The following is a 57,671-nucleotide window of genomic DNA, read 5'->3' on the forward strand; positions in this document are numbered from 1 at the left end:
TATCAATAATTTTTCCGTTAGATATGTATGTAGCATACATGTAGAGGGAATTAAAAACTATAATAAATAAAGTTGCATAAATTGACCTTTATGCAACTTTATTGTTCTTCCTACAATCACTGGCATCATGAAATTTGATAAATGATGTTAGCAATAAAGGAATCTTATTTATTCTGTTACTTTCTAGCAACGAGCAATCATTATTTTTATCGGACTATAGTTACCAAACGTTTTTTAACACTATTTTTCCAATTGCTTTATTCGATTCCAAATATGCATGTGCTTGTGCAACTTCATCAAACGTAAATGATTTAGAATCTAGCAATGGGCGAAGTTTTCCTTCTTCTACTATTTGCGTTAGTTTATTTAAAATTTCCCCGCAAGCGTCACGTTTATCTGTATTTAATATTTTTAACGCCATAAAAGTAACGTGCAGAGAGAGTCCTTTTGCGTGTAAAGGAGAGAGGTCATGGGTTGAACGAGCTGCAATTGTTACGACAGTTCCGTTGACTGCAGCAGCTTCGAAAGAGTTATCGAGATTTTTGCCACCTACTGTATCAAATATAACTTCAAATCCGTTGCCATTCGTATGTTTTTGCACATATTCTTGAACAGATTCTTCTTTATAGTTAATAGCTATGTCGGCTCCTAGACGATGGGCTATTTCCATTTTGTTTTGCTGAGAAGCTGTTGTGAAAACTTTAGCACCTGCCCATTTAGCTAATTGAATGGCTACGTGTCCTACGCCACCGGTAGCTCCATGAATGAGAACATTTTGACCAGGTTTAATATTTGCACGATCAAATAAAGATTCCCAAGCTGTAATTGCCACTAATGGTAGAGCAGCTGCTTCTTCCATTGTTAAATTTTTAGGTTTGTGAGCAATTAACCGAGCATCAGCAAGCATAAATTCTGCAAGTGCACCTCCAGTTTCTTTAAAACCTCCGGCACATCCGTATACTTCATCCCCACATTTAAATTTCGAAACACCTTCTCCTACTTCAATAACAATACCTGCTACATCCCCGTGTAATATAGCTGGAAATTCAGGAGCAACTGATGAAACAGCGCCACTGCGCATTTTCGTATCGATTGGATTTACACTTGTTGCTTTTACATGAATTAGAACATGACCGGGTAAAAGTTTCGGTTTTGCAACTTCTTCTAATTGAAATACAGATGAATCTCCAAAAGAATGGATAATTTGTGCTTTCATTGGTCCTTACCTCCTGTTCGTGGTTATAGCATAGCAAAGTACAAAAAATAAGTATAATATTTTGAATTTGGATATTGAGCATTTTATATAAAGAAGAGGAAAGTACGTGGGATCATGTAACGTACTTGCAAAAGCAACTGTAAAGTTTTTTGAAGAAAGGATAGATGGTATTTTTGCAGTACGATTTATTCATTATGTTTATTACTACTTACTTAGTACAGGTACTTTTAAGTGCCTACATCACTTTAAAGTACGTACTGTTATTCATGTTATGGCCGATTTATAATAACACTCGTAGCACAAAGAAAGTTATAACGATGACAATCGGCAACAATGTGGTGTTGCAGTATTGCTTATGAATTTTGAGAAGAAATATGAAAAGTATAGATTTATATGAATAAAGGAAAGTGAGTGAAACACATGGAAAAGTTTGCGAATCATTTCGGATATAATCGTATGTTTGCGAAAGATCAGCTTACATTAGGAGTTCACATTCCGATTGAAAATTATCAGTTTCATGCTCCAACGATGGAAAAACAAGTAGAGTTAGTACAAAAAGCAGAACAATATGGTTTTACAGGTGTATGGCTTCGCGATGTTTTACTGCAAGACCCTGACTTTGGTGATCCTGCAACAGGTCAAATTTACGATATGATGATTTATTTAACGTATTTAGCAAGTAAAACAGAGAAAATCGCATTCGGAACATCGGCAACCGTATTGTCACTTCGCCATCCATTACGCGTGGCAAAAGAAATTGCGACATTGGATCAACTGTTTCCAGAAAGAATTATGCTCGGCGTTTCATCAGGTGACCGACGTGCCGATTTCAAGGCGTTAGGTGTTAGTCATGAAACACGAGGTGAAAAGTTTAGAGAAGCGTTTGCTTACTTGGAAGAGATTTTGTATAAAAACTTCCCGTCTATCCAGTCGACACTAGGAGAAGTGAATGGAGCGAATTTGGTTCCAAAACCGTCTAAACGTGTTCCAACCTTTATTACAGGTTTTAGTCAGCAAAATATGGAATGGTTTGCTGAACATGGAGATGGATGGATGTATTATCCACGTAGTCCAGTGCATCAGGCAGCAGCAATTGGACAATGGAGAGAACGAGTAGAGGATTATCATCCAGATGTATTCAAACCATTTATACAACCGATGCATTTAGACTTATCTGAAGATCCAAATGAACGTCCTACACCGATACGTTTAGGTTACCGTACAGGGCGTAAGGCACTAATTGAATTACTTGATAGATATAAAAGTATTGGTGTGAATCATTTATTCCTTGCTCTATTTGATGGTCAACGTCCAGCTGACGAAGTATTGGATGAGCTAGGAGAAGAAGTACTACCGCATTTCCCAGCCTTGTAAAGGAGTGAAAAGAATGAAAGCAATAGGACTTACGCAATATGGAGATAAAAGCGTACTACAAGAGATTGAAATGCAGACACCGCTATTAGGAGACACCGATGTACTAATTGAAGTATATGCAGCTGGTATAAATCCCGTGGATTGGAAAATACGTGAAGGTTTACTGCAAGACGTAATTTCTTATGACTTCCCGCTCGTTTTAGGATGGGATGTTGCAGGTGTAGTTGCTGCTATAGGGCCAAACGTAACAGCATGTAAAGTGGGGGATGAAGTATATAGTCGTCCGGATATTGAACGAAACGGTGCTTATGCAGAGTACGTGGCTGTAGATGAGAAATATGTGGCGAAAAAACCGAGGAATTTATCTTTTGAAGAGGCGGCATCAATCCCTCTTGTAGGTTTGACAAGTTGGCAAAGCTTAGTAAAATTCGCAAATATTCAAAAAGGCAATAAGGTTTTAATTCATGCTGGATCTGGCGGGATTGGTACGTTTGCTATTCAGCTAGCCAAAAGCTTCGGTGCACATGTTGCAACTACGACTAGTACGAAAAACATGCAGTTTGTAAAGGATCTAGGCGCTGATACTGTCGTCGATTATAAAACGGAAGACTTTTCTTCGCTTTTGCATAATTACAATATTGTATTTGATGTGTTAGGCGGAGATGTACTAAAGGATAGTTATAAAGTGCTTGCACCAAATGGAAAGTTAGCGTCTATTTATGGTCCGAAAGGTATGGAAATTCCGCAAACCGAGATATCAAGAGAGAAAAATATTGAGAGTGACCATATATTTACTGAACCTAACGGATATGAACTTTCTCTTATTACAGAATTAATTGAGGGCGGGAAGATTAAACCCGTTGTCACGCATGTGTTGCCTTTACATGTAGAAGGTGTAAAAAAAGCACACCACATAAGTGAGTCAGAGCGTGCTCGTGGCAAAATAGTATTGAAGAAACATTGGTAAAGTATGAGGTTTTAGAGACAGTATTGTGCTAAGTAGCGAATGAGTTTATATATTCTATTCTAGCAATTGTTTTAAAAGGGAGAGAACAAATGGATTCAATGACATTTCTTTTATTTGGAGCGACAGGGGATTTAGCGAAACGCAAAATTTACCCTGCTTTATACAAATTATTTAGTAATGGGAATATACCGCAATCTATTTCGATTATCGGTATTGGTAGAAGGGTAATGTCAGATGTGGAATTTCAAACAAAGGTAGAACAATCCCTTGCTACATTTTCTAGAAGATCTACTGATGACGAATTAGGAGTAGAAGAATTTATTAGCACATTTCGTTATTGTCAATTAAATACAGCGAATATAGAGGACTATCAAGATTTGTTGAGTCTTGTAAAGAGACGTGAAACAGAATTAAACATTCCTGAAAACCGCATGTTTTACCTATCTGTTATACCAGAAGTATTTGATGTCATTGCTTTAAATATTAAGGAAATTGGATTGTGGGCTACAAAAGGATTGAACCGTCTTATTATAGAGAAGCCTTTTGATCATCATATAACGTCTACTCACGAGTTTAACGAAAAATTAATTGAAGATTTTGATGAAACTGATATTTTTTATATCGATCATTATCTTTGAAAATGAGTGGTAACTAAGGATAAACTTAGAAAAGTATTACGAAATAAATAGTATGTAATGTAAGACATTTTTATTGACGATAATAATTTATGTGGTTAATATACTAGACATAATACTATTTAATTACTAAAAGTAATTTAATATATATTGTTTCGTAAAGTGTTATAAATAAGTAAGTCGTGGTAGAAACGCTTTGAATTGCCACTATTAATATTGGGGACAATTAGAAAGCGAAAGGTATAAAAAGAATTGGAATTTGATGACTCTTTGTTTTTTATAAAAACATGAGCTTCTGTACAATTCATTTTTAATATATTGACCAGGATTATACAACAAGAGGGGGACTGAAATTGGAATCAATGACCTTTGTTTTATTTGGAGCGACAGGGGACCTAGCGAAACGCAAAATTTACCCCGCACTATATAACTTATATAGAGATCAAAAGCTTCCAAAGCAAATATCCGTTATCGGGCTTGGGAGACGTGAAGTATCTCATGTAGATTTTCAAAAAAGAATAAAAGAATCAATAGAGACGTTTTCTCGTCATAGAGAAGAAGGTACTCCAGAACTCGAAGGTTTTTTAGATAATTTTCGCTATTGTCCATTAGATGTGAGTAAGCCGGAAGACTATGAGAGATTATTACAAGTCGTTCGTGAAAGGGAAGAAGAACTACATATAAAAGGGAATAGAATGTTCTATCTTTCCGTTGCTCCTGAATTTTTTGAGACAATCGCTTTAAATATTAAGGAAAGCGGACTTGATAAAACGGATGGATGGAAACGCCTAATGATTGAGAAACCGTTCGGGCACGACCTTACATCTGCTCGTGAGCTGAATGATAAGCTTAGTCGCACGTTTGAAGAAGACGAGATATACCGTATTGATCATTATTTAGGTAAGCCGATGATTCAAAACCTTGAAGCACTAGAGTTTGCAAATCCTGTTTTACAATCGATTTGGAATAAAGAACATATAGCGAATGTACAAATCACAGCGAGTGAAACAGTTGGGGTTGAAGAAAGGGCAGGATATTATGATCAGGCAGGAGCCATTCGAGATATGGTTCAAAATCATATGTTACAAATATTAATGATGACTGCTATGAATTTGCCGGAAAAGGTTAATGCATGTGAAATTCGAGAGGAAAAGCGAAAGGTAATGGAGGCGCTTCGTAAAGTGAAAAAAGAAGACGTTCAAAACCATATCATTCGCGGACAATATGGTGCAGGTGAGATAAATGGCGGGCAAGTTGTAGCATATAAAGAGGAGCCAGGAGTAAATCCTTCTTCTAATATAGACACATTTATCGCTGCTCGCTTGTGGATCGATAATCCATTTTGGACTGGCGTTCCCTTTTATATACGAACAGGCAAACGAATGAAAGAAAAGTCTACTCGTATTGTAATCGAATTTAAAAATACGTTAAAACAGCAATATCAAGATAGTAATCCAAATGCAGCACCTAACTTGTTAATAATTGAAATTAGCCCAGGTGAGAACGTTTCATTACAGTTAAATAGTAAAAATCCATTGAAAAATGGAGAAATTGAACCGATCCGTATTAACTTTACTTGTGAGCAAGCGGATGTGGGAGTACCTGAAGCGTATGAAAGACTCATTCATGATGCTGTGAGTGGAGACGCTACATTCTTTGCACATTGGAGAGAAGTTGAATTGTCATGGGAATGGGTACAACCAATTCTTGAAGCATTCGAAGAAAACTTATTACCACTTCATGAATATGAGTCTGGTTCATATGGTCCAGAGGCATCTAATGAATTATTGCAAGAAAGTGGATTTAAATGGTGGTTAGATCAAGAAACGAAAAAATAAGTACTTTCTTTCATGAAAGCATGTAGGGGGACGATTACTATGACACAAAACATAAATCAATTAGCAGTGAATACAATTCGTACGTTATCAATTGATGCTATTAATGCGGCAAATTCAGGTCATCCAGGTCTTCCGATGGGAGCAGCGCCAATGGCTTATGCATTATGGGCGAATCATTTAAATCATAATCCTAATCATCCAAAATGGTTTAACCGTGATCGCTTCGTTTTATCGGCGGGACATGGATCTAGCTTATTATATAGCTTACTTCATTTAGCTGGATATGACGTTTCAATTGATGACTTGAAAAACTTCAGAAAGTTAAATAGTAAAACACCAGGACATCCTGAGTTTGGTCATACTTCTGGAGTTGAAGCGACGACAGGCCCGTTAGGACAAGGGATTGCCAATGCTGTCGGAATGGCAATGGCAGAAGCGCATTTAGCAGCGAAGTTCAATAAGGATGGTCACTCTATTATTGATCACAATACGTACGCTTTAGTTGGAGACGGTGATTTAATGGAAGGTGTCGCTTATGAAGCGATGTCAATGGCAGGACATATGAAACTTGGCAAGTTAATTGTGCTGTATGATTCAAATGAAATTTCACTTGATGGTGAATTAAACATTGCTTTCTCTGAAGATATGCAGAAAAGGGTAGAATCTGCACATTGGCAATATGTAAGAGTTGAAGATGGAAACGATGTTGATGCGATTACAAAAGCGATTCAATTAGCGAAAGATAATGCGGACCAACCTACTCTTATAGAAATTAGAACCGTTATAGGTTACGGAAGTCCAAAAGTTGCTGGAACGAACAAAGCACATGGTAACCCGCTTGGAGTAGAAGAAGCGACAGCGACAAAACAAGTGTATGGTTGGCATTATAAAGAAGACTTCTTTGTACCTGAAGAAGTAACAGCTCATTTTAATGAACTGAAACAAAAAGGTATTGAAAAAGAACATGGCTGGAATGAGCAGTTCAACTTATACAGAGAGTCAAACCCTGCACTAGCAGATGAATTAGAAAAAGCGATTACAGGTGAAGTTTTAATCGAAGCGAAAGACATTTTATCCTTCGATACTGAAAAAACGATTTCAACTCGTGTTGCAAGTGGGGAAGCTATTAATCATTATGTGAAATCGATTCCTTCTATTTTCGGTGGAAGTGCGGATCTTTCTCATTCTACGATGACAGATATAAAAGGTGAAGCAGTGTATGCGGTAGAATCGTATGCTGGCCGAAATATATACTTTGGTGTACGTGAACATGCAATGGGCGCAGCAGCGAATGGACTGGCTCTTCATGGAGGAGTAAAACCGTTCGTGAGTACATTCTTTGTATTTAATGACTATCTTCGTCCATCTATTCGACTGGCTGCATTGCAAAAGTTACCTGTTACGTACGTATTTACACATGATTCGATTGCTGTAGGAGAAGATGGTCCAACGCATGAACCTATTGAACATTTAGCAGCTCTTCGGGCAATTCCTGGTTTAACAGTTATCCGTCCGTCAGATGCAAATGAAACAGCAAGTGCGTGGGCGTATGCTTTACAGCAAACGGATGGTCCAGTCGTTTTAGTACTTAGCCGTCAAAATTTACCGGTGTTTCATGAAACGAAAGCAAACATAGAGAATCTTTCTAAAGGGGCTTACGTATTAACACAAACGAATGAAAATCCGGATGCAATTTTAATTGCGACAGGTTCTGAAGTATCCTTAGCTGCTAGTGCAAAAGCGAAACTAGAAGAAGACAATGTCTCTGTTCGCATCGTTGCAATGCCAAGCTGGGAGTTATTCGATCGCCAATCGAAAGAATATAAAGAATCCGTTCTTCCGTCTTCTGTAACGAAACGAGTATCTCTTGAGATGGGTGTATCTCTCGGCTGGGAGCGTTATGTAGGACAAGAAGGAAACATATTATCGATTGAAACATTTGGAGCTTCAGGAACTGGTGCTGAAGTCATGAATCTATTTGGATTTACGACAGAAAATGTTGTTCAAATTACAAAAAATGTATTAAATTCTTAAGCTATGACTGTGAATACCTTTCCGTACATATCAGTGCTGCAAGGTATTCCAGATTGTAGTGATATGAATTTTTAATAAAAGATGATTTGAGGAGGAATTATATTATGCAAGTAGGATTAATTGGTTTAGGTAAAATGGGACTAAACTTAGGGAAAAATTTAATAGATCATAAACATGAAGTAGCAGCATTTGACTTGAATGCAAGTGCAGTGGAAGAAATGAAAGAGTACGGGGCAACAGGTGCATCTAGTTTAAATGAACTTGTTCAGTCATTACAATCACCAAGAGTTCTTTGGGTTATGGTACCACACGCTGTTGTAGATTCCGTTATCGATGAGGTTACACCACTTTTATCAAAAGGAGATATTTTAATTGAAGCGGGTAATTCACATTATAAAGAGTCTATTCGCCGATATGAGCAACTAAAGAAAGATGGTATTCACTTTATGGATGCAGGAACTTCTGGCGGAATGGAAGGCGCTCGTAATGGTGCTTGTTATATGATCGGAGGAGATCAAGAAGCTTGGGACATCGTTGAACCTATCTTCCGTGATACTGCTGTAGAAAATGGATACTTATATGTTGGAAAAGCTGGTAGTGGTCACTTCTTAAAAATGGTTCACAACGGAATTGAATACGGTATGATGGCTGCTATTGGTGAAGGATTTGAGATTCTAGAGAAAAGTGAATTTGACTACGATTATGAAAAAGTATCAAGAGTATGGAACAACGGTTCAGTAATCCGTTCATGGTTAATGGAATTAACAGAAAATGCATTTTCTAAAGATGCAAAACTAGATGAAATTAAGGGTGTTATGCATTCTTCTGGTGAAGGAAAATGGACAGTAGAAACAGCATTAGACCTTCAAACAGCAACTCCTGTTATCGCAATGTCGTTATTAATGCGCTACCGCTCATTAGACAATGATACATTTACAGGAAAAGTAGTAGCTGCTCTGCGCAATGAATTTGGCGGACATGCAGTAGAAAAGAAATAAATATCTTAAAAATTTAACTCATTGACGTTTAAAAAATGGAGGGAATTGATCATGAAATTTTTTATTGATACTGCAAATCTTGAGGACATAAAAAAAGCATATAAACTTGGAGTTTTAGCTGGTGTTACAACGAATCCTTCTTTAGTAGCAAAAGAGGGCATTAAATTTGAAGACCGTATTGCAGAAATTTGTCAGGCAGTTTCTAAAGTTGAATCAGTTTCGGCAGAAGTAACGCCAGATGCTGTTACAGCTGAAGAGATGATTGCTCAAGCAGAGGAACTGATTAAGATTAACGGCGGCGATGAAAAAGTTACAATTAAACTTCCGATGACGTTAGCAGGATTAGAAGCTTGTCGCTACCTTACTGAAAAAGGTGTGAAAACGAACGTTACACTTATTTTCACGGTGAACCAAGCACTTTTAGCTGCTCGAGCAGGTGCAACGTATGTTTCTCCATTTTTAGGACGTTTAGATGATATTTCTGAAGATGGTGTATTATTAGTTGCTAAAATTGCTGAATTATTCGATGTTCATCAATTAGATACACAAATTATTGCGGCGTCTGTTAGACATCCAGATCATGTAACTCGTGTAGCGATGGCAGGGGCTCACATCGCAACAATTCCTTATAAAGTAATTGAACAACTTGCTATGCATCCATTAACAGATCAAGGTATTGAGAAGTTTGCTGCGGATTGGGCGAAAGCACCTAAATTATAATGCATAAAAGTAAGAGGCTTTCCGAAAATTGCTTTTCATGAGAGGAAAGATTCCTAGGTAACTTTATCGTTTAACTTGGATCCCGAGTTTGGAGTCTTACTATGTGAAAATAGCAAGAGAAGAAAGTGTCATTCACTTTTGAAGAAGGAAAATTTGCTTACGCGTAGCGTTTATCACAATAACATTACAATTATGAAAGAGAAATCCCCTTATCAGAGAGAGTAGGTAACATGTATCTCTGGTAAGGGAGATTCTTTTTATATAAATTATTATGTTGTGAAGATGAGTTGTATATCGATATATAAATTTTTACTCAAAAAAGAACTATATAGGTTCTTTTCATTGTACAGCATTTTTGAAAGGGTTTACATGAAGGGGTGGAATTGCGTATGAATATGTACCTTTTAATGATTACATTATTATCAATTGTAATTGTTATTTTAGGGGTATCGTGGTGGAGATGGCATGCGTTTATTAGTTTAACGATTGCAAGTTTATTTTTAGCAATTATGTCTGGAATGCCAATGGATAAAATAGTGAGTGCTTATGAAACGGGAGTCGGAAGTGTTCTTGGGCATTTAGTAGGTATTTTGGTATTAGGTACAATTTTAGGGAAAATGATGGCAGAGTCAGGTGCTGGAATGCAAGTGGCAGAGTTCTTTATTAAATCCTTTGGGATAAAAAACTTACCATGGGCTATGTTAATTGCAGGTTTTATTATTGGAATTCCAGTGTTTTTCGAAGTAGGCATTTTAATATTATTGCCGTTAGTAATTTCCATTCATAAAACTACGAAACAAAATATTTTATTGATAGCGTTACCAGCAATTGCTGGGCTATCTGTCGTACACGGTCTTGTTCCTCCGCATCCAGGGGCAATCGTTGCAATAGGTATTTATAAAGCGAACCTTGGGAAGGTATTATTGTATTCACTCATTATTACATTTTTTGCAGCGATTATTGCAGGTCCTATATTCGCTAAATGGATTCACAAACGTGTAATTCCTGAAAATGAGCCAGAATTGATTCGTGTAAATACAAAATCAACGAAATTACCAGGAATAGGAGTTTCATTTTTAGTCATATTGTTACCAGTTATGTTAATGGTTTTAGCTGCAGCGGCTCCTTATGTTCCACTTTCTACTACTTTGATGAAGATTATCACATTAATCGGTAGTCCTATCATTGCGTTATTGATTGCATGTTTTGCAGCGTTTTATTTTCTTGGATTTCGTCAAGGTATCGATAAAAAGGCTATTAAGAAGGTAACAGAAGATAGCTTATTACCAATCGGTTCAATTGTTGCGATTATTGGTGCTGGTGGCGGATTTAAGCAAATTCTTATCGATAGTGGTGTAGGCAAAGCTATTGCTCAAATGTCTGAGCATTTAGCTCTATCTCCAATTGTATTAGCATTTATAGTAGCGGGACTAATTCGAATTGCGACAGGGTCAGCGACAGTTGCCTTAACAACAGCAGCGGGTATCGTTTCGCCAATCGTTGAAAATACGACAGGTGTGAATTTAGAATTACTCGTCATTGCAACGGGTGCAGGAGCATTAATGTTTTCTCACGTAAACGATGCTGGGTTCTGGATGGTAAAAGAATACCTAGGTTTAACAGTGAAAGAAACATTTAAAACATGGACAGTATTAGAAACATTACTTTCATTTATCGCTTTTGGAGGGGTTTTACTACTCGATATGTTTGTTTAAAATAGGGATGTTTCTATTCAAATAAATGCAGCATACAACGTTATCAATAGATAAAAGGAATGTATTTTTATGGTGGTATACTGTAGAAATTTTTTGTTAGGAGGAAGAAATGGTGAGCTCAAAATATATGATTGGTGTAGACATTGGGACAACTAGTACAAAATCAGTTCTATTTTCTACTGATGGATCTGTTATTGCAAGTCATGGAATTGAATATCCTTTATATTCTCCTACGCCGGAAACAGCAGAACAAGACCCAGAAGAAATTTTTCGTGCAGTAATACATACGATTAAAGAAACTGTACAGTCAAGTAGTGTACAGCCGAAGGATATTCTATGTGTCTCTTTTAGTTCGGCAATGCATAGTATCATTGCTGTAGATGAGAAGGGAAAGCCGTTAACGAGATGTATTACTTGGGCAGATAATAGAAGTGCAAGCTGGGCAGAGAAAATAAAGAATGATAGGAATGGTCATGAAATTTATTTACGGACTGGAACACCAATTCATCCGATGTCACCACTTTCGAAATTAGTTTGGTTACAGAATGAGCAGGCAGAATTGTTCGCAAAAAGTTATAAATTCATTTCTATTAAAGAATATGTGTTTTATAAGTTATATAAAGAATATGTAATTGATTATTCTATAGCATCAGCGACAGGAATGTTCAATTTGAGATCTTTAAAATGGGATGAGGAGGCTTTACATGTAGCGGGCATTACAGATGAAAAGCTTTCTAAACTTGTTCCAACGACGCACAGCTTAACAGGATTAGATGAAGAGATTGCCAATGAGATGAATGTGCTTGTTTCTACTCCATTTGTAGTAGGAGCGAGTGACGGAGTCCTATCCAATTTAGGTGTAAATGCAATTGATCCTGGTGTTGTGGCTGTTACAATTGGTACAAGCGGTGCGATACGTGCTGTAACAAATCGACCTGCAACTGATCCGAAAGGTAGAATTTTTTGTTACGCCCTAACTGAAGACCATTGGGTAATTGGCGGACCAGTTAATAACGGTGGTATGATTTTCAGATGGGCTCGTGATCAATTAGGTACTTCAGAGATTGAACTTGCGAAGCGCTTAGGAAAAGATCCATATGAAGTGCTTACTGAAATAGCAGCAAAAGTGAGTCCGGGGTCCGACGGTTTATTATTTCACCCGTATTTAGCAGGAGAAAGAGCTCCTTTATGGAATGCAAATGCGCGAGGATCTTTCTTTGGACTTGGATTGCATCATAAGAAAGAACATCTTATCCGTGCTGTTTTAGAAGGAGTAATTTATAATTTATACACCGTTCTTCTCGCTTTAAAAGAACTCATTGGTGAACCGAAAAAAATTCAAGCGACAGGTGGTTTTGCAAGATCGGAACTTTGGAGACAGATGATGGCAGATATTTTCCATCAAGACGTATATGTTCCGGAAAGTTTTGAAAGCTCTTGCTTAGGAGCAGCAATCCTCGGCTTATATAGTTTAGGTGAAGTAGATACGTTGCATGTAGTTTCTGAAATGGTAGGTGCGAATTTCCACCATGAACCAAACATGGAAAGTGTGGAAAAATATAAAGATTTAACACCAATCTATATTCGTCTGTCTCGTCAATTGGAAGAAGAATATGAAAGTATAGCAGCGTATCAAAAAAAGTGGGTTTAAAAGCTATTTAACAAGAAAATGTGGTAACGTATAAAGAGGTACTCCGATTTTTTAGGATACTCTTTCAACATAAAACATTATAAGAAGTAAGATGAATGAAAAATATAGGGAGAGAGGGTTATGAAAATGAAGGATAACAAAGAGTTTATTGGATATGTTGGAACATACACGAAAGAAAATAGTGAAGGAATATATAAGTTTACTTTAGATACGGAAGCAAAGAAAATTAGTAATGTAGCACTTGCGGCAAAGTTGGATAACCCTACATATGTAACGATTAATCGAGATAATAGATATCTCTATTCCGTTGTTAAGGAAGGCGAATCTGGCGGTGTAGCTGCTTATTCAATTGATAGTAAAACAGGGGAGCTAAAGGAAGAAAATAGACAAGTAGTAGAAGGGGCTTCTCCTTGTCATATTAGTGTTGATAGTGGAAATCATGCAGTAGTTACAGCAAATTACCATAAAGGAACGATTGAGTCTTTTGAAGTAAATAAAGAAGATGGAACCGTAAATCCTGCCGCATCTATTATGGCACATGAAGGTTCAGGTCCGAATAAAGAAAGACAAGAAAAACCACATGCACATTATGCGGGATATACTCCTGATGAAAAGTATGTAGTGGGCGTTGATTTAGGAATAGATAAATTAATTACGTATGAAATAAAAGATAGTGCATTACAAGAAGTAAATCGTTTATCTGTAAATCCAGGGAGTGGTCCGAGACATATTACTTTTCATCCAAATGGAAAGTATGCGTATGTGATGACGGAGCTTAGTTCAGAGGTTATTGTGTTAACATATAATCCGGCAGAAGGATCATTTACAGAATTACAGTATATTTCTACTATTCCTGCCGCGTTTGATGAAAATAATCAAGGAAGTGCGATTCATATTTCTTCTGACGGCCAGTTTGTATATGCAGGCAATCGTGGTCATAATAGTATCGCTGTTTTCAGTGTGGATCAAAACTCAGGTGAGCTTACATTTGTGGAACACACATCTACAGAAGGAAATTGGCCAAGAGACTTTGTATTAGATCCTACTGAAAAGTTCCTTATTGCTTCAAATGAAAAGTCGCATAATCTTGTATTATTTTCAAGAAATGAAACGACAGGGAAGTTAACACTTTTACAATCTGATGTTGTTGTGCCAGAGCCTGTTTGTGTGAAGTTTTTAAATGTTTAAGTTGTGTTGAAGTTGAATGGGTATAGAAGAGATGTCGTTATTTGTCGGTAAGTCGATAACCTTTGTCGAAACGTCGATATATTAAAAAAATCGTTGATATAATTTCATATGCCTAAAAAAAGCAAAGCGATATCGCTTTGCTTTTTACTGTTTCTTTTTCGGTCTACGTACTAACTCGCCGCCGCAGTTTGGGCAAACGTTATGTCTTTCTTCTGTACATGGTGCGCAAAATGTACATTCATACACGCAAATGTATGCTTCAGAATCTTGCTCCAGCGATTGATCGCAAATTTGACAGTTTGTTTTCATTTGTAGTGTCATAGTAACTCTCCTTTTAGTTTGAATATTTATAATTTAATTATAATTCAATAGGCAGAGTTAGTCCTTTTCAATTGAAAGGAAATAGAATGATAAAGTTATGATTTGAAATGAAAGACGCTCGTTTATTTTTAAATTGATTATTTCATGCAGTTAGAATATTATGAAATAGTCAAAAGACAACAGGGGGTATACATTTTGACTAATCATAACGATCATTTAAAAGCAAACTGTGAAAAATGCTTCGGTTTATGTTGTGTGGCGTTACCGTTTGCAGCATCAGTAGATTTTGCAGTGAATAAAGATGGTGGTAAACCATGTTCTAATTTACAGTCAGATTATAAATGTAGCATACATAAAGATCTTAGAGGAAAAGGTTATAAAGGTTGTACAGTATTTGAATGTTTTGGCGCTGGACAGAAAATTTCTCAAGTTACTTTTAACGGGATGGATTGGCGGAAAGATGCTAAGCATGCGAGAAAAATGTATGATGCTTTTCCAGTTATGCATCAGCTCCATGAAATGCTTTGGTATTTGAATGAGGCTATTTTATTGAAGGCGACACAATCAATCCATAAAGAATTAAGTAAAGTAATTGAAGAGACTGAGCGTCTGTCCAATTTAAGTCCAGATGAGTTAATGAAAATAAATGTTCCATTACACAGAGCGGAAGTGAACATCCTCCTTTTAGAAACGAGCGAATTAGTATGGAAGGAAATGAATGCGATGCGTAAGAAACGAATCATACACCGCGGCGCAGATCTTATGGGAGCAAACCTGAAAAAGAAAGATTTACAAGGGGCGAATTTAAGAGGAGCGTATTTAATTGCGGCTAACTTAAATGGTGCAAACTTACGCGGTGCGGATCTCATCGGAGCAGATTTACGAGATGCAGATATTCGCGGGGCTGATTTTACAAATAGTATTTTTCTGACGCAAGTTCAAGTTAATGCGGCGAGAGGGGACAAACATACGAAATTACCGAAATTGTTGTCTCGTCCATCGCATTGGGGTGCGTAAAGAGTGTAAAAAGACAGGCAGAGATATTTAATCTCTGCCTGTTTTTCATTTCCTTTCAAAAGTAGTAATGAAAACGCTACATATAATAAGAATACCACCAATGAAAAAGTTACTATTTAATGTCTCATTTAATAAGAACCAACCAAGCAACGATCCGACGATAGGTTGGAAGAAGAAAAATAACGAACCGATGCTAGCGTCCATTAATTCTAATCCTTTATTCCAAAGGAAAAAGGCACCTGCCGTTGAGACAATTCCTAAATAAAGTACGCCTAATACTACATATAGGTTCATATGTTCAATAGGGTTTGATTGAAATTCCCATATCATAAAAGGTGTAATAAAAAAGAGTGAAAAGAAAATAGCGTACGTTGTAATTACTAAAGATGAAAATTGAGCTGAAGCAATCTTTACATAAATAGATAGTAAAGCCCACGTAATAGCTGCTCCAACTAATATGATTGTACCGATAAAATAGGAGCCAATTTCAATATCCCATCCGATTACGATTATGACACCGATTGTCGCTATGATAGTAGATAACATTCTACGAGCGGTTAGTTTTTCTTTTAAAATGATTGCTGCAAATATAACCATAAATGCAGGTGTAGCTGACGTTACTAAAGATCCTGTATGAGCGTCGGATAATTTTGTTCCGATAAATTGACAAGTGATCGAAATGAAGTATCCGATAAATCCAATCCAAGCGAATAGGAGCCAATCTTTTTTACGAATGGTTACTGTTTTCTTTTGCTTTTTCTCAGTTATTTTTAAAATCATATATAAAACAACAAAAGCAATGATAAAGCGTAACCAAACGAGTGTCAGTGGTGGGATAAAGTCGAGTACATATTTGCTAACAACATACATACCGCCCCATATACTAGCTGCTAGCGATAAACATATAGCTCCTAAAATTGTTTGTCTCATGTAAAGTACCTCCGTCTATTTTTAGGGTATGATGAGTTCCCTAAGACGAGGCATAGTGCACGTGCTATATGAATGCCCGTCTTAGTTTATAGACGGCCTACTGGTTGATCGTTTTCGAATGAAGTGTTGTAGTACATGTGTATTCCCCCTTCTTAAGTTATAATGATATTATAACTTAATTTTCTGATTATTGGAGGCTGTTATGAAATATATCGTGATAAAATCACATGTTAACAATTATCCTGATCCAATTCGCTTAGAAGAGGGGGATGTAGTGAAAATGATAGAGAGTTACGATGGTCCTGAAAATTGGGAGAACTGGATGTTTTGTCACGAAGAGAAATATGATCGGAAAGGGTGGGTTCCGGAGCAACTTATAATGAAAAATACAACTGATGTAGGAATCATTACGAAACAATATACTGCCAAAGAAATAAATGTAAGTATTGGAGAAAGATTGATTGGATTAGAAGAATTGAATGGATGGGTTTGGTGTGAAAAAACAGGTGGTGAGGATGGCTGGGTACCGAAGGAAAACTTACAAAATATTAGTAATACTATTTGGTTATTAATATAGGAAACATATTTTTAGTTTATGAGTATATTGGTTGTAGGATGAAAAATAGATTAATAGAGAAAGAGGAGATTATTATAACTACAACCGTTATTTCTCATTTTTATAATGAAGAGTATTTATTACCGTGGTGGCTTGCTCATCATACGAAACTGTTTGATCATGGTATTTTAATTAATAAAGGCTCAACAGATCGTTCGGTGGAGATTTGTAAGAAATTCGCACCGCATTGGGAAGTGCGAGATTCTGTAAATCCAGAGTTTGATGCATATGCGACGGATCATGAAGTGATGAGGGTAGAACAAGAAATACAAGGATGGAAAATGATTTTAAATACGACTGAGTTTCTTTGTGTGCAAGATAAAAATCAGTTTTGGAAATCACTAAATGAATTGGGAGGGAGGATGTATTGGCTAGAAGGGCTTATTATGGTTGATGATCCTAACTACAGTTATCCGGACCTTAACTTTGGACTCCCTTTAATGAAACAGCGATTTCATGGTTATTTACCAGAAGATTGGCCGTTGTGGAGAAGAGGTAGATTTATTCATAATCATGAACACGGAAGTTATACAGTTGGAAGACATTTATCCGCGCATGAATCTATGATTTATCCCCCTCTTGCTTGTATATTATGGTTTGGATTTAGTCCGTGGAACGATGCGATGAGAAAGAGAAAGTTACAAATTGGTCCGACTCTTTCTGAAGCTAGTAAGCATGGGGGGATGGGTACACACCATATTATTACGCCGGAAAGATTAGAAGAATGGTATAAGGAATTAGCAGGAGGGACGAAGGATTTACGTTTTAGTGATGCGTACCGTTATGCTTTTGTATAAATGATTCCCACCATGAAATTGTTTCTTCGATTCCTGTATTTAGATCGTATGTCGGTTTCCAGTTTACTTCAGTTTTTAAACGTTCTACATGAACCCCGACAAATAAAGGTTCATCTTTAGAGAAAGGGATTGCACCCAGTTTAATTAAATGCTCTTTTCCTATCTTTTTCCCAATGATAGATGCTAATTCTTTAATTTGTACAGATTGACCAGAAGCGATATTGATTGTGCCTGTAACGTCGTGTTCTAATACTGTTACGAGAGCATGAGCGACGTCGCTCACATGGAGGAAATCTCTTGATTGTTTTCCATGTGTACATAGTGCTTCCTCATTTTTTAATAAAGAAGTGATAATGTTAGAAACGAGTCGATTCCCTTGTTCGTGAGGGCCATACATATGAAAAATGCGGCCCCAACACATGCTGAGACCGGTTTGCTTGGCGTACGTTTGGAGCCAGGAGTGTAGTGCATTTTTACATAATGAATACGGGGTTTTATAAGAAAGAAGCGGTGAATCTTCAAACAATACACCGTTAAACCATTCATACTCTGCGCCAGTACCGGCAACGACGACTCGCTTTCCGCCGCATGTTGTGAAGTGTTGAATCAATGAGATACTAGACGTAAGCCAATAGTAATTATTGATAGATACATAACACGCTGGCGGCACTGCTTCCCAAGCTAAATGAATGAGATGACTAGGCTTCATGTCGTAAATGAGTTTTTTTACTTCTTCATCGCAAAGTAAGTTGACTTTATGCCAATGGCAAGAAAGATGGGAAGGCTTATTTGTATTGTAAGTGGCGTGCACTTCATAGCCCTTTTGAATAAGAGAATGTACAACATATTTACCAATCCATCCGCTACCGCCTGTTACAAGGATTTTTTTCATGGCTCAATTACCTCAACTTCTGGTATTGTTACTAAAAATTTGCCGCCCCACTCACGAATGAAAGAGCATTCTTTCATAATCTCGTCTTTTAAATTCCAAGGAAGTATAAGAATGTAATCAGGTTTTGTACGTTTTATTTCTTCTGGAGATTTTATTGGAATGCGGGTTCCTGGTAGAAGGAGATTTTGTTTATGAGGGTTTTTATCTACTGTATAAGCTAGAAATTCTTTTCCTATCCCGCAATAATTTAAAAGGGTGTTTCCTTTAGCTGGCGCACCGTAACCGATAATTTGTTTGTTTAAAGCTTTCGCTTCGATAAAAAACTGTAAAATATTTATTTTCAATTGTTCGATGCGTTTAGAAAAAAGGAGATAACAATCTAATGTATTTAGCCCGTGATCCACTTCTTTTTGGATTAATTTTGTAACACTAGAATAGATAGTTGATTCGTCACTATGATGTTTTACAAAAATACGTAAGGAACCACCGTGCGTTGCAAGTTCTTCTACATCGACAATTTGTAAATGATGGTGAGATAAAACTTTTTGCAGGCTTATAAGTGAGAAATAGGAGAAGTGCTCATGGTATATCGTATCAAACTGTTTAAAGGATATGAGATTTAATAAGTGCGGGAATTCAATTGTTATTGTTCCGTCTTGTTTTAATAATGTTTTTAAACCGGCGACAAAATCATGCAAGTTTGGAACATGTGCTAATACGTTATTAGCGATGATTAAATCTGCTTGCGGTAATTTTTTTGCTAAGTCGTTGCTGAAAAAATTCACTTCGGTAGGAATTCCTTTTTGGATAGCGATTTCTGCTACATTTTGTGCTGGTTCAATTCCTAACGTTTCGATATGTTCTTTTTGAAAGTATTGTAATAAATATCCGTCGTTACTCGCAATTTCAACCACCTTTGAATGTTTCTTTAAGTGGAAGCGCTTAATCGCCATTTCTACATATTGTTTAGCATGCAGTAACCAGCTTGATGAGTAAGAGCTAAAGTATAAATAGTCATGAAAAATATTGTGCGGAGATTCAAATTCATCTAATTGTACGAGTAAACAAGAGTGACAAACAAATGTGTGCAATGGATAAAATGGTTCCATTTTATATGAGTTTTCTGGAGAAACAAATGAGTTAGCGAGAGGAGAAACACCTAAATCTAAAAAAGTGTTGCTGAGTAATGAGTGGCAAAAACGGCATTTTTTCTGTTCCATTTTATAGCCCCCTTATAAATTTTTGAATGCATCGATTTGTTGTCGCGTGAAAGATTCGATATTTTCACCAGATGCATATTTTTTGTACCAATCAACAGTCCAAGTGATAGCCTTATCTGTTGATAACTTAGGAGTCCAGCCGAGTTTAGTTACTGCTTTTGTACTATCGAGTGTTAAAACAGGCGATTCATAAGGAGTGTTTGTAGAGGGGGAAGTGATTGTTAGTTGTTTATTCCATAATTTTATTACAGATTGAATGACATCATGAACGGTTCTGTTAGGTTCGTTCAGCGGACCGAAATTCCACGCTTCTGCATATGCAGCGTCTGTCCAAAGTTTTTCAGCTAAAAGGATATAGCCGTGTAAAGGATCTAATACGTGTTGCCACGGGCGAATAGCCTTTTTGTTTCTAATCGTTAATGTACCATCTTGTAAATATGCACGAATGACATCTGGGAATAATCGGTCTTCGGCCCAATCACCACCACCGATGACGTTACCTGCTCTTACTGAGGCGAGTTTCTGAGTATTAGTGTGGAAGAATGATTTTTGATAGGATGTTGCCACTATTTCAGCGCAAGCTTTACTAGCACTATAAGGGTCGATACCTCCTAGCCGGTCAAATTCCACGAATGCCCGGTTACCGCTCCCGTCATTTTCATAACATTTATCACTTGTAACATTAATGATGCCACGTATACTTTCTATATGTTTTGCAGCTTCCAATACGTGAACAGTGCCTAAAACATTCGTTTTAAATGTTTCGATAGGATCTTTGTATGAAGTGGTGACGATTGGCTGGGCAGCTAAATGAAATAGTATGTCAGGGTTATGATGTTTTAGGGCGTGTAATAAAGAATCGTAATCTGTAATGTCGCCTTTAATTGTTATGCACTCTTTTGCTACGTTACATTGTTCAAAAAGATTAGGAATCGATGGGGGATGAGAAGAAAAGCCAACTACTTCTGCACCTAAAGAAGTTAAGAAAAGGGTGAGCCAAGAGCCTTTAAATCCAGTATGTCCCGTAATAAATACTGTTTTCTTATTCCAAAAAGATGAAGAAGCCATATTACCAAACCTTCCACGGAGCGTTATTACTTTCCCATAGCTCGACTAATTTATTTTTATCGCGCAATGTATCCATCGGATGCCAAAAACCAGTATGTTGATATGCTGATAGTTCGTTTTTGTTTACTAACTGAACTAAAGTGTCTGTTTCAAAAACAGACTTATCTCCACTAATGTAATTGAAAACTTCAGGATTTAAAACGAAAAATCCACCGTTAACCCATCCGCCATCCCCGAGTGGCTTCTCTTGAAAAGATGTTACAGACTGTTTATTTAATATGAGAGAACCGAATCTACCAGGAGGTTGTACGGCGGTAACAGTTGCCATTTTTCCATGTTTTTTATGAAATGCAATAAGTTCTTTTATATTTACGTTACTTAATCCATCACCATAAGTGAGGCAGAAAGGTTCGTCTCCAACAAAATTTTGAATTCTTTTCACTCGTCCTCCCGTTTCGGTATTTACACCAGTATCGATTAGTGTAACTTTCCACGGTTCTACACGATGAGAATGGCTAGTAATTGTATTATCGCTTAAATGTATTGTGAAATCGGACATGTGTAAGTTGTAATTTAAAAAGAATTCTTTAATTGCATATCCTTTATAGCCTAAACAAATAATAAATTCAGTAATACCGTAATGGCTATACAAACTCATAATGTGCCATAGAATAGGTTTTGTTCCAATTTCAATCATAGGTTTCGGTTTTAAATGTGTTTCTTCCCCAATCCTTGTCCCGTATCCACCAGCAAGAATAACAGCTTTCATTTTTTCCTCCTAAAATAAAAAATATAATATATACAGTATTCATATTGTATGCAAATGGTTTTGTTTTTGACTAAGTGCGTAAAAATGTGTGGGAAATGATGATATGAGAAATATTAAGGTTTAAATTTAGGGAATAATTGTTGATATTCAGGGTGGTTACGAAGATCTTGTGTTATGCTACTAAGCTCTAAAAATCGAATTTCGAGTTGCTCAAGGGACTGACCATAATGTGCTTGAAGTCCCATTCGAATGCCCTTTTTTGAAAGTGTAGGTGTTATTTGTAATTTTCTTGCCTTTGTATGTTCGTTCCAAGGGCTAAAATAAAATTTGAAAATGAATGAAGGGGAGTTATAAACGATAGGTTGGTGCCGCGTAAAATGTCTGCCTGGTAAATATGCGCCATCAAGATGATTGTGTATAAATCTCCAGGCGCAGCCGATTTCTGGTTTATAAGGAAAAAGACCATGGTATCGTTGCTCTACTAATGGAATAGAATATCTTAGTTTTGAATAATTGTAATCATGCTTATCAATCATGACAATCATTCGAATCGCATACATATTTTGACCTAGCGTATGAAGTGAAGAGAAAAATTCTTCTACATTATTACAACAAAGAAATTCTGTAGTATTTAATACCATCTTCCAACCTGAAACTTCTCTCTCCATTTCCATTACTTCAATGTCAGTATTAGTGGGATCGAATTCAAGGAATCTTGAATTTCGTACTTCCCAGTGGGGAGCAAATAATTTGCAAATTTCAACTGAACGATCTGTAGAACCTCTATTAATTAAAATACCGTGATCGAATATTTTCGTGTGATGCATAAGCCACCATGGAAGTAGGTATTCTTCATTATAAAAATGAGAAATGAGTGTCTTTCTCATGTTAATCATCTCCTATACAAGCAATCATTATTAATAGGATATGTTTTTTAATAAGAAAGGTTAAAAGTTGCAGACAATGTAGTGACGAAGTAATAGTTTAGTAATTTTCTTGTATAAGTGTAGATTACTTGTATGGAATAATAATAGGGCGGGTCTTGGAATTTTGTATAAATTATGAATAATAAACCGTCACGTTTGACTGTACAGTTTATGTATTGTATGATGTTAGTAATATAAACAAGGGGGGAAGATCGTTGGGAAGGTGTATCGAATCGGACAGTTGGCTCTCATGGCTCACGTGTCGAAACGAACGATTGATTATTATACGAATCTAGGTATCTTAAAAGCGGAGCGATCTCAATCTAATTATCGCTATTACGACGAAACAGCATTTGAGACATTACAATTTATTGAGAAGTGCAAAGAAATGCATATGCCGCTTTGTGAGATTAAAGAGAAAATCGAGGAGAAGAAGAAGCTGCTCGGTATCAATGAACACGTTTCGAAACAAGTGAATGAAGTGACAGACCATATTCATCGATTAGAAGTAGAGCTAACGGAATTAAAGCCGCTTTTAGATGGATTGACTGATTCACAACGTGAAAAAATATCGAAATCTTTATCTGGTCAAACGACAGCTTTAATACAGACACTTGCTCTATTATTATAGAAAAAGTGAAATCCGACCTCTTTAATTTTTGTATCGGGCTATGTTTTCTAAGAAAGAAATAAGAAAACATTATAGTATACAGGAGGTGGACACCTTAGTTTTTTAACTAAGGGGATTCATTGGAAATATTTAATTTAGTCATGGTTGCGATTTTAATCGCATTTACTGGATTTTTCGTAGCAGCTGAGTTTGCGATTGTAAAAGTACGTTCAAGTCGTATTGATCAGCTTGTTGCAGAAGGAAAACGCGGTGCTTTAGCAGCGAAAAAGGTAACAACAAATTTAGATGAATATTTATCTGCTTGTCAATTAGGTATTACAGTTACAGCTATGGGATTAGGTTGGTTAGGTGAACCGACAATTGAAAAGTTATTACACCCATTATTTGAGAAATGGAACTTAAACCCTTCTATTTCATCAGTATTAACATTTGGTCTTGCTTTTATGATTATGACGTATTTACACGTTGTAGTAGGAGAATTAGCTCCGAAAACGATGGCAATTCAAAAGGCTGAAAGGGTAACGTTATTATTGGCAGGTCCATTAATGATGTTCTACAAAGTAATGTATCCATTTATTTGGGTATTGAACGGTTCAGCGCGTGTTGTAACTGGCTTATTCGGTTTAAAACCAGCTTCAGAACATGAAGTAGCTCATACAGAGGAAGAATTACGCCTTATCCTTTCAGATAGCTATGAAAGTGGCGAAATTAATCAGGCTGAATACAAGTATGTAAATAACATTTTTGAATTTGATAATCGTATTGCAAAAGAGATTATGGTACCGCGAACAGAAATCGTTGGTTTCTACCTGGAAGATTCAGTAGAAGAACACATGAAAGTAATCCAAAATGAGCGATACACACGTTATCCGATTTTTGGAGAAGATAAAGATGATATTATCGGTATGGTCAACGTAAAAGATTTCTTTATTCGATATATGACCGAGGATCAAAAAGATTTATCATCAATTCGCTCGTATATGCGTCCGATTATTGAAGTGATGGAAACAACTCCAATTCACGATTTATTACTTCAAATGCAGAAGAAGCGAATTCCGATGGCTGTTTTATATGATGAGTACGGAGGAACAGCTGGAATTGTAACGCTTGAGGACATCTTGGAGGAAATCGTCGGCGAAATTCGTGACGAATATGATGAAGATGAAGCACCACCAATTCAACATGTGAACGAGCAGCATATCATTGTTGATGGAAAAGTGCTTATCTCAGAAGTGAAAGATTTATTTGGATTACACATTGAAGAAGATGATGTGGATACAATCGGTGGATGGATTATGATGCAAAATCATGAAATCGAAGAAGGACAACACGTTGAGGCGGAAGGTTATGAATTTAAAGTGTTAGAAAAAGACGCTTACCAAATTAAACGTGTTGAAATTCGTAAGATGGAACAAGAACAAGAAGAAGAGAAAGCAGCAACTGTGTAAGTTGCTGCTTTTCTTCTAAAGTACAAAAAATGAGAACTTAGGAGCGGATATTTTGATTCAAGAAGCCTTACGCGTATATCGATTACAATTGTATGTGATCTTTAGTGGTTTACTACTTATGTGGACGATTACTCCGTTTGGAAAACAAGTAACAGGGTTTGGAATTGGATTAGCTGTAAGTGCATATTGTCTTTGGCTATTAGCTCGCAGAGTAGAGAAAATAGGGAAAAGTATCGTAATGAAAGAAAAGGCTCCTGGATTAGGAGTTTTAAACCGATTTGCAGCTGCCATTTTAGGAGCTATCATCATGTATGAAATTGAGCATGAAATGGAAATGTGGGCATTCGGTACAGGCATTTTAGGTGGTCACTTTTTAATGATTGCGAATTTAGCTTATGCAAATATGCAGGTAGTGAAAGAAGAAGAGAAGAAAAGGGAACATGCTTCGAAAAACATTGAGCTATGATGAGAGGGACCTAATTGGGGTTCCTTTTTATTTTATTGATATGATAGAAGTAACCAAATTAACGACAAATATAATACGCTTCTTTTTTGCGTTTTTCAATAGTATGAAAAATAATAAAAAAAATTTTAAAAACCCATCGATTTCTAAAGGTTATGTATGTTATCATGACAAAAGACTTTTTGAAAGAGGTGGATACCAATGTTACAAGCGCTACTTATTTTTGTGCTTCAAATTATTTACGTTCCTATTTTAACAATTCGTACGATTTTGCTTGTAAAGAATCAAACAAGATCCGCTGCTGGTGTAGGATTGTTAGAAGGAGCCATTTACATTGTCAGTTTAGGTATTGTGTTTCAAGATTTATCAAATTGGATGAACATCGTTGCCTATGTCATTGGCTTTAGTGCAGGACTGTTATTAGGCGGTTATATAGAGAATAAATTAGCAATTGGTTATATTACGTATCAAGTTAGTTTACTAGACCGTTGTAATGAATTAGTAGATGAGTTACGTCACTCTGGATTTGGCGTTACTGTATTTGAAGGCGAAGGTATTAATTCGATACGTTATCGCTTAGATATCGTCGCAAAGCGTTCTAGAGAAAAAGAACTATTAGAAATTATTAATGAAATCGCACCGAAAGCGTTTATGTCTTCGTATGAAATTCGCTCGTTTAAAGGTGGATACTTAACGAAAGCGATGAAGAAAAGAGCGTTAATGAAGAAGAAAGATGAACATGTATCATAAAAAGGGGAATCGTGCTGTATTAAAAGTGCAGTATAAGTCCAAATGTAAAAGAGAGGAATCTATTTTGATGTAGATTCCTCTCTTTTTTTATGAAAAATATTCATCTATTAATTCAAAAAACTAAATCGTATAATTATTTTTTTTACTCATCCTCAAATTAATGATTAGCCATATAACTTGAAAAAATATCGGTATGATAAACGCGATTAATATAACGATAAGTGATATGGATTTAATTTCAGGTGTTTGAATAACACCAGCACCATCCACATCTCGTAGCCAAATAATAGCGGCCCATATTCCAAAAACGATAATCCAAAATATGTTACCGATCCACCAAGAAATCCATCGTTTTTTCATGTTAACCCCCCTTACATGTATCCACTGTTAAAAGTATATTTTCGTTCGTTACATTTATAATGAAACAACTTTAAAATTAGTTTTTAACTGTATATCTAACTTGTTTGAAGGTTACTATTTCTCCATCATCATTATCATCTTTCGTTTGCAAAAGTTGAACTTTTGGTTTGTAGTCTGTCCGATGAGCGTGTTCGATATCTTTAATGTTAAGCTTGTAGGATTCACCATTCTTTAGCTTTTGTTCCAATACTTTTTTATTGGCAACATAAATAAAAGTCACTTTATTTTCATCAATGCCTTCGGTCTTAATTTCTAACTCATTATCTTTTGTTGTAATCGTTGGTGTTAATAATGCCATACTGCCGTTTCCAGTTTCTAAAGAATTTTCTGCAATAGCTGAACATCCGGATAATATGATTCCGGTGAATAGAAGAACAATTAATTTCTTTTTCATAACATCCCCCCGATTCTATGTGATTTTTGATTTTGGCATTGTTAGACTGCTAGTGTTTTATGTAAACGTTTAGTGAGCATTCCTTTTGATTGTACCATAATATGTAAAATGGCGCAGGCTGTATATCCAATTTAAGGGAGATTGAAAGTTTACTTATTGCTGTAAATTAGTATTTTTACAGTAGGCATATATCTTCTTTAGGAAATCCTTTTTCGTATTTAAAATATGTAATGAAATAAAACCAATAAGTCCTATTCCACCAAAAATAAGCCATGGTGTATACACTCCGCTTAAGTTGGATGTAAAAGATGTCCCGGTATAATTACCGATGATAAAACCAAATGCGAGTGATAGTTGATAAAATCCAAAGAAAGTGGCTGTATATGATTCATTACTGTAATTTGCAATAGCGATATCAGCGTTAGGTAATACGAGTGTTTCACCGATTGTAAATAAAATTACACAAATAAAGAGCCAATATGGGTGTTGAAATAAAGGAATGAGTAAAAAGGAAATACTCATTAATAAAACACCGTATTTAATAAAGGAAAGGGTGTTGTATTTGAGAAAGAGTTTTCGAAATAATACCATAAATATGACGCCTGTTATTGCATTTATCGTAATAACGAGTGTAGCAAGTTGATTGCTATTACTAATGTTTTTCATATGAAGTGGAAGTGCGACAGTAAGCTGAGTAAACATAATATAGAAGAAAATCATGATAAAGGAAAACAGAAGGAAAGACTTGTTTTGTAAGATGGCCTGTATTCCTAATGTAATAGACGTGTTTTCAGTAGTGACTTGGAAGTGATTTTTAAGTAAGTAAAAGATTAAAGCAAATATCAGCATAAGAGATCCTGTTAGAGAGAAAGCATAGATTGGATCGAGTAAGAGTAAAAACCCTCCTGCAATTGGTCCGATTATTGCACCGCAATTAAAGCTAAGGTTTAAATATGTAAATAAATTTTTTCTCAAATGAGCTGGCTGTGAGCCAAATATAGCGCGAGCGGCAGGTTCGTAAAATGCTGTTCCGAAGCCAATAAGTGCAGAAGAAATAGAAATTGTATAGAAATCAGAGCATATTCCTAAAGCGATAAATCCGATTCCTCTCAAAAATAATCCGGCTATCATCATAATGATATAGCCTATTTTGTCAGGAATTAATCCTGAGAATAAAGGGATAACTCGTGATGTAATTATTATAACTGTCAACACTGTTCCGACTTGAAAAGTTGAAAAATGAAGAAAGCTTAATAGATAAATAGCTAAAAATGCGTATACTGCAAAATAACCAAAAGACATAAAAAATGAAGAAATAAGCATGAAACGTATCGGTGTTGAGAAACTTTTCATAGAACTCCTCCTAATATTGTAACCAGTAAAATTTTTTAATGGTTAACTGTTTTATATTATAATTATACATAAAGTCAGAAAAAAGTAAATTTTAAGAAGAAGGTGAATAGAATTGAGTCAAAACGCACCAAACGAATTAGAGTATATTCGAGAATTTTTAAATACATGGAGAATACCAAACGATACGAGAGAGCCAATTGATTTGCTGCAAACAAAAGAAGATATAAAGCTCTTTATGAAAGAATATTTTGATGAAGAGCTTCCATTTCATACGATAGAGGAATTAAAAAGTTTTCGAGAAGATATTCGGGCGGCAATTGAAGGTGAAGGATCATTGCAAAAGTGGTTAGAGAAATATCCATTTCATGTACATGTAATGGAAGATATGAAAGGTATTACGTATGAACCAATACACGAAGAAACTGTATATACAAAAGTATTAAGCATTGTTTTAATAGCAGTTCAAGAAAATTTATGGGGGAGGTTAAAAGCATGTCCAGATTGCCGCTGGGTATTCTATGACAATTCACGAAATGGAAGTAAAAGATGGTGCGGTATGTACGCTGGAGAAGAAGGAGGGAGAGCGTGCGGTACGATTGCGAAAGTGAAAAATTATCGAGCAAAGAGAAAAGGAAGATCGGGTTATAATGTGTAATTTAAATTAGGGGAAGAAAATGGAATGGGGGAATGTTTCATATGAAAGGTACACAAATGTTAGCTTTAAATAAAAAGTGTTGGGACACAGTTGCACCTTATTTCTTTCAAGTAGATTGTTTGCCGAAATATGGTCCGTATACAGCATCTGAAGAGGAGATTCATTTGTTCGATTCAATTAGAAATAAAAAGGTTCTTGATATTGGTTGTGGAAGTGGGCATTCGCTGCAATATATGGCGGAACATGGCGCAGAAGAATTGTGGGGACTTGATCTTTCGAGCACACAAATCGAAACGGCACATAAAACATTACAGTCGTGGAATCCAAAGTTAATATGTGGAGCAATGGAAGAGGAAGTGGATATTCCGAAAGGGTATTTTGATATTGTATATTCCATTTATGCATTAGGTTGGACTTCAGATTTAAGAAAAACGTTGGAATTGATTTATTCGTATGTAAAGCCAGGAGGAAGCTTTGTTTTTAGCTGGGAGCATCCCGTATATTCAAACTTAATGTATGGAACAGAGGAGATTGCTTTCAGCTCGTCTTATCATGAAGAAACTCCTATTACGTTTGAAACATTTAAGGGGGAGGATGTACAAGCGACATTATATAAGAGAAAAATAAGTACGTACATAAATGAGTTACATAGAGCCGGATTTACAATTGAGAGAATAGAAGAGCCTGAACCATCGAGCTCGTTTGATGAAGAACTAACTGAGCCGTCTACGAAATATTATTCTTTACATAAAGCTAGAATGGTGCCAACTACTTTTATTGTGAAAGCGAGAAAGTAATGTGTTTTATAAAAAGAAGCCTATCATTTCAAATAAATGAAATGATAGGCTTCTTTATTTTTAAAAAAATGAGGTCAAAGGTGTACTTTTCTTATAAAAATGCATTTCATATAAAAGGTGTAATTTTTTTGGGGGAAGGGGGATTGTTGTGCGTCATCATAGAAAGTGCAAAAAATTTGGAGTGGCACTGCCTCTTCCGCTTATAGGAGCAACTGGTCCAACAGGTAATAGTGGTCCAATCGGTCCAACTGGAGGGCATGAAGGTCCTGTTGGTCCTACAGGGGTGACTGGACCGACGGGAGCAACTGGGTCCCAAGGTCCTCAAGGTATCAGGGGAATACAAGGTCCACGGGGGACAACAGGAGCACAAGGAATACAAGGAGCTATTGGTGATACAGGAGAGCAAGGTATAACTGGCCCAACTGGTCTCCAAGGTGCTCAAGGATTAATCGGAAACCAAGGTCTAATTGGTGATATTGGAGTACAAGGCCCAGAAGGAATACAAGGAATTACAGGCCCTACTGGTAGTCAAGGTATACAAGGTCCACAAGGAATACAAGGAGAGATAGGTGAGCGAGGACAAACGGGAGCACAAGGAATGCAAGGTGTGATAGGTGAAGCTGGTATTACAGGTGTAACAGGTCCCCAAGGTTCTCAAGGAGCACAAGGAATACAAGGGGAGGATGGAACTACAGGTATACAAGGAGAAGAAGGTCCACAAGGAATACAAGGAATTACTGGAGAGCAAGGACACCAAGGTGATCAAGGGATACAAGGTGTAGTAGGCCCAACCGGTTCTACTGGTCCGCAAGGCCCTCAAGGTATAAGTGGAATAAAGGGAATAACAGGTGTAATAGGTCCTCAAGGTCCATCAGGTATTCAAGGAATACAAGGAATAAACGGATCCACAGGTTTTCAAGGAGCAAAAGGAGTACGAGGGATAACAGGAGCAACCGGACCTACCGGTACACAAGGTGCAGAAGGTCCTAAAGGAGTGCAAGGAATAATAGGGCCGACTGGAGCTATTGGTTTGCAAGGAACTCAAGGAATACAAGGTATAGTAGGCCCAACAGGAGCGCAAGGCTCTCAAGGAATGCAAGGCATACAAGGAATAACAGGTCCGACAGGTGCGCAAGGAATTAGAGGTCCCCAAGGGAATCTAGGAGAAAACGGGATAACAGGTCCTCAAGGGGTGCAAGGTGCACAAGGTATTGAGGGACCCGAGGGACCACAAGGAAATATTGGGGCTACGGGTGTAACTGGAGAAACAGGAGCGACAGGAGAAGCAGGGGCGACAGGAGCACAAGGAATACAAGGCGTTCAGGGGAGTATGGGGATACAAGGAAGTACAGGAATGACCGGACCAACTGGAGCAACGGGAGTAACCGGGATACAAGGTTCTCAAGGTATACAAGGCCCACAAGGACCAACTGGAGCAACGGGAACGACAGGGGTTAGCGGTAGTGTAGGACCGGCCGGAGCGCAAGGTAGTCAAGGACCTATTGGAGCCGTGGGACCTATTGGATCCACTGGTAGTGCAGGTTCAATAGGTTTCTTGGGAATAGCGGGAGCAACTGGAGCGACTGGCTTACCAAGCGGGGGAGGTTATTTCTTTTCTACTTCAACGAGTACAATTGCAGCGAATGCGTTAATACCAATTAATTCTGGATCTACAGTTTTTGGTTCTGATGTCAGTTTAACAAATGCAACAACTGTAACGTTAAGTACGCCGGGAATTTATTTAGTAAGCTATTATTTTCAAGGTGATCCAACTGGAGGGAATGAAACGATTTCAGTAAGGCTTACTTTAAATGGAACACAAGTCACAGGGAGTTTTATTCTTTATGTTACAGGAAGTACTTTTATATTAGAACCAGCAGTTTCGAATACGATGGTCATTGAAGTTACTTCTTCAAATGCAACTTTGTCTTTACAAAATGGTCCATTAGCTATCGGGCATGTAACGACATTATCTGGTGTGATAACAGCTAGTTTAAATGTATTAAAAATAGTTTGATACGTTAGTTATAACGGGGGAGATGCTTGTGAAGGATCAAGATAAGTGTAGTAAGTTTCAAGCACCTATTCCTTTTCCAGCGTCAGGTATTACGGGACCAACAGGTCCAACAGGTCCGACAGGTTCTTTAGGTGGACCAACTGGACCACAAGGAATACAAGGCGTACAAGGGCCAATTGGTCCAACGGGTCCGACAGGAATACAAGGAGTGCAAGGGGTGCAGGGAGAAAATGGTCCAACCGGCCCAACTGGTTTAACTGGACCACAAGGTTCTCAAGGTAATCAAGGACCTATGGGAGAACGAGGCCCACAGGGAATACAAGGTGTTCAAGGAATACAAGGCGAAAGAGGTCCAACTGGTCCAACAGGTATTCAAGGAATACAAGGAATTCCTGGCTCAATCGGTCCAACCGGTCCAACAGGAATACAGGGCGTACAAGGAGTGCAAGGAGAAATCGGTCCAACAGGCCCAACAGGAATACAAGGTATACAAGGAGTGCAGGGAGAAATCGGTCCAACCGGTCTAACAGGAAATACGGGTATACAAGGTGTTCAAGGGAATTTAGGGAATAGTGGTTTACAAGGTGTAACAGGTATACAAGGTATTCAGGGACCAATTGGCCCGACTGGTCCAACAGGATCTCAAGGAATTCAAGGAGAACAAGGGCCAATGGGACCAACAGGGGCAACTGGCGTCCAAGGTTTACAAGGTCCACAAGGTGAGATGGGGCTAACCGGTCCAACAGGATCTCAAGGAATACAAGGAGTGCAAGGTGTAATAGGGCCAACCGGCCCAACAGGCTTGCAAGGGGATCCAGGTCCAACAGGTCCAACGGGGGCAACCGGCCCAACAGGCCCGCCAGGAGGTCCGACCGGTCCAACCGGTCCAGCAGGATCACCAGGAGGTCCAACCGGTCCAACGGGAGCGACCGGAGCAACAGGAGCGACTGGAGCAACAGGGGCGACTGGAATACAAGGAGTGCAAGGAATACAAGGCCCGACAGGGGTAACCGGTTTAACAGGTTTGCAAGGAGTGCAGGGACCAATGGGGGCAACCGGTCCGACGGGTGATCAAGGTAGTCAAGGACCCCAAGGTGTAATGGGAGTAACAGGCCCAACCGGTCTACAAGGTTTACAAGGGATACAGGGACCAGTAGGAACAACCGGTCCAACTGGCCCGCAAGGCGTGCAAGGGGCGCAGGGTCCAATCGGGCAGGCAGGTCCACAAGGAATTCAAGGCATACAAGGTGAACAAGGTGTAAGAGGAGCAACGGGTCCAACAGGTTTACAGGGGCTACAAGGGATTCAAGGAATACAGGGACCAACTGGGCCCCAAGGAATCCAAGGAGTACAAGGACCGAGCGGCATAACAGGCCCAACCGGTCCACAAGGAATTCAAGGAATACAGGGACCTCAAGGAAATATAGGTCCAACCGGAGCGACTGGAATCCAAGGAGTGCAAGGTCCAGAGGGGCCAACAGGTCCAACAGGGGCAACAGGACCACAAGGAATTCAAGGGATACAAGGTCTACAAGGCCCAACCGGTCCACAGGGCATTCAAGGAATCCAAGGAATCCAAGGCGCACAAGGTGTGACGGGAGCAACCGGAGCAACAGGAGCGACTGGAGCGACTGGTGCAACAGGACCGACAGGAACACAAGGGATACAAGGCATAACAGGAGCGACAGGGGGAACAGGGGTAACCGGCCCAACAGGTGCAACGGGTCCAACAGGCTTAACTGGAGCAACAGGATCATCTGCTATATCGACAGGTGGCGGGTATTTCTTTTCTACATCAACAAGCACAATAGCAGCAAATGCCAACATTCCAATTAATTCAGGATCCACTGTATATGGAACTGGTGTATCGTTAACTAGTGCTACGACAGTCACAGTAACGACGCCAGGAATATATTTAGTAAGCTACTATTTTCAAGGGGATGCCAATGGTGGGAATGAGACAGTATCTGTTAGATTGCTATTAAATGGAACACAACTAGCAGGGAGCTTTATACAAAACGTAACGACATCAACTGTAGTAATTGAACCAGCCATTTCAAATACGCTTCTTGTGAATGTAACGAGTGCCAATTCAACATTAATATTACAAAATGGTCCGTTAGGGGTAGGGCATGTAACGACCATAGCGGGTGCGATTACAGCAAGTTTAAATGTAGTGAGAATTTTATAAGAAAAATAAAAAACACAAGGGATGCCTTTTTAGACACACCTTGTGTTTTTGATGTTAAATGAACCATTTCTTTATCTTTTTGGTTGAAAAATATGTTGAAAGAAGTATTTGTGATGTAAGTTATCTACAACTTTATTTGCTTGGTATGTGCGATGTTGTTCGAGTCGAAGTCTTTGCTCCATCATTTTTATTGCGTGATCAGATAAACGTAACATAGTGCATGTCTCCTTTTCTATAAATATAGGTGTCTATTTGGTATCGATCCCATATTTATAATTAAGGAGGCAAAATGTGTAACATAGGCAAAAAGCACCTTCCTCTCCCATTACGCTTACGAGGTTAGCTGTCGGACTCGGGAAGTGAGAGTTTCCCTACTTAAATAAGATTCGCCCCAAGTAGCAAAGCTACAAAAATGGTTCCCCCGCTCCAAATTTTGGACTCAGCAAAAGGTTTTATAAAGTAAAAGATAACATAAATAAATTAATGAGTCAAACTATTTGTTGTTTTCTGATTTTTTAAGTGAAGTTAAAACCACTCCATCGGGTAATATGATCTCCTTTACTGCAATAAAGCCATGTTTTTTATATAAAGACAGAGCAGGCGTATTTTCTTTTCCTGTTTGTACAATATATGTTTTGGAAGGGGAGAACATGTCAAATACATAAAGTAGTAGTTTTGTTGCAATCCCTTTATGAAAATGATCGGGGGATACTACTAAACGATGAATATCTACTTCCTCTTCATCCATTTTAAAAGAAATAAACCCAGCAAGTGTATCTTCAAAAAAATAGCCGTAAAAAATTTCATCACAAGATTGAATATCGGCTACAGTATCATAAAGGCGAGGGATAGCTGTACTATTTATATATTTCGCCTCAATTTCATAAGCGGGTATTTGAATGCTTAAAATAGAAGTTGCAGTTTTGTGAGAAGTTGTTATTAATTTTTGAATCATAGAATAGAAACCTCCTTGTTGGCTGTATTTTCATAGATTTGACAAGATTTTTCTTTTTTGGATATAATAATTACATAGTTACACAATAAGTTAGTAGCTAAATTGAATTACACTATAATAGAAATGGAGGACTAAAGATGGGGTGGATTATCACATTAATAGTTGGTGCTATTATAGGTGCAATTGCAGGTTCTATTACAGGTAAAGACTTTCCTGCTGGCATGTTTGGAAATATAATTGCTGGTTTATTAGGAGCTTGGTTAGGCGGTAAATTATTTGGAGATTGGGGTCCATCACTAGGTGGTATTCATATTGTACCAGCTTTATTAGGATCAATTGTTCTCGTTCTTATTGTATCATTTGTAGTGAAAGCTGCAAGGAAATAAAGAGTTATATTATGATAAAAAGCCCTATATAAGGGCTTTTCATCATTCGAAGAGGTGGTTTTATTGGAGAAAGTAAGTTTAAGAAAACGAGATAAGTTGAAAAAATTTTTTAGAGAACACAATTATTTAGCAGTGTTACTTGGGTTTGCACTATTGTTCATTAATATTTTATTACTAACAAAAATATCATTTGTTTTTACACCGTTTATCGTCTTTTTAAAAACAATTTTCTTCCCAGTATTATTAGCGGGCGTGCTATTTTATATTTTGCATCCATTCGTTTCGCTTTTAGAAAAGAAAGGTGTTTCAAGAATTGTATCAATAGCCTCGATATACTTAATCGTAATTGGATTATTTGTGTTTTTAGTTTTAACGGTTATTCCTATTATTAAAGATCAAATTGACGCATTAATAGATAACTTACCGTATTTCGGTCATGAAATTGAACGAGCAGCACGTAGATTTGGGGAAAGCAATTTACTCGGTAAAATTCAGGAGAATTTAAATATTAATGTTGCGAATATGGTAAAAGACTATACAGTTGATTTTACGAAATCTTTATCATCAGTAACAGGAAATGTAACTGGATTTTTAAGTACTATTACAGAGGTCGTTTTAACGTTTGTAATGGTTCCGTTTATATTGTTCTATCTTTTAAAAGATGGTGAGCAATTACCAAATCACTTTTTAAAGTTTATTTCAGAACAAAGACGACCAGCAGCGATGAGAATACTAGACGATATGCATTATGCGATTAGCTCGTATATTAGAGGACAAATTATTGTTAGCTTATTTATCGGTATTATGCTATTAATTGGTTACCTTATTATCGGTATTAAATATGCAGTACTACTCGCTATTTTAGCGATGATTGTAAATATCGTTCCGTACGTAGGACCAATTATCGCAATTACACCAGCGTTAATTATTGCGTTTATTGACTCGCCAGCAATGGTTTTAAAGGTAATTATTGTAATGATGGTTGTACAATTAGCAGAAGGTAAATTTATTTCTCCGCAAGTCATGGGGAAAAAGCTAGATATTCACCCGATTACTATCATTTTTATTATTTTAACTGCCGGAAATTTATTTGGAATTATGGGGATTATTTTAGCAATTCCAGGATATGCGATACTAAAAGTGTTAGTTACGCACGGTTATCGATTTGTTAAGTTGAATACGTAGGAAAAAGAGCTAAAACAGTATTATCTGTTTTAGCTCTTTTTTATTAACAATTGATGTGCATATTGGCGTGCCCATTGATCCGCTTCTAATATAGCATCTAGTGAAGGATCTTTTACGTTATGATGGGCTTCAACTGTTTTGTAAATTGTTTTTTCAATATCGAAAAAGGCAATTTCATTTTTTAAGAATAGTGCATTCGCAATTTCATTTGCTGCGTTTAATACAGCAGGAGTAGTACCACCAATTTTGCCACATTCATATGCGTATTGTAGACAAGGAAACTTCTCTAAATCTGGTTTTTCAAAATGTAAACTACCGATTTCTAATAAATTTAATTTTTCATAGGAAGAAGGTAGCCGAGTAGGGTAGTGAAACGCATATTGAATCGGCATCCTCATATCAGGAGCACCGAGCTGCGCTATAACTGATCCATCAATAAACTCTACTAAAGAATGAATAATACTTTCTTTATGAATCATTACATCAATTTTTTCATAAGGAATATCAAATAGCCATCTTGCTTCCATTACTTCGAATCCTTTATTCATTAATGTGGCAGAATCAATCGTTAATTTTGCCCCCATTAACCAGTTTGGGTGCTTTAAAGCATCTTTTGCTTGTAGAGTGTTCATTTCTTCACGTGTTTTATCACGGAATGCACCGCCAGAAGCTGTAACGATTAATTTGTCAATTTCTTTATTATTTTCTCCGTTTAAACATTGGAAAATAGCTGAATGTTCGCTATCGACTGGAATTAAACGACATCCGTTTTGTTTGGCCAGTTCAGTTACAATATGACCAGCTGCAACTAACGTTTCTTTATTAGCGATGGCAATATCTTTCTTCGCTTTTAATGCTTCAATTGTTGGGAGTAATCCTGAAACACCAACGACGGAACTTAATACAAGATTTGAATCAGGGTGAGTAGCTACCGCAATTAAGCCATCTGTTCCGTATGTAATTTTTACGTTGGTTGAAATACGCGTACGAAGCGTGTCTGCTAATTCTTTTGTCGCGACGCTTACAATGTGAGGTTGAAACGTTTTGATTTGTTGCTCAAGAAGCTCGATATTATAATTTGCGGTTAAACCGACGATTTTAAAATATTCGGGATGAGCTGAAACGACATCTAATGCAGATGTGCCGATAGATCCTGTTGAACCTAAAATGGATATATATTTTACCATGAAAAAACCTCCAAAGTTGTTTCGAGTATTTCTGCAAACCTATATAATATTAGACAATTGAAGTGGAAATTCCTGCTATATAAAATAGAGAATTTTGGTTTGTTCAGAAGTGAAATGTGATAAACTGTAAAAAATAACGAAAAGCGATGAAAGAGAAGAGTACATATTCCAAACTTTTCAGAGAGCTGATATGTGGTGGAAATCAGTAAGGGATGAATATGGAATGGGCTCTGGAGCTTCTAACTGAAATGAGTAGGTAAAGACGGTTGCTTCACGTTAAGAAGTTGAAGTGAGCTATTCATGATAGCTAATTAAGGTGGTACCACGGGAGTCTCTCGTCCTTTTTTAAGGAGGAGGGGCTCTTTTATTTTGAGAAAGGAGGAGTTAGGATGAGTGACAAAATAATGTTAACAGGAATTAAGCCGACAGGTTATCCGCATTTAGGAAATTATATTGGTGCAATTAAACCTGCGATGCAAATGTCAAAGAAGAATGAAGGAAAAGCATTGTATTTTATAGCAGATTATCACGCGTTAAATGCTGTGCATGATCCGAGCCAGTTTAGTAGTTATACGAAAGAGGTAGCAGCTACTTGGTTATCGCTTGGACTTGGAGAAGATGTTATTTTTTACAGGCAAACAGAAGTGCCGGAGATTCTAGAATTAGCTTGGATATTAGCTTGCCTAACTCCGAAAGGGCTTATGAACCGTGCTCATGCGTATAAAGCGAAAGTAGAGCAAAATAAAGAGGCAGGGTTAGAGGTAGATGCTGGTGTGAATATGGGGTTATATACGTATCCGATCTTAATGGCGGCTGACATATTATTATTTCAAGCTACTCATGTGCCCGTTGGAAAAGATCAAATTCAGCATATCGAAATTGCGCGTGATATTGCGACGTATTTTAATCATACTTTTGGCACGACATTTACACTTCCGGAGTATGTCATACAAGAAGAGGGTGCAATATTACCAGGGCTTGATGGAAGAAAGATGAGTAAAAGTTACGGGAATGTGATCCCATTATTTGCAGAGAAAGAAAAACTACGCAAGTTAATATTTAAAATCAAAACAGATTCTTCACTTCCAAATGAACCGAAAGAACTAGAAACGTTATATACAATATATAAAGAATTTGCGACAGAAGATGAAATGCAGTCGTTACGTGAAAAATATGAGACTGGAATCGGATGGGGCGATGTGAAAAAAGAGTTATTCCGCGTTGTAGACCGTGAATTAGCTGGGCCACGTGAGAAATATGCTATGTATATGAATGAACCGAATTTATTATATGAAGCGTTGGAAAAAGGTGCTGAACGGGCAAGAGAAATCGCGAAGGCAAATTTGGTGGGAATTAAAAAACGGATTGGATTTGAAGGGGGACGTTAAGCGTTCCCTTATTTTTTCACAAAAAAATCGAACGAAATTTCAATTTGTTACCAATATAGAGTGAGGAGGGGTAAAAATGGTTACAATTCTCGAATTAAAAATGTTGCTCATTCAAATAGGAACAGAAATTGTACCACCTAGTAATCTAAAAGAAAAAATTTTAATTCAAGTTAATCTAATGGAGGAAATAACATTTAATCATGTTGAGGTGAATAAAGATGAGTGAAGTTGTGTTAGCAGTTCAAGATTTAAGTAAAACATATGAGAGTGTAGATACAAATGTTAGGGCGTTACAAAATGTATCTTTGGAGTTAAATAAAGGAGAACTCCTTGCCATAATGGGAACGAGTGGATCTGGAAAGAGTACATTACTAAACATTCTTGGTGCTCTAGATAAGCCTGATGAGGGGGTTATCTATGTAAATGGTGAAGTACCTGAAAATATGTTCATTGAACCATATGCGACAGAGTACAGAAGGGATAACATAGGATTTATATTCCAGTCATTTCATTTATTAAAGGATTTATCTGTAGAAGAAAATATTGCGTTACCCCTCATATTATCAGCTGATTCAGAAGAGGAGATACGAGAAAAAACAAATAAAATATTAGGTGTTCTAGGTTTAGTAAATTGGAAAAATCATCGACCAGTGCAGCTTTCTGGGGGACAACAACAACGTGTTGCAATTGGTAGGGCGTTAATAACATCTCCTCCAATCGTCCTTGCAGATGAACCAACTGGAAATTTAGATTTCAATACGTCTAATGATATTTTACGGGTACTAGTTGATATGAAACAAAAATTTAATCAAAGTATGATTCTTGTTACTCATGATCCTCACATTGCTACGTATGCAGATCGGGTTCTCTTCTTTCATGACGGAGAAATTGTTGATGATCATATATGTTCTCATGGAGTAAATGATATGAATATCATTTTAGATAAATTCAAAAAATTAATGAGGAAATCAAAATGATAAAATCAGTACGAGGATTAAGTTTACGTTTTTTTAAGACGAATAAATTTACTGCTATTTCTTCTATCGTTAGCGTTATGTTGGCCGTTTCTCTAATTGTTACGATGATTGTATTTTCGAGTCATGCGAAGCAGTCTGTTATAAATGAAGTGAAAAATGTATATGGAGATATGGATTTATCTGTTGGATATAACCCTGATCAAAATAAATTGATGGATAAATCTTTACTACAAAATATTAAAGAACAAGAAAATGTTGAGTACATGTCAAAAGTATTAGTAAATCATTTGCAAGTGAATAAGTTGGATACAGCTATTTATACAGTAGGTGTTCAAAATGATTCGTTATCTAAAAGTCGATACCACTTCTCTAAAAATCTATCAAATGAGGAAGTAACATTAAATGATGGATTAGCAGAAACTTTACAAGTAAAAGTTGGGGAAAAGATTGAAATCGAAAATAAATCATATGTAGTAAAAGAAGTGTTGCCTGATATAGAAGCTGGAGGTTCAGCTCCAGATATACTTATTTTATCTGAAGGTGCGGTGAAACAGCACGTATATGAAAAAACGGGTAAACACAATGAAGCTACTTATTTGTTAATAAAAGCAAAAGAGAATGCAGATGTACTAGCATTGTCTAGTGAAATTCATAAAATAGACAAAGAATTAAGAATCGATATTGCGGAGGAAGACGAGTTTTTAAAAAGTAATTTAGCATCATTACATATTTTTATAATCGTTTTATCTACATTAATACTTATTATTACTGCGTTATTGTTGGTGTCTAATTTTGAAGTATTTTTATATAAATATAAAAGTCAATTTGCTATTATGCGATCAATGGGAGCAACAACGAAACAACTGTTTAAAGTTATATTTATTCAATGTAGTGTAATTAATTTCTTTGGTGGAATATTTGGTTTGTTACTACCTGTAATAAGTAATCGTTTTTTACAAAGTTGGCTAGAGCGTGTATTTGCTTTTCAAATTAATTCAATAAGTTTTGACTATGAAATAGCAATTGTAACAGTGATTTGTAGTATCTTTTTCATTGAATTGTTTATGATATATCCTTCATACAGAAGTTCGAAAATATTGCCAGTAAAGCTTATGCGGGAGAATGAAGAATCGGATTTTTCTAATAAAAAAACACGCAGTATGATGGGGAAATTCCTTTTAATGAGTAGCATCTTTTTAACTGTTTTAGGTGGATTTGTAGCAAATACGGGAGATACGCAGGCAATAGTGATAGTAATAGGAGCTATATTTCTCGTTTTAGGAGTATATATTTTATTTCCGACTTATCTCTCTTCGATATTAATAGCATGTCTATCTATAATGAAAAAAATATTTGGAAGGAATACATTCGTTGCTATTAAAAATGTAATTCCGCAAGTAAGAAAAAATACATTTGTTATCTTAATGATAAGTACAATGATGGTGATAGTTGTCTTCGGGTCCACTATATTTAAAACGATGCAAAAAAATAATGAAAGATATTTACAACGAGAATTTCCAACACATATTGTTGTGGAAAATCGTTTGAATAATGATTCAACAATTACCTCATCTCTTATACAAAATATATTTAAAGAAATAAGCAGTATAAAAGGAGCTAGTACAATTAGTACGACCTCACTGGCAGAATTAAAGCAAGGTGAAAAATATATTACTTTTGACTATAATTTAGGTGATTTGAAAGAAATGGAAAAGCAAGGGTTACTGCCAGAAGTACCTGCAAATTTGGAGAATAGTATAATTGTTACAGAAGAGTTAGCGGGGCGGTATAAACTTCATGTAGGCGATATCGTTCAATTGGGTCTATTTTCAGAACAAGAACAAAAAGTTAGACCGATTGGTAAGGTAGAAGTTGGATTAATTGTTAATGAGCTACCGAATTCTCCTTCGGTGCTTATGGATTGGAGTAATGTAACATATAAACAAGATTATACAGTTTTTGAGCGTGCATTTATTAGTTCAAATAATGAGAGAGAGACGTTGGAGCAATTAAAGAAAGTGAAAGGTCAATATCCACAATTAAAAATAAGTAGTTATACTCAATCGTTAAAGCAATCTAATTTAATGTTTCAGCAAAGGTGGTCCATTTTCATCGTTGTTATTGTAGTAATTTTGTTTAGTGTAACATTAGGGGTATGTAATACACTTATAAATAATATTCAATCTAAAAGAAAAGAGTTTGCTATTTTACGAGCAATAACAGTTAAGAAAAAAGGGATTGTACAAATTATTTTGACGCAAGTTAATTTATATGTACTTATTGGAATCGTACTAGGGGCTGTTATAGGAGCATTATTAACCTATATGGTAAGTATAATAGATCGTACACCTTTATTTTTTGATTTCAAACTTATCGTAACGGTAATAGCGGGGATGTTTGGAATAGTCCTTATTATTTTTATCCCTTTTGCTAATAGAATAGGAAAAAGGGATATTGTACAAGAGTTAAATAGGGATAATAAATAAAAGAGGTTAACCCAAGTAGCTATTCAGCTACTTTTGGGTCAATCTCTTTTTTATTAACAATTGATTTGCATATTGGTGTGCTCATTCATAAATGTATAGTGCATTATATTAGTTAAATGCCACCGAGTAATATCATTAGGTGAAGTAAGGAGTTCGCATTTCTTTTTCAAACTTATTAGTTGCACATATTAAAAAGTATGCTACTATAGGGTTACTTATTAAACATGTTTAATAAGTATAATGAAAGTCACTTAATAAAGATGTTTAATAAGTAGGGTTCATTTGATTACGAAGGAGATGATTCTATGAAAACAGAAAAAGAAAAGATGTTAGCGGGAGAAATGTATATCGCGGATGACGAAGAATTAGTAGCTGATAGGGTGGAGGCAAAACGTTTAACACGCCTTTATAACGAGGCGATGGAGACAGGAGATGAGAGGCGTTTTACATTATTAAATCAGCTTTTAGGTTCTTCAGCTGATGGGAAAGCGCAAATTAATCCTGATTTTCGTTGTGATTACGGCTACAATATCCATATTGGAAAGAGCTTTTTCGCAAATTTCAATTGTGTGATTTTAGACGTTTGTGAAGTTCGAATCGGTAATCATTGTATGTTTGCACCTGGTGTCCACATTTACACTGCTACACATCCTTTACACCCGGTAGAGCGGAATTCTGGCAAAGAATATGGAAAGCCTGTAAAGATTGGTAACAATGTTTGGGTTGGCGGGGGCGCTATTATTAACCCTGGTGTTTCAATTGGGGACAACGCTGTAATTGCTTCAGGGGCGGTTGTGACAAAAGATGTACCTAATAATGTAGTAGTTGGAGGTAACCCAGCTAAAGTTATTAAAACGATAGACTTATAGAAATCGTTTTTTATGAGTGCATGAATAAACAGATGTCGTATCGTATAGAAAAGGTGAAAGATGTTTCATATAAAGAAAAATAGTGCGAAAAATCGTACGAAGACATTACTTACTTCTTGAAACGCTCTTTTTCTTATTTGTTTTGCCGGTTTTCTCGTTTGCTGTAAGTTGCTATCATCGGTTATACACAATTTTTAAGTATACTAGGGGAAGCATTCGGAATACTGCTAGTAGAAATATATTATCTTTATTGCTTTAGAAAATGATGTATGATATATTGTCAACGCAACTTATTAAAAAGGTTTAATAAGTATGTTGATTAAGGTGGTGAGCGATTTGAGTGAACAGTTTGTTACTCAAAAATCGATTAAAGAGACAATCCTTCGTGGCATTCGTAAAGTTCTTTTAGAGCGAGGCAGTGCAACGAAAGTTGAGCTTAGTGATACATTAGAAATTAGTTTTCCAACGATAAGTAAATTTATAGAAAAAATGAAACAAGACGGTGAAGTCACTTTAGCTGGTTTAGATGATTCAAGTGGCGGAAGAAGAGCGAAACGATATGAATATAATCCAGAATATATGTTAGGTTTAGCGATATTTTTAGAAAAAAATGAAACAAACTATACAATTTTCAACTGTTTAGGGGAAGTAAAAGAACAAGGGAGTACTTCAAGTATGTTAATTGATAAGGGCGTAAATCTATTATCTAAACATATTGAAGGTCTTATCGCTACCTTCCCGAAAATAAGCTCTATATCAATTGGTGTGCCTGGTTCGGTTGATAATGGTCGTATTTTTTATATTCCTGGATATGAAAAGTTCCAAAATTTTAATTTGAAAAGTCATTTGGAGGAACAGTTTTCTATACCAGTAGTAATAGAAAACGATATGAATGCTGCAGTGCTTGGTTATTATAAAAACACTGGAAACTATGATAATTCCTCTCTTGTATATTTGTATTCCGGTCAAAATGGTCCAGGTGCAGGTATTATGATAAATGGAGATGTCGTACGCGGAAGCACATTTTTCTCAGGAGAGATATCTTTCGTCCCGCAGTATAATAATAAAAATTTCTTGCAAGTTTTGAGAAGTGAAGATTCGAATAATCCAGAGGAATATAATATAGATGCTATTACTCGTTTAATCGCTACATGTATAGCTATTATTAACCCTCATGCCTTTATCTTCTGTGATGATGAAGTGAATCAATTTGTTATAGATCAAATTGTAAAAACTTGTCCGCAGTACATTCCGGCGGAACATATTCCGAAAATAACAGTGAGTAATTGGAAAGAAGATTATTTATATGGATTAAAAAGTCTAGGACTTGATCTTATGATTACGAGAACGAATAAAGAAAATTAAATGTCCTGGCAATGAAGCATCCAATTGTCAGTTGAATAACATAAAAGAAAAGGTGTCGATTATGAAAATTGAACATGTAGCAATTTGGGTGAATGATTTAGAAGGAATGCGTGATTTCTATAAACAGTACTTCGGTGGCGAAGAAAATAGCTTATATCACAATCCGAAAAAGCAATTTAAATCTTATTTTATAACTTTTGAAGGTGGTGCGCGTCTAGAACTTATGAAGCGGGTAGGGTTAGATGATGCATTACAAACAGAAACAATAGGATATGCACATATTGCTTTTTCTGTAGGTAGTAAAGAAAAGGTGAACGAATTAACGAATACATTAAGAGAAGCAGGATACCCTGTGTTAAACGGCCCACGAACTACAAGAGATGGTTACTATGAAAGTGTAGTAAGTGATCCTGAAGGAAATCAGATTGAGATAACGATCTAACATGAACAACCTCATTTCGCATTATCATGACGGGAGATGAGGCTGTTTTATTTTTATCTTTAATTGGAGTGATGAAAATCGCGAAGAATCCCCTCAATAACTGGACGAAGAGTACTAGGTAATTCATCAAGCGGAAAGAAACGTAATTCTTTTGATTCTGTTTGATCACATACAAGCTCACCGTGAAATTCTCGGCAAATATAAACAACGAGTACACCGTGTACTTGATCGCCGTTTGGGTAGATTTGAAAGAAATCTGGTCCTGAATATGTACGGAATAGTTCTGGATTTTTAATAATAAGTCCAGTTTCTTCATATACTTCTCGTTTTAAAGCGTCTTCTAACGTTTCGTTATATTCTAAGGCGCCGCCAATGATGCCCCAGCGGTTGAAGTCTGTACGGAGCTGCAATAATATTTCATTTTTCTCATTTACTATAATAGCGTGTGAACCTATTAAAATCAGTGGATGATTTCCTACTAAATTTCTCATGTCTTCGATATACCCCATAGTTGTTCTCCTTATAGCTAATAATAATTAGGAAGTTCTTTTAACATTCTTTCTGTTTTCCGTGCTGTAAAGGCTAAGTTATGATCATCTTTCGTTCTGAAAAATAAAGTGCGTAGAAAGGTTTTAATGTTGGCACATAAAATACAATATTCATTTAACGAAAGGCGTTTTCTAATTTGGGGAAGCCTTTTTATTTTTTTATGAATAATAGAAATTAACTCGTCTTGCGGAAAGTCATGATACAACATCGCTAGTAAAGGAGTAACGATGCGTTCATCTTCGTTATTATGAAAAAGGTCAGATGGAATGAAGATTTTATTTAATAAACAATGAATTAACTCTTCATACCATTCAAAAGTTGTATACGTATTATGAACAATTTCCGTAAAGGCATCAGATACGTGAGCAAGACAATGAGCCCATCCTTTATTTTCAATATAGCCTCGGAAATCTGTTTCTAAGTTTGTGTATGTAATGAGTTTGTTTTTTATTTCTTCAATATCCTCCTCCGTACAAAAGTAGTGCGAATTAGCGAATTGGAGTATTAACGCAATTAACGAAACAGTGTAAGAACGTGTGAAAACCCCATCTGAATGCGGGGAGTATATGTCACAATATAAATATTCATCACTTAAACAAGTTTGCAACAGTAATTTCAGTTGATCATCCATAAGAAATTCATGATGAATAAAATGCACAAAACATTTATATATAAGTTGATAACGAACGTAACTATCAGTCGTTCCGATAAACTGAAGCATGTTCAAAGTTAATTCATTAATATCTATATGTTGTAGTTGCGTATAGTCATTTTGTTGTATAAGCTCTAACTGTTGTTGCAATGCTGTAATATCCAATGGAGAACCTCCTCCGCACTTTAAAGATGCGATGTTTTCTAGTATTCTATATATTCAAGGACAATCCTGCTCATGCAAGGAGAACAAGTAGAAATTCGAGTATGACATAGATGAGGGAAGAATATGAAGACTATAGAACAGTTAGAAAAACATTTTAAAATAAGAAGAAATGCTTCTTCAATCATGATAAAAGAAAATAATGCAGAAGTTTTTACAGAAGAGCAATTAAAGGAAATGATGCAATATTGCGTTGTTGAGGCTGGAAAAGAGGGAATTGAAAACTTACATTTTGAGATTTCTTCGAAAAGCCCCAATTATAATATGTATAAAAAATGTTTTGAAACGTATTCGTTTGAATATGTTACTGAAAACATGATTGTATTTAAGGATATATATGAAGTAGAAGATGTAGAAAGTGAAATTGATTTTAAGTTGATTGAAGAAGTTGGTGAAGATGCTTTTTATTCACTTTGGAACGAGATGACAGAAGAACAAGTCACTTATGATCAATTTGTAAATATGATGCTACAAGAAATTGGAGAGCAATGGAAAGAACATTGTTTAACTGCGAGTATTAATGAAGAGCCGATCGGAATTGTAATCCCACATATTGAAAAGGGGACGTTAGAAGAAGGAAAACTTATGTATTTCGCAGTCGCTCCAAACATGCGAAATAAAGGATACGAAGCAGCATTCTTTACAGGAGCAATATTTGTATTAAAAGAAATAGGAGCATCTTATTATATCGGTGAGACAAATGTACAAAATGAGTGGATGAAGGATATTTTTGAAAATAACGGATGTCAGCTGCTTAGTTCAACTGAGAGATATGTGAGAAAGTTTTAGGAGGATGAATGATGTATACTCTCGAACTCGTATAGCGGGAGGGGACTATATATGTTAAAGCAATCCATGCATTCATTCTTGTTATTGTATCCAAATGTATTGTTAGAAGGCTGGAATGTTGAAAAAGTTTCAGAACGTTATGAAGGTGAAAAGTGGGGAACTTTTTGGTTTCAGGTTGTTACTCCAACTGGGATGTTTCGAGTAAAGGAATTTTTTCTCGATATAATGGAACCAGTATTTCCGGATAGCTGTATTTCTCAAGCAAAAGGAGATTGTTTTCAATATAAAGGGCTTGTGTATTGGAAAGGTATAAATTATAAAGGAAAAGAAAGTTACGTTACATCTATATGGAAAACACAAGTTGAAATTTCTGTTGATCATGGATATATAAACCAAGACGAAATGGAACGATTTCTATTTGAATTACAACCAGTAAATATGGAGCTTGGGAAAACGATATTACATACACCATTTCACTTATTAAGCTTTCAAGCGAAGAGAAGTGAAATGGGCGAGATAGGAAGATGTAGAGAGTGGAATGCTCCAGATGACGTATCCTATGTAAAATTGTCAATTCATGAAAAGCTAAGTTGGAAACTCGAATCGGTCGGTTTCGGAAATGACGAAATGCAGTATGTATACTGGGACGAAGTTAATAAACTATATGCACTTTGGGTTTGTAGACATAAAAACAAAGCGTATTATCCTGTTTCTTCATGGATAATGAACTATGGCCCAAAACAAATTATAAACGGGTTAGAGTTTTATTCGCACCCTAATCGCGGAACAGTTGTATATGAAAATCTCGGTAATGAACAAATCGCATACGTATTTCGAGGGAATCCATGTACAAATTTTGAACAAGTAAAAGAACTTTTTGCGTGTTTGTAAGATAAAAAGAAAAATGAGAACGACAAAGTAGATATTCCTATAATAAAATAGAGTAAGATTTGATTATAAGAGAAAGCGTTGGTGAAAGAATGGAGCAGCAAAGACATTGGTTACAAGCAACTGTAGAAAGAAATGAAGATAATACGTTACAAATAAAGTGGGAAAATAATATAGAGGAAGTTCGCATTTACTGGAGTACTTCGCCAGATCATATTGAAGAAAATGGAGAATTACTTGCAACGGTAAATGGAGAATCATCATATACAATTGAAAACCCGAGCGAAAATGAGCGTCCATATTTTAGGCTAGTAGGTAGTAATGGACAAGCAGTGACAGTAGCTGAGCGTAGACTGCCATTACAAGGCGCGTTTAACTTCCGTGATATGGGAGGATATGAAACGACAGAAGGCCGTAAAGTAAAATGGGGTAAATTATACCGTTCTGAAGAATTGGCAGGATTAACAGAGTGGGATATTGCGTATTTACAAAAGTCTGGCTTAAAGTTAATTTGCGATTACCGTACAGACTTTGAAGTGAAGCATAAGCCAAACCCTGAGATTACAGGAGCTCGTCAAGTATGCTTACCAGTTATGCAAGACTTAGCAAAAGACTTGAACATAAATGAGTTTTTCCAAGTTGGTGACCTTTCTATGTTAGGGAAACCAGGCGAATACCTTGTGAAAATGAATCAAGATTTCGTAAGTGGTAACGAGGCGTTCGTAAGCTTCTTAAACTTAGCGCAAAACCCGGAAAACTTACCGTTAGTAAACCATTGTACAGCTGGGAAAGACCGTACTGGCTTTGGATCAGCATTATTATTACTTTTACTAGGTGTACCAGAGAAAACAGTAATGGAAGATTATTTACTAAGTAACGGTTTCCGTGAAAAGTTAAACGAGAAAATGATGGCCTTTTTAGGTGCAAAACTACAAAACGATGAGAGTAGAGCGATATTAGGTGCGATGTTCGAAGCACGTGCTGAGTATTTACAAGCTGCGATTGATGAAGTGAAAAAGCAATATGGTTCAGTTGAAGCGTATGCTGAAAAAGCACTTGGCTTTACGAAAGAGTCGTTAGAACAAATGAAAGTTTTATTGTTAGAAGATAAATAAAGAGGAGGGAGGCTGATTGGATTAGCCTCCTTTTCTTATTGTTGTTATAATTTTGCTAATGAGGATGTTGTGCCACGAAGAGAGAATGGATGAAAAGAACTTACGAATCGGGGGATAAAATGATTCATACACGTGGAAAAGCAGAGGGGTTAAGAGGAAAGCTAGCAACAATACTAAGTCAAGATTATAAGGAATTAGCTGTTCAGGATTTAAAGGTGATTGGAACGGGAGTGCAAAATATTGTTTTTCGAGGAGATTCAGAAAAGGGGTCTTTGGCATTTCGAGTGCCGTGGGAAAGAGAAGTAGAAAATATAAATGAAGATTTATTTAATAGTCGAATTTCATTGAAAAAGGAAGCAGAGCTTTCTAAGTATTGTCATTCAAAAGGTATTTCGGTGCCAAAGATACATGGATTGCATCTTTCTGCCGAACTTGATTTTTTAATTTCGGATTGTGTGTATACGGATCATATGCCAATTTCTGCGCACAAAATAGGAGAGTTAGTGAGCAAGCTTCATAACATGCCAATTGATGGTTTGCATTACGAGCAAAATATTAAAGAGCCGATTAGTAAGTATATAGCAGAAAGAATTGTGAAACGGATAGAAGGGTTTAATACAATTACGAACTGTGGAATTAAACTTCCAGATACAAAAACAATTGAACATATTCTTAGTACAGCAGATCATGTAAAATGCTTATTACATATGGACATTCGACCAGCCAATTTAATCGGGTATAATGGAGAAGTTAAAGCAATAGTTGATTGGGATAACGCTTTAATTGGTCATCCATTGCTGGAGTTAATGAGAATAGCTGAAATTAATGAGATTAGTTGGGATGAATTTAAAGATGGATATAAGAATGATAGTATCTTTAATGTTACCCCTCATATCGTTAGTTTATTTTATAGACTAGATACAGCTGTCATGCTAGCAAACTTATTTATAGCACATTTGAAAATAAAAGATAAAGGTGTATTCTATAAAGAGCGGGTTAAAGCGCTTCATCAAGAAATATATAAAAACTTATAAGCAATGAGAACGAAGCTTTTAAAATAGGAACTAAGGAGAACATCATGAAATACAAAGTTATATTATTCGACGTAGATGATACATTATTAGATTTCCCTGAAACGGAAAGACACGCATTACATAATGCGTTTGTACAGTTTGGTATGCCTACAGGGTATACTGATTATCTTGCAAGTTATAAAGAGATTAGTAATGGGTTATGGAGAGATTTAGAAAATAAAATGATTACGTTAAGTGAATTAGCGGTAGATCGATTTAGACAATTATTTGCACTTCATAATATAGAAGTAGATGCACAGCAATTTAGTGACGTATATCTTGAAAGCTTAGGGAAAGAAGTACATCTTATAGAAGGTGCAGTGCAATTATGTGAGAATCTACAAGATTGCAAGTTAGGTATTATTACGAATGGATATACAAAAGTACAACAATCTAGAATCGGAAATTCGCCTTTATGTAATTTCTTTGATCATATTATTATTTCAGAAGAGGTTGGTCATCAAAAACCAGCACGTGAGATTTTTGATTATGCATTTGAAAAGTTTGGGATTACGGATAAATCAAGTGTACTAATGGTTGGAGATTCGCTCACTTCTGATATGAAAGGCGGAGAAGATTACGGCATTGATACGTGTTGGTATAATCCGAGTTTGAAAGAGAATAAGGCAAGTGTTAAGCCGACTTATGAAGTGGAGAGTCTGCTGCAAATTTTAGAACTTGTAGAAGTGGCGGAAGAAAAGGTAGTTTCATTTTAATCGTGTCGATATTTGTTGATAAGTCGATATTCTTTGTCGAATCGTCGATATATCGAAAAAATCGTTGATATATTTTAAGTTACGGTAGATATATTGGCAAAATCGTCGATATAATTTGAGTTGCGTTCATTTTATAGGTACGATCGGTGTAATAACTAGAGGTGAGTGAAAGATGTTAACGTTTTTATTTGAGTTAGACAAGAATATCCCACAGAAAGATGAGCCGCGGTATGATGCTTATTCAAAGGGCTTTATCGAGGGGGATGTAAAGATTCACGCGAGTAACAGCGTATTTTTTCAAAAGTCATGTATGAAGGTCGCAGAGCTCGGTATTTATTTAGGACAGTGGATGGAGCAAGTGCAACACGGACAGAATGTACATATGAATTATGAAACGCCTGACCGTGAAGAAATCATTCTTAGTTTCTCCTATGAAGAGGACAATCAATGGAGAGTTTCTTCCAGTTGGCAACAATTTGAGGTTCAGGAATGTATTTCTACTACAGCATTAGTGGAGAGTGTTCAGCTTTATTTATATGAGTTAAATAAAGAACTGCGCGCGTTAGAATATCCTGTGACATTTGATCAGTACTTAAGAGGAGAGCGGGTGATGCGGCTTTCTTACAAAAGACTGTGTGATAGTAAAGCGGACACGGTTCCTATTGAGGTTTACAATGGAAGTGACAGAATAGGAGCAGTACGGGGGTATTATAAAAATACGTTGATGAGAGTGCTAGATTTTATTCCGAAAGTCGGTAGTAATATTATTTATGAAATAAAGGATAGTAAGGGCAATATTCGCGTCATTGCAAAGGATGTAAGTAGGCAGCGTCAAAGAAGAATTTTAGTAACATATAAAGATAATCATGATGCAGAGCATGAAATACTTGTATGTGACGGAAAGTTATTGGATGCAAATTTCTTATTTACTTTTACATATAAGAGAGAAGAATTTGTTGTTCATAAAACTACTTTTGGGATGGGAAAGTTATTACGAAAAGGCTATGTAATCGCAGATTGGAATATTCGTCTTGAGGAAGATATGTATCACATCGAGATGAATGTATACGATGAAGATTATATAGAAGACCAATATTTACTGTTGGGCGTATTTCATGCGGTTTTGTATGGGTGATCGTTGTATAAATGAAAAATACCGGTATTCTTTGTGAAAAGAATGCCGGTATTTTTATTTATCCTCAAAAATAAAAACTTCATCAATCGTACTATGAAGTGCCCTCGCAATATCGTGAGCAAGCTGCAAGGAAGGATTATATTTTCCTTTTTCGAGATGGTTAATTGTTTCACGACGTACACCAACTTGTTTCGCTAAATCTTCTTGCGTCATGTTCAATTTGGCGCGGTATTCTTTTATTTTCGTTACGAACGCCATGGTGCATCTTCCATTTCATCAACTGGTTTATCGTAAAAGAACATAGAGAATCCGAACGTAAGAATAAGTGTGCCGAAAATAAGAGCGATATCAATTTCTTGTAGCACCGGATTTGGAAATAACATTTCAATAAACATAATGATAGCGGTAGTTAGTAACGTAACGATAAAGGCATTGCGGCACGATTTATTAATGATTTGTTCAAACAGTTCATCGTGTCGAACCGTTCTATATGAGGTGAAAAAGGAGAAGAAACAAAACATAGTAAACAATCCTTTTTCATAAAAAAAGCCAAGAAAACCGAAGAAAGAAATCCTAAATATTTTATCCAAGTTGTTTTCATGATAGTTCCTCCTTATCATGTTAGAAATAAATCACGTTATGTTATAAATATATGACATATGGATAGGAATGGTAATAATAGTTTTCCAGTTTGCTTCATAATAATAGTAAAAAGAGGAAATATACTGCGGAATAAAGAGGATAATATTGTAAAATGGTTGTAAGGAGGGGGAGGAAGGTATGCTAAATTGGATCATGATCGTTGTATTATTTGTAGTGATTACTGTAGTCGCGACGGTGTTAATTGGGCGAAAGGGTGATGCAAATTATAGTAAAGCGACAAAGGGGAATATTAGAAGACTTACGATGATTTATATTATACTAGCTGTCGTTTTAATCGTTGGGTTAGGTCTGTATATTTATTTTAAAGGTTAAAAACTGAAAAATACAAAAATCTGAAAATAGAAGTATGCTATAATGTTAATATAGTTATTTGGTAATTAAGGAAGGGATTGGATGGAATGATTGAGATTATGAATGTGTCAAAAAGTTATAATGGTTCTACCTATGCAGTAAAAGATTTAAGTTTATCTGTGCCTAGCGGAGAAATCTTTGGATTTTTAGGGCCAAATGGTGCCGGTAAATCAACGACAATTAAGATGATTACTGGTATCCATGGGGTGGACAAAGGGACGATTACGATTAACGGTATAGATATTATGAAAAATCCGATGGAAGCGAAAAAGACGTTTGGTTATGTCCCAGATAGTCCAGATATGTTTTTACGATTAAAGGGAATTGAATATTTAAACTTTATGGCAGATATGTATGAAGTGCCGAAAGAAGTACGCCAAGAACGAATTGAGTCCTTAGCGAAGAAATTTGATCTTTACAATGCGTTATCGGATCAAATTCAAAGTTACTCGCACGGTATGAGACAAAAGATTGTTATTATTGGTGTGCTCGTGCATGAGCCAGATGTATGGATTTTAGATGAACCGTTAACTGGGCTTGATCCGAAATCTGCATATATTTTAAAAGAAATGATGAGAGAACATGCGGATAAAGGAAAGATTGTATTCTTCTCTACACACGTATTAGAAGTGGCAGAAAAATTATGTGACCGCGTCGCGATTATTAATAAGGGAAACCTTCAGTTCAAAGGGAATTTAGATGAAATGAGAGATCATTTTAAATCCAATGAATCACTTGAAAAAATGTTCTTGGAGATGACGGGCAATGAGTAAAATTTGGACGTTAACGAAAGTATTATTGAAATTAAATTATGCAGATTTTATAACAGATAAGAAGAAGCGATGGGCGTACGTATTTTCATTTGCAGCTATTTTATTTGTCGGCTTTTTACTGTTTGGTTCTATCACGCATGCAATGTATGAGGGAATGATACATTTAGGGCAAGATCCAGGAATGATTATCGCAATGGGACTTGCGATTGCGAGTATATGGGTATTTTTAATGAGTATTACGAACATTTTAACTGTATTTTACTACAGCAATGACATTGAAATGTTATTACCATTACCATTAAAACCAGCGCAAATTATTTCAGCCAAATTTTTAACGGTATTAATTACACAATACGTAATGAGTTCATTTATTTTATTACCAATCTTTATTACGTACGGTTTAAAAAGTGGCGCGTTTATTACATATTACATATATATGATTTTTATTTACTTACTCTTCCCAATTGTGCCGTTAGTACTAGCTTCGTTACTGATGACAGTTATTATGAGGTATACAAATATAGCGAAAAATAAAGACCGAGGAAATATATTTATTGGAATCGTAAGTATACTATTTATTGTAGGAATTAACGTATTTTTGCAGTGGAAAAATAAAAGTTCGTTTTCTGAAGATGCAATTGCGGATTACCTTGCAAACAACCAGTCTTCTCTTTTAGTACAAATGACAAACTATTTTCCAACTACATATTTTGGAGCAGTAGCATTAATAGAAAATGCAAATTGGAAGGGTCCTTTATACGTAATAATCTTTGCAGTTATTTCATTTGTATTTTTTGTGTTGTTTTATTACATTGCAGAGCGTACATATTTAAAAGGGGTTATTGGACTTTCAACGAGTACAGCAAAAAAAGAAGTCATTTCAGCAGAAGGCTTACAGAAATCTACGGTACAAAGTTCACATTTGAAAGCATATGTGAAAAAAGAATTTAAAACGTTATTCCGTACACCACAATTCTTCTTAAATTGTATCGTACAAACTTTCGTTATGCCGATTATGTTGTTCTTCATTTTATTCGTGCAAGATGGGAATTTAAAATGGATCACGGGATATATTGATAATCCAAAATCAGCAGGACTTGCAATTGGTGTTGGCCTTTGTGCCTCTCTATTTTTAATGGGAAGTAACGTCATCGCAACAACTTCATTCTCACGTGATGGAAGCTCTTGGTTTGTGAATCGTTATTTACCAGTAAAAGCTTCGGATATCTTTTTTGCGAAAGCGATCACTGCTTGGTTAATTAATGTAATTATTTTAGCAGTGTTCGGTATTACGATGGCAGTTGTAGCGGGTATTTCTCCAGTATTTATGGTTCTTTGGTTCTTATTAAGTGCGAACGGTTTATTGTTAATTAATTTAATCGGCACACGCTGGGATGCACAAACTGCAGATATACATTGGGATACAGAGCAGAAATTATTTAAGAGTCGCTATACAACTTTGTGGAATTTTTTAGCTAATATTTTAATAGCTTTAGTTATTGTAGCGGGAGTAAGTCTATTATACTTCTTCCTTCAAGTGGGACTGTGGGTTATGTTTATCGTTTTATTTGTAATGTTTACGATTGTAAATTATATCTTTATTAAAATTTTAAAATTAGGTGCAGAACGTATATTGTCAAATATTGAATAAAAAGATAGATCCTCTGTATTCGTGCAGAGGATTTATCCATAGGTGGAGGAGAAAAGGTGAAGAAAATAGCAATTGTAACAGGGGCCACTCGTCTGAATGGAATTGGTGCAGTTGTATGCAAGGTGCTTGCTCAAAAAGGAATAGACATTTTTTTCACGTACTGGTCTCAGTATGATAAAGCGATGCCGTGGGGAATGCATGACAAAGAGCCCTTTTTGTTGAAAGAGGAGATTGAAAGTTACGGTGTTCGATGTGAAATGGCAGAAATCAACTTATCGCAGTCGTATTCGCCCAATCGTTTGTTTTATATGGTATCAGAACGGTTAGGTGATCCATCTATTTTAATTAATAATGCAGCGTATGCTACTCATACGAGAATTGAGGAATTAAATGTAGAACAGTTAGATAAACATTATACGGTTAATGTTCGGGCTACTATTTTATTAAGTTCATTATTTATAAAACATTATGCAAGCAAGGCGAGTGGAAGTATTATTAACCTTACTTCAGGACAGTCACTCGGGCCAATGCCTGATGAACTGGCATACGCAGCAACGAAAGGGGCAATTGAAGCATTTACAAAATCAGTAGCACCAGTTGCGATGGAGAAGGGGATTACAGTGAATGCTGTTGATCCAGGACCGACGAATACAGGATGGATTACAGAGGAGCTGAAGCATCATTTAATATGGAAGTTCCCACAAGGTAAAGTAGGAGAACCGGTGGATGCAGCACGCTTAATTTCTTTTTTAGTCAGTGAAGAAGCGAAATGGATTACTGGGCAAGTTATTCATTCGAATGGTGGGTACTCATAAATATATTATGTTAACAATTGTTGAGAAACAAAAAAACGAAAGAAAATTTTATTTTTTTGTATAAATAAAATGTCAAGAAAGATAAAAATTTGATAGAAGAGTATATCGTCATATGAGGATCGGAATTCTTCATGTGACAATATACTCTTTTTCTTTTGCTTGCGAGCAGAAAAATGAAGTAGAAGAAACTCGAATATTCAAATTGATTTATCAGTTTTTGTACGTATTATTATGAAGATTACTGTCGGAAAAATGATAATTCGTATGAAAAGGGATTTTTTAAGGGGAAATCGAATCGTAAAGGGGAGGATAAAAACGTAAACATAGGGGGATTTATATGAAAATGAAAAAGGTCGCTATCGCATCGATAACAATTGGTACAATGCTTACTATGGCAGCTTGTAGTCCGTCAGCAGATAAAGAAACAGAAAAGAAAGAGCAAGTAACTGCGCAAAATGAAGGAGAAGTAAAAACGACAAGTACAGATGAAACGTCAAAAACAACGAAAGATACTGACAAAGAAACAAATACTTCTTCCAACGAAAAAACAGATAAAGATGCAAAAAACACGAAAGAATCATCAGGAACAGAAAGTAACGGTAAAACGTCAGCTCAAAACGAGAATGTAAAAACAAAAGAAAAAGAGACGACAGGAAAGACGAATGATCAAACGACTAGCGGGAAAACAACAGATCAAAGTACAAACTCAGACGGAAAAACAACGAAAGATCCGAAGAAAAACGTAGCGGTGAAAACAAATGTAAAAGAAGTTGCGGCATTAATTGATAGCTTAGACAAGCAATTAGCTGCTAATCCGAAATTAGAAACAGTAAATAAACTTGGAAAACAAATTAATGCAAAGTGGGATGTAATTGAGAAAGAGTTAGAAACATCACACCCAGCTGAATCTAAAACAATTGGACAAAGTATGTATCCGTTAATTGTAGGAGCGGAGAAAGAAAAGATAGATATTACTAAAATGAAGTCCTTAACGACGAAAACGAAAAAAGATTTAAATCAATTATTAA

Annotated in this window: 59 protein-coding genes, 1 pseudogene, 1 riboswitch and 1 other annotated feature (1 of these 62 only partly in view); of the genes and pseudogenes, 42 read left to right on the forward strand and 18 right to left on the reverse strand. The window is 36.2% G+C overall.

The genetic code is table 11. From position 1 onward, the window contains the following. Positions 1-220: 220 nt before the first annotated feature. Positions 221-1,216: a zinc-dependent alcohol dehydrogenase family protein gene (locus tag QCI73_RS10815; RefSeq protein ID WP_353822888.1), complete on the reverse strand. Its 996-nt coding sequence runs from the start codon at positions 1,214-1,216 to the stop codon at positions 221-223. A gap of 106 nt (positions 1,217-1,322) precedes the next feature. Between QCI73_RS10815 and QCI73_RS10820 the strand changes: the two genes are divergently transcribed. From QCI73_RS10820 to QCI73_RS10870, 11 genes are all read left to right on the forward strand, one after another. After that, entirely contained in the window at positions 1,323-1,502 is a 180-nt protein-coding gene (locus QCI73_RS10820) for a hypothetical protein (protein ID WP_353822889.1), read from the forward strand. Positions 1,503-1,636: 134 nt separating this feature from the next. Beyond that, positions 1,637-2,590 (forward strand): LLM class oxidoreductase, encoded by a 954-nt coding sequence (locus QCI73_RS10825; RefSeq protein ID WP_353822890.1) that lies wholly within the window; start codon positions 1,637-1,639, stop codon positions 2,588-2,590. 13 nt (positions 2,591-2,603) lie between these two features. Beyond that, positions 2,604-3,557 (forward strand): NADP-dependent oxidoreductase, encoded by a 954-nt coding sequence (locus tag QCI73_RS10830; RefSeq protein ID WP_171484375.1) that lies wholly within the window; start codon positions 2,604-2,606, stop codon positions 3,555-3,557. An 89-nt stretch (positions 3,558-3,646) separates the two neighbouring features. Then, complete coding sequence (locus tag QCI73_RS10835; RefSeq protein ID WP_353822891.1) at positions 3,647-4,195, forward strand: glucose-6-phosphate dehydrogenase; 549 nt, start codon at positions 3,647-3,649, stop codon at positions 4,193-4,195. Positions 4,196-4,545: 350 nt separating this feature from the next. Further along, complete coding sequence (gene zwf / locus QCI73_RS10840) at positions 4,546-6,030, forward strand: glucose-6-phosphate dehydrogenase (protein ID WP_000445339.1); 1,485 nt, start codon at positions 4,546-4,548, stop codon at positions 6,028-6,030. 39 nt (positions 6,031-6,069) lie between these two features. Then, positions 6,070-8,064, forward strand: coding sequence for a transketolase (gene tkt, locus QCI73_RS10845; RefSeq protein WP_353822892.1), 1,995 nt, complete (start codon positions 6,070-6,072; stop codon positions 8,062-8,064). Between the two features lie 104 nt (positions 8,065-8,168). Beyond that, complete coding sequence (gnd, locus tag QCI73_RS10850; protein ID WP_353822893.1) at positions 8,169-9,062, forward strand: phosphogluconate dehydrogenase (NAD(+)-dependent, decarboxylating); 894 nt, start codon at positions 8,169-8,171, stop codon at positions 9,060-9,062. Positions 9,063-9,113: 51 nt separating this feature from the next. Continuing rightward, positions 9,114-9,782, forward strand: a complete 669-nt coding sequence (gene fsa, locus QCI73_RS10855) for a fructose-6-phosphate aldolase (protein WP_353822894.1) — start codon at positions 9,114-9,116, stop codon at positions 9,780-9,782. Between the two features lie 389 nt (positions 9,783-10,171). Beyond that, positions 10,172-11,497, forward strand: coding sequence for a gluconate permease GntP (gntP, locus tag QCI73_RS10860; RefSeq protein ID WP_353822895.1), 1,326 nt, complete (start codon positions 10,172-10,174; stop codon positions 11,495-11,497). Positions 11,498-11,606: 109 nt separating this feature from the next. Next, on the forward strand, positions 11,607-13,148 hold the full coding sequence (gene gntK, locus QCI73_RS10865) for a gluconokinase (RefSeq protein WP_353822896.1): 1,542 nt from the start codon (positions 11,607-11,609) through the stop codon (positions 13,146-13,148). Between the two features lie 126 nt (positions 13,149-13,274). Next, on the forward strand, positions 13,275-14,336 hold the full coding sequence (locus QCI73_RS10870) for a lactonase family protein (protein ID WP_353824104.1): 1,062 nt from the start codon (positions 13,275-13,277) through the stop codon (positions 14,334-14,336). A gap of 144 nt (positions 14,337-14,480) precedes the next feature. Here QCI73_RS10870 and QCI73_RS10875 read toward each other — a convergent pair whose 3' ends face one another. After that, on the reverse strand, positions 14,481-14,657 hold the full coding sequence (locus tag QCI73_RS10875) for a DUF1272 domain-containing protein (RefSeq protein WP_042875309.1): 177 nt from the start codon (positions 14,655-14,657) through the stop codon (positions 14,481-14,483). A gap of 195 nt (positions 14,658-14,852) precedes the next feature. Between QCI73_RS10875 and QCI73_RS10880 the strand changes: the two genes are divergently transcribed. Further along, positions 14,853-15,674, forward strand: coding sequence for a pentapeptide repeat-containing protein (locus QCI73_RS10880; protein WP_353822897.1), 822 nt, complete (start codon positions 14,853-14,855; stop codon positions 15,672-15,674). A 45-nt stretch (positions 15,675-15,719) separates the two neighbouring features. Here QCI73_RS10880 and QCI73_RS10885 read toward each other — a convergent pair whose 3' ends face one another. Further along, positions 15,720-16,604 (reverse strand): DMT family transporter, encoded by an 885-nt coding sequence (locus tag QCI73_RS10885; RefSeq protein ID WP_327922904.1) that lies wholly within the window; start codon positions 16,602-16,604, stop codon positions 15,720-15,722. A gap of 202 nt (positions 16,605-16,806) precedes the next feature. On the opposite strand from QCI73_RS10885, the gene QCI73_RS10890 reads away from it, so the two are divergent. Both QCI73_RS10890 and QCI73_RS10895 read left to right on the forward strand, forming a co-directional pair. Then, complete coding sequence (locus tag QCI73_RS10890; RefSeq protein ID WP_353822898.1) at positions 16,807-17,181, forward strand: SH3 domain-containing protein; 375 nt, start codon at positions 16,807-16,809, stop codon at positions 17,179-17,181. Positions 17,182-17,219: 38 nt separating this feature from the next. Next, entirely contained in the window at positions 17,220-18,017 is a 798-nt protein-coding gene (locus tag QCI73_RS10895; RefSeq protein WP_078417148.1) for a glycosyltransferase family 2 protein, read from the forward strand. Here QCI73_RS10895 and QCI73_RS10900 read toward each other — a convergent pair. The 5 genes from QCI73_RS10900 to QCI73_RS10920 form a co-directional block, all read right to left on the reverse strand. Then, positions 17,986-18,909 carry an NAD-dependent epimerase/dehydratase family protein gene (locus QCI73_RS10900; protein ID WP_262725398.1) on the reverse strand — a complete coding sequence of 308 codons (924 nt, stop codon included), beginning with the start codon at positions 18,907-18,909 and terminating at the stop codon, positions 17,986-17,988. The genes QCI73_RS10895 and QCI73_RS10900 overlap by 32 nt on opposite strands. Then, entirely contained in the window at positions 18,906-20,129 is a 1,224-nt protein-coding gene (locus tag QCI73_RS10905; protein ID WP_353822899.1) for a class I SAM-dependent methyltransferase, read from the reverse strand. The genes QCI73_RS10900 and QCI73_RS10905 overlap by 4 nt, the downstream gene beginning before the upstream one ends. Before the next feature lie 12 nt (positions 20,130-20,141). Continuing rightward, positions 20,142-21,197 carry a CDP-glucose 4,6-dehydratase gene (gene rfbG, locus QCI73_RS10910; protein WP_353822900.1) on the reverse strand — a complete coding sequence of 352 codons (1,056 nt, stop codon included), beginning with the start codon at positions 21,195-21,197 and terminating at the stop codon, positions 20,142-20,144. A gap of 1 nt (position 21,198) precedes the next feature. Next, on the reverse strand, positions 21,199-21,966 hold the full coding sequence (gene rfbF / locus QCI73_RS10915) for a glucose-1-phosphate cytidylyltransferase (RefSeq protein ID WP_353822901.1): 768 nt from the start codon (positions 21,964-21,966) through the stop codon (positions 21,199-21,201). Between the two features lie 113 nt (positions 21,967-22,079). Beyond that, positions 22,080-22,862 carry a glycosyltransferase family 2 protein gene (locus QCI73_RS10920; RefSeq protein WP_353822902.1) on the reverse strand — a complete coding sequence of 261 codons (783 nt, stop codon included), beginning with the start codon at positions 22,860-22,862 and terminating at the stop codon, positions 22,080-22,082. 253 nt (positions 22,863-23,115) lie between these two features. On the opposite strand from QCI73_RS10920, the gene QCI73_RS10925 reads away from it, so the two are divergent. The 4 genes from QCI73_RS10925 to QCI73_RS10940 all read left to right on the forward strand — a co-directional run bounded on the left by QCI73_RS10925 (position 23,116) and on the right by QCI73_RS10940 (position 26,184). Continuing rightward, the gene (locus QCI73_RS10925) at positions 23,116-23,523 is read left to right on the forward strand and encodes a MerR family transcriptional regulator (RefSeq protein ID WP_000285640.1); all 408 of its coding nucleotides are present in this window, start codon (positions 23,116-23,118) and stop codon (positions 23,521-23,523) included. A gap of 119 nt (positions 23,524-23,642) precedes the next feature. Further along, positions 23,643-24,971 (forward strand): hemolysin family protein, encoded by a 1,329-nt coding sequence (locus QCI73_RS10930; protein ID WP_000402271.1) that lies wholly within the window; start codon positions 23,643-23,645, stop codon positions 24,969-24,971. A 52-nt stretch (positions 24,972-25,023) separates the two neighbouring features. Continuing rightward, complete coding sequence (locus tag QCI73_RS10935) at positions 25,024-25,437, forward strand: ATP synthase subunit I (protein WP_000613868.1); 414 nt, start codon at positions 25,024-25,026, stop codon at positions 25,435-25,437. Between the two features lie 198 nt (positions 25,438-25,635). Beyond that, positions 25,636-26,184 carry a DUF2179 domain-containing protein gene (locus QCI73_RS10940; RefSeq protein ID WP_063548070.1) on the forward strand — a complete coding sequence of 183 codons (549 nt, stop codon included), beginning with the start codon at positions 25,636-25,638 and terminating at the stop codon, positions 26,182-26,184. A gap of 120 nt (positions 26,185-26,304) precedes the next feature. On the opposite strand, the gene QCI73_RS10945 is transcribed toward QCI73_RS10940, so the two are convergent. The 3 genes from QCI73_RS10945 to QCI73_RS10955 form a co-directional block, all read right to left on the reverse strand. Further along, positions 26,305-26,544 (reverse strand): DUF3923 family protein, encoded by a 240-nt coding sequence (locus QCI73_RS10945; protein ID WP_353822903.1) that lies wholly within the window; start codon positions 26,542-26,544, stop codon positions 26,305-26,307. 76 nt (positions 26,545-26,620) lie between these two features. After that, a complete protein-coding gene (locus QCI73_RS10950) occupies positions 26,621-26,998 on the reverse strand; it encodes a hypothetical protein (RefSeq protein ID WP_014893584.1) in 378 nt (125 codons plus the stop codon). 153 nt (positions 26,999-27,151) lie between these two features. Continuing rightward, positions 27,152-28,351, reverse strand: a complete 1,200-nt coding sequence (locus QCI73_RS10955) for an MDR family MFS transporter (protein WP_353822904.1) — start codon at positions 28,349-28,351, stop codon at positions 27,152-27,154. A gap of 112 nt (positions 28,352-28,463) precedes the next feature. On the opposite strand from QCI73_RS10955, the gene QCI73_RS10960 reads away from it, so the two are divergent. From QCI73_RS10960 to QCI73_RS10975, 4 genes are all read left to right on the forward strand, one after another. After that, positions 28,464-29,006: a CGNR zinc finger domain-containing protein gene (locus tag QCI73_RS10960; protein WP_262725404.1), complete on the forward strand. Its 543-nt coding sequence runs from the start codon at positions 28,464-28,466 to the stop codon at positions 29,004-29,006. A 41-nt stretch (positions 29,007-29,047) separates the two neighbouring features. After that, the gene (locus QCI73_RS10965; protein ID WP_353822905.1) at positions 29,048-29,803 is read left to right on the forward strand and encodes a class I SAM-dependent methyltransferase; all 756 of its coding nucleotides are present in this window, start codon (positions 29,048-29,050) and stop codon (positions 29,801-29,803) included. Between the two features lie 148 nt (positions 29,804-29,951). After that, positions 29,952-31,820: a collagen-like protein gene (locus tag QCI73_RS10970; protein WP_353822906.1), complete on the forward strand. Its 1,869-nt coding sequence runs from the start codon at positions 29,952-29,954 to the stop codon at positions 31,818-31,820. Between the two features lie 22 nt (positions 31,821-31,842). Continuing rightward, complete coding sequence (locus QCI73_RS10975; protein WP_353822907.1) at positions 31,843-34,011, forward strand: collagen-like protein; 2,169 nt, start codon at positions 31,843-31,845, stop codon at positions 34,009-34,011. A 71-nt stretch (positions 34,012-34,082) separates the two neighbouring features. On the opposite strand, the gene QCI73_RS10980 is transcribed toward QCI73_RS10975, so the two are convergent. Further along, complete coding sequence (locus QCI73_RS10980) at positions 34,083-34,226, reverse strand: hypothetical protein (protein ID WP_000945246.1); 144 nt, start codon at positions 34,224-34,226, stop codon at positions 34,083-34,085. 97 nt (positions 34,227-34,323) lie between these two features. Continuing rightward, positions 34,324-34,466: riboswitch (cyclic di-AMP (ydaO/yuaA leader) on the reverse strand. A gap of 38 nt (positions 34,467-34,504) precedes the next feature. Then, positions 34,505-34,966 (reverse strand): GNAT family N-acetyltransferase, encoded by a 462-nt coding sequence (locus QCI73_RS10985; RefSeq protein WP_000615111.1) that lies wholly within the window; start codon positions 34,964-34,966, stop codon positions 34,505-34,507. A gap of 137 nt (positions 34,967-35,103) precedes the next feature. Here QCI73_RS10985 and QCI73_RS10990 point away from each other — a divergent pair, with 137 nt between their 5' ends. Both QCI73_RS10990 and QCI73_RS10995 read left to right on the forward strand, forming a co-directional pair. After that, positions 35,104-35,352 (forward strand): GlsB/YeaQ/YmgE family stress response membrane protein, encoded by a 249-nt coding sequence (locus QCI73_RS10990; protein ID WP_000539717.1) that lies wholly within the window; start codon positions 35,104-35,106, stop codon positions 35,350-35,352. Positions 35,353-35,415: 63 nt separating this feature from the next. Continuing rightward, positions 35,416-36,537 (forward strand): AI-2E family transporter, encoded by a 1,122-nt coding sequence (locus tag QCI73_RS10995; RefSeq protein WP_061183588.1) that lies wholly within the window; start codon positions 35,416-35,418, stop codon positions 36,535-36,537. A 29-nt stretch (positions 36,538-36,566) separates the two neighbouring features. Here the strand turns inward: QCI73_RS10995 and QCI73_RS11000 are convergent, their stop codons facing one another. Continuing rightward, complete coding sequence (locus QCI73_RS11000; protein ID WP_353822908.1) at positions 36,567-37,724, reverse strand: 1-deoxy-D-xylulose-5-phosphate reductoisomerase; 1,158 nt, start codon at positions 37,722-37,724, stop codon at positions 36,567-36,569. Positions 37,725-37,861: 137 nt separating this feature from the next. Next, positions 37,862-38,070, forward strand: a binding site (T-box leader). A gap of 43 nt (positions 38,071-38,113) precedes the next feature. Here QCI73_RS11000 and QCI73_RS11005 point away from each other — a divergent pair. From QCI73_RS11005 to QCI73_RS11035, 7 genes are all read left to right on the forward strand, one after another. Beyond that, positions 38,114-39,112 carry a tryptophan--tRNA ligase gene (locus QCI73_RS11005; protein WP_353822909.1) on the forward strand — a complete coding sequence of 333 codons (999 nt, stop codon included), beginning with the start codon at positions 38,114-38,116 and terminating at the stop codon, positions 39,110-39,112. Positions 39,113-39,188: 76 nt separating this feature from the next. Continuing rightward, positions 39,189-39,338 carry a hypothetical protein gene (locus QCI73_RS11010; RefSeq protein WP_327922927.1) on the forward strand — a complete coding sequence of 50 codons (150 nt, stop codon included), beginning with the start codon at positions 39,189-39,191 and terminating at the stop codon, positions 39,336-39,338. Further along, positions 39,331-40,089: an ABC transporter ATP-binding protein gene (locus QCI73_RS11015; RefSeq protein ID WP_327922928.1), complete on the forward strand. Its 759-nt coding sequence runs from the start codon at positions 39,331-39,333 to the stop codon at positions 40,087-40,089. The genes QCI73_RS11010 and QCI73_RS11015 overlap by 8 nt, the downstream gene beginning before the upstream one ends. Continuing rightward, positions 40,086-42,575, forward strand: coding sequence for an FtsX-like permease family protein (locus QCI73_RS11020; protein WP_353822910.1), 2,490 nt, complete (start codon positions 40,086-40,088; stop codon positions 42,573-42,575). Before QCI73_RS11015 ends, QCI73_RS11020 begins: the two co-directional genes overlap by 4 nt. A gap of 305 nt (positions 42,576-42,880) precedes the next feature. Next, positions 42,881-43,444, forward strand: a complete 564-nt coding sequence (locus QCI73_RS11025) for a maltose O-acetyltransferase (RefSeq protein ID WP_353822911.1) — start codon at positions 42,881-42,883, stop codon at positions 43,442-43,444. Between the two features lie 336 nt (positions 43,445-43,780). Then, positions 43,781-44,809 (forward strand): ROK family transcriptional regulator, encoded by a 1,029-nt coding sequence (locus QCI73_RS11030; RefSeq protein WP_353822912.1) that lies wholly within the window; start codon positions 43,781-43,783, stop codon positions 44,807-44,809. Between the two features lie 61 nt (positions 44,810-44,870). Continuing rightward, positions 44,871-45,251, forward strand: a complete 381-nt coding sequence (locus QCI73_RS11035; protein ID WP_353822913.1) for a VOC family protein — start codon at positions 44,871-44,873, stop codon at positions 45,249-45,251. 59 nt (positions 45,252-45,310) lie between these two features. Here QCI73_RS11035 and QCI73_RS11040 read toward each other — a convergent pair whose 3' ends face one another. Both QCI73_RS11040 and QCI73_RS11045 read right to left on the reverse strand, forming a co-directional pair. After that, positions 45,311-45,760 (reverse strand): NUDIX hydrolase, encoded by a 450-nt coding sequence (locus QCI73_RS11040; RefSeq protein ID WP_353822914.1) that lies wholly within the window; start codon positions 45,758-45,760, stop codon positions 45,311-45,313. A 17-nt stretch (positions 45,761-45,777) separates the two neighbouring features. After that, positions 45,778-46,617, reverse strand: coding sequence for a DUF2785 domain-containing protein (locus QCI73_RS11045; RefSeq protein ID WP_262725416.1), 840 nt, complete (start codon positions 46,615-46,617; stop codon positions 45,778-45,780). A gap of 123 nt (positions 46,618-46,740) precedes the next feature. Between QCI73_RS11045 and QCI73_RS11050 the strand changes: the two genes are divergently transcribed. From QCI73_RS11050 to QCI73_RS11075, 6 genes are all read left to right on the forward strand, one after another. Beyond that, complete coding sequence (locus QCI73_RS11050; RefSeq protein WP_353822915.1) at positions 46,741-47,463, forward strand: GNAT family N-acetyltransferase; 723 nt, start codon at positions 46,741-46,743, stop codon at positions 47,461-47,463. 51 nt (positions 47,464-47,514) lie between these two features. Next, positions 47,515-48,354 carry a hypothetical protein gene (locus tag QCI73_RS11055; RefSeq protein ID WP_353822916.1) on the forward strand — a complete coding sequence of 280 codons (840 nt, stop codon included), beginning with the start codon at positions 47,515-47,517 and terminating at the stop codon, positions 48,352-48,354. An 89-nt stretch (positions 48,355-48,443) separates the two neighbouring features. Continuing rightward, complete coding sequence (locus QCI73_RS11060) at positions 48,444-49,466, forward strand: tyrosine-protein phosphatase (RefSeq protein ID WP_000437784.1); 1,023 nt, start codon at positions 48,444-48,446, stop codon at positions 49,464-49,466. Positions 49,467-49,555: 89 nt separating this feature from the next. Beyond that, the gene (locus tag QCI73_RS11065) at positions 49,556-50,500 is read left to right on the forward strand and encodes a phosphotransferase family protein (protein ID WP_353822917.1); all 945 of its coding nucleotides are present in this window, start codon (positions 49,556-49,558) and stop codon (positions 50,498-50,500) included. Between the two features lie 44 nt (positions 50,501-50,544). Next, a complete protein-coding gene (locus QCI73_RS11070; protein ID WP_327922940.1) occupies positions 50,545-51,255 on the forward strand; it encodes a YjjG family noncanonical pyrimidine nucleotidase in 711 nt (236 codons plus the stop codon). 172 nt (positions 51,256-51,427) lie between these two features. Continuing rightward, the gene (locus tag QCI73_RS11075; protein ID WP_353822918.1) at positions 51,428-52,390 is read left to right on the forward strand and encodes a tubby C-terminal domain-like protein; all 963 of its coding nucleotides are present in this window, start codon (positions 51,428-51,430) and stop codon (positions 52,388-52,390) included. A gap of 54 nt (positions 52,391-52,444) precedes the next feature. On the opposite strand, the gene QCI73_RS11080 is transcribed toward QCI73_RS11075, so the two are convergent. Together QCI73_RS11080 and QCI73_RS11085 are read right to left on the reverse strand one after the other, a co-directional pair. Beyond that, complete coding sequence (locus tag QCI73_RS11080; RefSeq protein ID WP_000896292.1) at positions 52,445-52,648, reverse strand: helix-turn-helix transcriptional regulator; 204 nt, start codon at positions 52,646-52,648, stop codon at positions 52,445-52,447. Further along, positions 52,636-52,991: pseudogene (locus QCI73_RS11085) on the reverse strand (DUF3796 domain-containing protein). The gene QCI73_RS11080 and the pseudogene QCI73_RS11085 overlap by 13 nt, the downstream one beginning before the upstream one ends. A 179-nt stretch (positions 52,992-53,170) precedes the next feature. On the opposite strand from QCI73_RS11085, the gene QCI73_RS11090 reads away from it, so the two are divergent. The 5 genes from QCI73_RS11090 to QCI73_RS11110 all read left to right on the forward strand — a co-directional run. After that, a complete protein-coding gene (locus QCI73_RS11090; protein ID WP_136445421.1) occupies positions 53,171-53,365 on the forward strand; it encodes a hypothetical protein in 195 nt (64 codons plus the stop codon). An 86-nt stretch (positions 53,366-53,451) separates the two neighbouring features. After that, the gene (locus QCI73_RS11095) at positions 53,452-54,177 is read left to right on the forward strand and encodes an ABC transporter ATP-binding protein (RefSeq protein WP_000570055.1); all 726 of its coding nucleotides are present in this window, start codon (positions 53,452-53,454) and stop codon (positions 54,175-54,177) included. Then, positions 54,170-55,828, forward strand: coding sequence for a putative ABC transporter permease subunit (locus tag QCI73_RS11100; protein ID WP_353822919.1), 1,659 nt, complete (start codon positions 54,170-54,172; stop codon positions 55,826-55,828). The genes QCI73_RS11095 and QCI73_RS11100 overlap by 8 nt, the downstream gene beginning before the upstream one ends. A gap of 56 nt (positions 55,829-55,884) precedes the next feature. Continuing rightward, positions 55,885-56,643 carry an SDR family oxidoreductase gene (locus QCI73_RS11105; RefSeq protein ID WP_318582353.1) on the forward strand — a complete coding sequence of 253 codons (759 nt, stop codon included), beginning with the start codon at positions 55,885-55,887 and terminating at the stop codon, positions 56,641-56,643. Positions 56,644-56,980: 337 nt separating this feature from the next. Continuing rightward, a protein-coding gene (locus QCI73_RS11110) for a hypothetical protein (RefSeq protein WP_327922944.1) crosses the window boundary here: on the forward strand, positions 56,981-57,671 show its 5' portion. The gene runs 14 nt beyond the window's last position; 691 of the gene's 705 nt are visible here — the first part of the coding sequence; it begins with the start codon at positions 56,981-56,983; its stop codon lies beyond the right edge, outside the window.

It is taken from the genome of Bacillus cereus group sp. MG16, assembly GCF_040459875.1.
Classification (GTDB): Bacteria; Bacillota; Bacilli; order Bacillales; family Bacillaceae_G; genus Bacillus_A; species Bacillus_A paranthracis.

Excerpts from the sequence above, each read along its gene's own strand:
- QCI73_RS10940 (WP_063548070.1), top strand. The coding sequence starts at position 25,636 with ATGTTACAAGCGCTACTTATTTTTGTGCTTCAAATTATTTACGTTCCT.
- QCI73_RS10950 (WP_014893584.1), bottom strand. The coding sequence starts at position 26,998 with ATGAAAAAGAAATTAATTGTTCTTCTATTCACCGGAATCATATTATCC.
- QCI73_RS11100 (WP_353822919.1), top strand. The coding sequence starts at position 54,170 with ATGAGTAAAATTTGGACGTTAACGAAAGTATTATTGAAATTAAATTAT.
- QCI73_RS11015 (WP_327922928.1), top strand. The coding sequence starts at position 39,331 with ATGAGTGAAGTTGTGTTAGCAGTTCAAGATTTAAGTAAAACATATGAG.
- QCI73_RS10920 (WP_353822902.1), bottom strand. The coding sequence starts at position 22,862 with ATGATTAACATGAGAAAGACACTCATTTCTCATTTTTATAATGAAGAA.
- QCI73_RS10985 (WP_000615111.1), bottom strand. The coding sequence starts at position 34,966 with ATGATTCAAAAATTAATAACAACTTCTCACAAAACTGCAACTTCTATT.
- rfbG (WP_353822900.1), bottom strand. The coding sequence starts at position 21,197 with ATGGCTTCTTCATCTTTTTGGAATAAGAAAACAGTATTTATTACGGGA.
- QCI73_RS11005 (WP_353822909.1), top strand. The coding sequence starts at position 38,114 with ATGAGTGACAAAATAATGTTAACAGGAATTAAGCCGACAGGTTATCCG.
- QCI73_RS10815 (WP_353822888.1), bottom strand. The coding sequence starts at position 1,216 with ATGAAAGCACAAATTATCCATTCTTTTGGAGATTCATCTGTATTTCAA.
- QCI73_RS11090 (WP_136445421.1), top strand. The coding sequence starts at position 53,171 with ATGCTAAATTGGATCATGATCGTTGTATTATTTGTAGTGATTACTGTA.
- QCI73_RS10900 (WP_262725398.1), bottom strand. The coding sequence starts at position 18,909 with ATGAAAAAAATCCTTGTAACAGGCGGTAGCGGATGGATTGGTAAATAT.
- QCI73_RS11070 (WP_327922940.1), top strand. The coding sequence starts at position 50,545 with ATGAAATACAAAGTTATATTATTCGACGTAGATGATACATTATTAGAT.
- rfbF (WP_353822901.1), bottom strand. The coding sequence starts at position 21,966 with ATGAAAGCTGTTATTCTTGCTGGTGGATACGGGACAAGGATTGGGGAA.
- gntK (WP_353822896.1), top strand. The coding sequence starts at position 11,607 with ATGGTGAGCTCAAAATATATGATTGGTGTAGACATTGGGACAACTAGT.
- QCI73_RS11025 (WP_353822911.1), top strand. The coding sequence starts at position 42,881 with ATGAAAACAGAAAAAGAAAAGATGTTAGCGGGAGAAATGTATATCGCG.
- QCI73_RS10965 (WP_353822905.1), top strand. The coding sequence starts at position 29,048 with ATGAAAGGTACACAAATGTTAGCTTTAAATAAAAAGTGTTGGGACACA.
- QCI73_RS10875 (WP_042875309.1), bottom strand. The coding sequence starts at position 14,657 with ATGACACTACAAATGAAAACAAACTGTCAAATTTGCGATCAATCGCTG.
- QCI73_RS10890 (WP_353822898.1), top strand. The coding sequence starts at position 16,807 with ATGAAATATATCGTGATAAAATCACATGTTAACAATTATCCTGATCCA.
- QCI73_RS10975 (WP_353822907.1), top strand. The coding sequence starts at position 31,843 with ATGCTTGTGAAGGATCAAGATAAGTGTAGTAAGTTTCAAGCACCTATT.
- QCI73_RS10980 (WP_000945246.1), bottom strand. The coding sequence starts at position 34,226 with ATGTTACGTTTATCTGATCACGCAATAAAAATGATGGAGCAAAGACTT.
- QCI73_RS10905 (WP_353822899.1), bottom strand. The coding sequence starts at position 20,129 with ATGGAACAGAAAAAATGCCGTTTTTGCCACTCATTACTCAGCAACACT.
- QCI73_RS10830 (WP_171484375.1), top strand. The coding sequence starts at position 2,604 with ATGAAAGCAATAGGACTTACGCAATATGGAGATAAAAGCGTACTACAA.
- QCI73_RS11080 (WP_000896292.1), bottom strand. The coding sequence starts at position 52,648 with ATGGCGTTCGTAACGAAAATAAAAGAATACCGCGCCAAATTGAACATG.
- QCI73_RS10885 (WP_327922904.1), bottom strand. The coding sequence starts at position 16,604 with ATGAGACAAACAATTTTAGGAGCTATATGTTTATCGCTAGCAGCTAGT.
- QCI73_RS11055 (WP_353822916.1), top strand. The coding sequence starts at position 47,515 with ATGTTAAAGCAATCCATGCATTCATTCTTGTTATTGTATCCAAATGTA.
- QCI73_RS10990 (WP_000539717.1), top strand. The coding sequence starts at position 35,104 with ATGGGGTGGATTATCACATTAATAGTTGGTGCTATTATAGGTGCAATT.
- QCI73_RS11050 (WP_353822915.1), top strand. The coding sequence starts at position 46,741 with ATGAAGACTATAGAACAGTTAGAAAAACATTTTAAAATAAGAAGAAAT.
- QCI73_RS10945 (WP_353822903.1), bottom strand. The coding sequence starts at position 26,544 with ATGAAAAAACGATGGATTTCTTGGTGGATCGGTAACATATTTTGGATT.
- gnd (WP_353822893.1), top strand. The coding sequence starts at position 8,169 with ATGCAAGTAGGATTAATTGGTTTAGGTAAAATGGGACTAAACTTAGGG.
- QCI73_RS11060 (WP_000437784.1), top strand. The coding sequence starts at position 48,444 with ATGGAGCAGCAAAGACATTGGTTACAAGCAACTGTAGAAAGAAATGAA.
- QCI73_RS10835 (WP_353822891.1), top strand. The coding sequence starts at position 3,647 with ATGGATTCAATGACATTTCTTTTATTTGGAGCGACAGGGGATTTAGCG.
- QCI73_RS11075 (WP_353822918.1), top strand. The coding sequence starts at position 51,428 with ATGTTAACGTTTTTATTTGAGTTAGACAAGAATATCCCACAGAAAGAT.
- QCI73_RS11065 (WP_353822917.1), top strand. The coding sequence starts at position 49,556 with ATGAAAAGAACTTACGAATCGGGGGATAAAATGATTCATACACGTGGA.
- QCI73_RS11040 (WP_353822914.1), bottom strand. The coding sequence starts at position 45,760 with ATGGGGTATATCGAAGACATGAGAAATTTAGTAGGAAATCATCCACTG.
- QCI73_RS11035 (WP_353822913.1), top strand. The coding sequence starts at position 44,871 with ATGAAAATTGAACATGTAGCAATTTGGGTGAATGATTTAGAAGGAATG.
- QCI73_RS10825 (WP_353822890.1), top strand. The coding sequence starts at position 1,637 with ATGGAAAAGTTTGCGAATCATTTCGGATATAATCGTATGTTTGCGAAA.
- QCI73_RS10870 (WP_353824104.1), top strand. The coding sequence starts at position 13,275 with ATGAAGGATAACAAAGAGTTTATTGGATATGTTGGAACATACACGAAA.
- fsa (WP_353822894.1), top strand. The coding sequence starts at position 9,114 with ATGAAATTTTTTATTGATACTGCAAATCTTGAGGACATAAAAAAAGCA.
- QCI73_RS11010 (WP_327922927.1), top strand. The coding sequence starts at position 39,189 with ATGGTTACAATTCTCGAATTAAAAATGTTGCTCATTCAAATAGGAACA.
- gntP (WP_353822895.1), top strand. The coding sequence starts at position 10,172 with ATGAATATGTACCTTTTAATGATTACATTATTATCAATTGTAATTGTT.
- QCI73_RS10955 (WP_353822904.1), bottom strand. The coding sequence starts at position 28,351 with ATGAAAAGTTTCTCAACACCGATACGTTTCATGCTTATTTCTTCATTT.
- QCI73_RS10895 (WP_078417148.1), top strand. The coding sequence starts at position 17,220 with ATGAAAAATAGATTAATAGAGAAAGAGGAGATTATTATAACTACAACC.
- tkt (WP_353822892.1), top strand. The coding sequence starts at position 6,070 with ATGACACAAAACATAAATCAATTAGCAGTGAATACAATTCGTACGTTA.
- QCI73_RS11095 (WP_000570055.1), top strand. The coding sequence starts at position 53,452 with ATGATTGAGATTATGAATGTGTCAAAAAGTTATAATGGTTCTACCTAT.
- QCI73_RS11000 (WP_353822908.1), bottom strand. The coding sequence starts at position 37,724 with ATGGTAAAATATATATCCATTTTAGGTTCAACAGGATCTATCGGCACA.
- QCI73_RS11020 (WP_353822910.1), top strand. The coding sequence starts at position 40,086 with ATGATAAAATCAGTACGAGGATTAAGTTTACGTTTTTTTAAGACGAAT.